At 62.3% G+C, this 57,223-nt stretch carries 56 protein-coding genes, 2 tRNA genes and 1 other RNA gene (2 of these 59 cut by a window edge); 28 read left to right on the top strand and 31 right to left on the bottom strand.

What is annotated here, in order from left to right; translation table 11 throughout:
- The 9 genes from ONR57_RS04985 to ONR57_RS05025 form a co-directional block, all read left to right on the top strand.
- Nucleotides 1-559: the 3' end of a cytochrome P450 gene (locus tag ONR57_RS04985; RefSeq protein ID WP_265121899.1), read on the top strand. Its footprint begins 653 nt before the window's first position; the window shows 559 of its 1,212 coding nt (coding positions 654-1,212); the start codon falls outside the window, past its left edge; the stop codon is at nt 557-559.
- A gap of 20 nt (nt 560-579) precedes the next feature.
- A complete protein-coding gene (locus ONR57_RS04990) occupies nt 580-1,584 on the top strand; it encodes a 2Fe-2S iron-sulfur cluster-binding protein (RefSeq protein WP_265121900.1) in 1,005 nt (334 codons plus the stop codon).
- Nucleotides 1,585-1,796: 212 nt separating this feature from the next.
- Nucleotides 1,797-2,447 carry a DUF6875 domain-containing protein gene (locus ONR57_RS04995; protein WP_265121901.1) on the top strand — a complete coding sequence of 217 codons (651 nt, stop codon included), beginning with the start codon at nt 1,797-1,799 and terminating at the stop codon, nt 2,445-2,447.
- 28 nt (nt 2,448-2,475) lie between these two features.
- Nucleotides 2,476-2,979 (top strand): aminoacyl-tRNA deacylase, encoded by a 504-nt coding sequence (locus tag ONR57_RS05000; protein ID WP_265121902.1) that lies wholly within the window; start codon nt 2,476-2,478, stop codon nt 2,977-2,979.
- An 80-nt stretch (nt 2,980-3,059) separates the two neighbouring features.
- Nucleotides 3,060-3,707, top strand: coding sequence for a TetR family transcriptional regulator (locus tag ONR57_RS05005; protein WP_265121903.1), 648 nt, complete (start codon nt 3,060-3,062; stop codon nt 3,705-3,707).
- Complete coding sequence (locus tag ONR57_RS05010; protein ID WP_265121904.1) at nt 3,707-6,031, top strand: MMPL family transporter; 2,325 nt, start codon at nt 3,707-3,709, stop codon at nt 6,029-6,031. Before ONR57_RS05005 ends, ONR57_RS05010 begins: the two co-directional genes overlap by 1 nt.
- Before the next feature lie 136 nt (nt 6,032-6,167).
- Entirely contained in the window at nt 6,168-7,400 is a 1,233-nt protein-coding gene (tgt, locus tag ONR57_RS05015; RefSeq protein WP_265121905.1) for a tRNA guanosine(34) transglycosylase Tgt, read from the top strand.
- A gap of 21 nt (nt 7,401-7,421) precedes the next feature.
- Nucleotides 7,422-7,841: a hypothetical protein gene (locus ONR57_RS05020; RefSeq protein WP_265121906.1), complete on the top strand. Its 420-nt coding sequence runs from the start codon at nt 7,422-7,424 to the stop codon at nt 7,839-7,841.
- Nucleotides 7,834-8,346, top strand: coding sequence for a hypothetical protein (locus tag ONR57_RS05025; RefSeq protein ID WP_265121907.1), 513 nt, complete (start codon nt 7,834-7,836; stop codon nt 8,344-8,346). The genes ONR57_RS05020 and ONR57_RS05025 overlap by 8 nt, the downstream gene beginning before the upstream one ends.
- On the opposite strand, the gene ONR57_RS05030 is transcribed toward ONR57_RS05025, so the two are convergent.
- Nucleotides 8,328-9,059: a queuosine precursor transporter gene (locus ONR57_RS05030; protein WP_265121908.1), complete on the bottom strand. Its 732-nt coding sequence runs from the start codon at nt 9,057-9,059 to the stop codon at nt 8,328-8,330. The two genes, ONR57_RS05025 and ONR57_RS05030, sit on opposite strands and share 19 nt — an antisense overlap.
- Nucleotides 9,060-9,080: 21 nt before the next feature.
- Nucleotides 9,081-9,680 (bottom strand): RDD family protein, encoded by a 600-nt coding sequence (locus tag ONR57_RS05035; RefSeq protein ID WP_265121909.1) that lies wholly within the window; start codon nt 9,678-9,680, stop codon nt 9,081-9,083.
- A gap of 103 nt (nt 9,681-9,783) precedes the next feature.
- Between ONR57_RS05035 and ONR57_RS05040 the strand changes: the two genes are divergently transcribed.
- Nucleotides 9,784-10,263 (top strand): hypothetical protein, encoded by a 480-nt coding sequence (locus ONR57_RS05040; protein WP_265121910.1) that lies wholly within the window; start codon nt 9,784-9,786, stop codon nt 10,261-10,263.
- On the opposite strand, the gene ONR57_RS05045 is transcribed toward ONR57_RS05040, so the two are convergent.
- From ONR57_RS05045 to ONR57_RS05065, 5 genes are all read right to left on the bottom strand, one after another.
- On the bottom strand, nt 10,264-11,148 hold the full coding sequence (locus ONR57_RS05045) for an undecaprenyl-diphosphate phosphatase (RefSeq protein ID WP_265121911.1): 885 nt from the start codon (nt 11,146-11,148) through the stop codon (nt 10,264-10,266).
- Between the two features lie 92 nt (nt 11,149-11,240).
- Nucleotides 11,241-12,143 (bottom strand): tRNA glutamyl-Q(34) synthetase GluQRS, encoded by a 903-nt coding sequence (gene gluQRS / locus ONR57_RS05050; protein WP_265121912.1) that lies wholly within the window; start codon nt 12,141-12,143, stop codon nt 11,241-11,243.
- A gap of 18 nt (nt 12,144-12,161) precedes the next feature.
- Nucleotides 12,162-13,286 carry an NAD(P)/FAD-dependent oxidoreductase gene (locus tag ONR57_RS05055; protein WP_265121913.1) on the bottom strand — a complete coding sequence of 375 codons (1,125 nt, stop codon included), beginning with the start codon at nt 13,284-13,286 and terminating at the stop codon, nt 12,162-12,164.
- Nucleotides 13,287-13,305: 19 nt separating this feature from the next.
- Nucleotides 13,306-14,286: an arsenic resistance protein gene (locus ONR57_RS05060; RefSeq protein WP_265121914.1), complete on the bottom strand. Its 981-nt coding sequence runs from the start codon at nt 14,284-14,286 to the stop codon at nt 13,306-13,308.
- Between the two features lie 327 nt (nt 14,287-14,613).
- Nucleotides 14,614-14,699 (bottom strand) — tRNA-Ser (locus ONR57_RS05065).
- A gap of 128 nt (nt 14,700-14,827) precedes the next feature.
- Here ONR57_RS05065 and ffs point away from each other — a divergent pair.
- The 3 genes from ffs to ONR57_RS05080 all read left to right on the top strand — a co-directional run bounded on the left by ffs (nt 14,828) and on the right by ONR57_RS05080 (nt 16,810).
- An RNA gene (gene ffs, locus ONR57_RS05070) (signal recognition particle sRNA small type) lies at nt 14,828-14,922 on the top strand.
- Between the two features lie 25 nt (nt 14,923-14,947).
- Entirely contained in the window at nt 14,948-16,225 is a 1,278-nt protein-coding gene (locus ONR57_RS05075; protein WP_265121915.1) for an aminotransferase class I/II-fold pyridoxal phosphate-dependent enzyme, read from the top strand.
- A gap of 126 nt (nt 16,226-16,351) precedes the next feature.
- The gene (locus ONR57_RS05080) at nt 16,352-16,810 is read left to right on the top strand and encodes a hypothetical protein (RefSeq protein WP_265121916.1); all 459 of its coding nucleotides are present in this window, start codon (nt 16,352-16,354) and stop codon (nt 16,808-16,810) included.
- Nucleotides 16,811-16,813: 3 nt separating this feature from the next.
- On the opposite strand, the gene ONR57_RS05085 is transcribed toward ONR57_RS05080, so the two are convergent.
- Nucleotides 16,814-17,599, bottom strand: a complete 786-nt coding sequence (locus ONR57_RS05085) for a class I SAM-dependent methyltransferase (RefSeq protein WP_265121917.1) — start codon at nt 17,597-17,599, stop codon at nt 16,814-16,816.
- Nucleotides 17,600-17,708: 109 nt separating this feature from the next.
- Between ONR57_RS05085 and ONR57_RS05090 the strand changes: the two genes are divergently transcribed.
- A complete protein-coding gene (locus tag ONR57_RS05090; protein ID WP_265121918.1) occupies nt 17,709-19,865 on the top strand; it encodes a DNA polymerase III subunit gamma and tau in 2,157 nt (718 codons plus the stop codon).
- 12 nt (nt 19,866-19,877) lie between these two features.
- Here ONR57_RS05090 and ONR57_RS05095 read toward each other — a convergent pair whose 3' ends face one another.
- Nucleotides 19,878-21,179, bottom strand: coding sequence for a class I SAM-dependent methyltransferase (locus tag ONR57_RS05095; protein ID WP_265121919.1), 1,302 nt, complete (start codon nt 21,177-21,179; stop codon nt 19,878-19,880).
- On the bottom strand, nt 21,176-22,663 hold the full coding sequence (locus ONR57_RS05100; RefSeq protein ID WP_265121920.1) for an FAD-binding oxidoreductase: 1,488 nt from the start codon (nt 22,661-22,663) through the stop codon (nt 21,176-21,178). Before ONR57_RS05100 ends, ONR57_RS05095 begins: the two co-directional genes overlap by 4 nt.
- 124 nt (nt 22,664-22,787) lie before the next feature.
- Here ONR57_RS05100 and ONR57_RS05105 point away from each other — a divergent pair, with 124 nt between their 5' ends.
- Genes ONR57_RS05105 through ONR57_RS05120 form a run of 4 tightly spaced genes read left to right on the top strand, consistent with a single transcriptional unit; the run spans nt 22,788 to nt 24,893 of the window.
- Nucleotides 22,788-23,225 (top strand): SRPBCC family protein, encoded by a 438-nt coding sequence (locus tag ONR57_RS05105; RefSeq protein ID WP_265121921.1) that lies wholly within the window; start codon nt 22,788-22,790, stop codon nt 23,223-23,225.
- 43 nt (nt 23,226-23,268) lie between these two features.
- Nucleotides 23,269-23,610, top strand: a complete 342-nt coding sequence (locus tag ONR57_RS05110; RefSeq protein WP_265121922.1) for a YbaB/EbfC family nucleoid-associated protein — start codon at nt 23,269-23,271, stop codon at nt 23,608-23,610.
- Nucleotides 23,611-23,622: 12 nt separating this feature from the next.
- Nucleotides 23,623-24,264 carry a recombination mediator RecR gene (gene recR / locus ONR57_RS05115; protein WP_265121924.1) on the top strand — a complete coding sequence of 214 codons (642 nt, stop codon included), beginning with the start codon at nt 23,623-23,625 and terminating at the stop codon, nt 24,262-24,264.
- 17 nt (nt 24,265-24,281) lie between these two features.
- The gene (locus ONR57_RS05120) at nt 24,282-24,893 is read left to right on the top strand and encodes a uridine kinase (protein WP_265121926.1); all 612 of its coding nucleotides are present in this window, start codon (nt 24,282-24,284) and stop codon (nt 24,891-24,893) included.
- A gap of 11 nt (nt 24,894-24,904) precedes the next feature.
- On the opposite strand, the gene ONR57_RS05125 is transcribed toward ONR57_RS05120, so the two are convergent.
- From ONR57_RS05125 to leuA, 9 genes are all read right to left on the bottom strand, one after another.
- Nucleotides 24,905-25,621 (bottom strand): type 1 glutamine amidotransferase, encoded by a 717-nt coding sequence (locus ONR57_RS05125; RefSeq protein WP_265121927.1) that lies wholly within the window; start codon nt 25,619-25,621, stop codon nt 24,905-24,907.
- Nucleotides 25,614-26,891 carry a MurT ligase domain-containing protein gene (locus ONR57_RS05130; RefSeq protein WP_265121928.1) on the bottom strand — a complete coding sequence of 426 codons (1,278 nt, stop codon included), beginning with the start codon at nt 26,889-26,891 and terminating at the stop codon, nt 25,614-25,616. The genes ONR57_RS05125 and ONR57_RS05130 overlap by 8 nt, the downstream gene beginning before the upstream one ends.
- Before the next feature lie 77 nt (nt 26,892-26,968).
- Nucleotides 26,969-27,322 carry a monovalent cation/H(+) antiporter subunit G gene (locus ONR57_RS05135; protein WP_265121929.1) on the bottom strand — a complete coding sequence of 118 codons (354 nt, stop codon included), beginning with the start codon at nt 27,320-27,322 and terminating at the stop codon, nt 26,969-26,971.
- Nucleotides 27,319-27,579 carry a monovalent cation/H+ antiporter complex subunit F gene (locus tag ONR57_RS05140; RefSeq protein ID WP_265121930.1) on the bottom strand — a complete coding sequence of 87 codons (261 nt, stop codon included), beginning with the start codon at nt 27,577-27,579 and terminating at the stop codon, nt 27,319-27,321. Before ONR57_RS05140 ends, ONR57_RS05135 begins: the two co-directional genes overlap by 4 nt.
- Nucleotides 27,576-27,971, bottom strand: a complete 396-nt coding sequence (locus tag ONR57_RS05145) for a Na+/H+ antiporter subunit E (RefSeq protein ID WP_265121931.1) — start codon at nt 27,969-27,971, stop codon at nt 27,576-27,578. The genes ONR57_RS05140 and ONR57_RS05145 overlap by 4 nt, the downstream gene beginning before the upstream one ends.
- Nucleotides 27,968-29,464, bottom strand: a complete 1,497-nt coding sequence (locus ONR57_RS05150; protein ID WP_265121933.1) for a monovalent cation/H+ antiporter subunit D family protein — start codon at nt 29,462-29,464, stop codon at nt 27,968-27,970. The genes ONR57_RS05145 and ONR57_RS05150 overlap by 4 nt, the downstream gene beginning before the upstream one ends.
- On the bottom strand, nt 29,461-29,928 hold the full coding sequence (locus ONR57_RS05155) for a sodium:proton antiporter (protein WP_265121935.1): 468 nt from the start codon (nt 29,926-29,928) through the stop codon (nt 29,461-29,463). Before ONR57_RS05155 ends, ONR57_RS05150 begins: the two co-directional genes overlap by 4 nt.
- Nucleotides 29,925-32,801, bottom strand: a complete 2,877-nt coding sequence (locus tag ONR57_RS05160) for a DUF4040 family protein (RefSeq protein WP_265121936.1) — start codon at nt 32,799-32,801, stop codon at nt 29,925-29,927. Before ONR57_RS05160 ends, ONR57_RS05155 begins: the two co-directional genes overlap by 4 nt.
- A gap of 401 nt (nt 32,802-33,202) precedes the next feature.
- Nucleotides 33,203-35,017, bottom strand: a complete 1,815-nt coding sequence (gene leuA, locus ONR57_RS05165; protein ID WP_265121938.1) for a 2-isopropylmalate synthase — start codon at nt 35,015-35,017, stop codon at nt 33,203-33,205.
- Between the two features lie 264 nt (nt 35,018-35,281).
- Between leuA and ONR57_RS05170 the strand changes: the two genes are divergently transcribed.
- From ONR57_RS05170 to ONR57_RS05195, 6 genes are all read left to right on the top strand, one after another.
- Nucleotides 35,282-36,565, top strand: a complete 1,284-nt coding sequence (locus ONR57_RS05170; protein ID WP_265121939.1) for a trans-acting enoyl reductase family protein — start codon at nt 35,282-35,284, stop codon at nt 36,563-36,565.
- Between the two features lie 189 nt (nt 36,566-36,754).
- Nucleotides 36,755-38,020 (top strand): aspartate kinase, encoded by a 1,266-nt coding sequence (locus ONR57_RS05175; RefSeq protein ID WP_265122153.1) that lies wholly within the window; start codon nt 36,755-36,757, stop codon nt 38,018-38,020.
- A gap of 2 nt (nt 38,021-38,022) precedes the next feature.
- A complete protein-coding gene (locus ONR57_RS05180) occupies nt 38,023-39,066 on the top strand; it encodes an aspartate-semialdehyde dehydrogenase (protein WP_265121940.1) in 1,044 nt (347 codons plus the stop codon).
- Nucleotides 39,067-39,183: 117 nt separating this feature from the next.
- Entirely contained in the window at nt 39,184-39,711 is a 528-nt protein-coding gene (locus tag ONR57_RS05185) for a hypothetical protein (protein ID WP_265121941.1), read from the top strand.
- Nucleotides 39,712-40,045: 334 nt separating this feature from the next.
- The gene (locus tag ONR57_RS05190) at nt 40,046-41,524 is read left to right on the top strand and encodes a catalase (RefSeq protein ID WP_265121942.1); all 1,479 of its coding nucleotides are present in this window, start codon (nt 40,046-40,048) and stop codon (nt 41,522-41,524) included.
- 126 nt (nt 41,525-41,650) lie between these two features.
- Nucleotides 41,651-42,124 carry a Dps family protein gene (locus ONR57_RS05195; RefSeq protein ID WP_265121943.1) on the top strand — a complete coding sequence of 158 codons (474 nt, stop codon included), beginning with the start codon at nt 41,651-41,653 and terminating at the stop codon, nt 42,122-42,124.
- Nucleotides 42,125-42,185: 61 nt separating this feature from the next.
- On the opposite strand, the gene ONR57_RS05200 is transcribed toward ONR57_RS05195, so the two are convergent.
- Nucleotides 42,186-42,860: a TrkA family potassium uptake protein gene (locus ONR57_RS05200; protein WP_265121944.1), complete on the bottom strand. Its 675-nt coding sequence runs from the start codon at nt 42,858-42,860 to the stop codon at nt 42,186-42,188.
- Nucleotides 42,850-44,226 carry a TrkH family potassium uptake protein gene (locus ONR57_RS05205; protein WP_265121945.1) on the bottom strand — a complete coding sequence of 459 codons (1,377 nt, stop codon included), beginning with the start codon at nt 44,224-44,226 and terminating at the stop codon, nt 42,850-42,852. The genes ONR57_RS05200 and ONR57_RS05205 overlap by 11 nt, the downstream gene beginning before the upstream one ends.
- Before the next feature lie 336 nt (nt 44,227-44,562).
- Between ONR57_RS05205 and ONR57_RS05210 the strand changes: the two genes are divergently transcribed.
- Complete coding sequence (locus ONR57_RS05210; protein ID WP_265121946.1) at nt 44,563-45,003, top strand: hypothetical protein; 441 nt, start codon at nt 44,563-44,565, stop codon at nt 45,001-45,003.
- Between the two features lie 88 nt (nt 45,004-45,091).
- Here the strand turns inward: ONR57_RS05210 and ONR57_RS05215 are convergent.
- The 3 genes from ONR57_RS05215 to ONR57_RS05225 all read right to left on the bottom strand — a co-directional run bounded on the left by ONR57_RS05215 (nt 45,092) and on the right by ONR57_RS05225 (nt 48,655).
- Nucleotides 45,092-45,165: transfer RNA gene (locus tag ONR57_RS05215), tRNA-Pro, on the bottom strand.
- A gap of 38 nt (nt 45,166-45,203) precedes the next feature.
- On the bottom strand, nt 45,204-46,178 hold the full coding sequence (locus ONR57_RS05220; protein WP_265121947.1) for a metallophosphoesterase: 975 nt from the start codon (nt 46,176-46,178) through the stop codon (nt 45,204-45,206).
- Nucleotides 46,179-46,237: 59 nt separating this feature from the next.
- Complete coding sequence (locus ONR57_RS05225; RefSeq protein ID WP_279347512.1) at nt 46,238-48,655, bottom strand: penicillin-binding protein; 2,418 nt, start codon at nt 48,653-48,655, stop codon at nt 46,238-46,240.
- A gap of 696 nt (nt 48,656-49,351) precedes the next feature.
- Between ONR57_RS05225 and ONR57_RS05230 the strand changes: the two genes are divergently transcribed.
- A complete protein-coding gene (locus ONR57_RS05230; protein WP_265122155.1) occupies nt 49,352-49,660 on the top strand; it encodes a WhiB family transcriptional regulator in 309 nt (102 codons plus the stop codon).
- An 82-nt stretch (nt 49,661-49,742) separates the two neighbouring features.
- On the opposite strand, the gene ONR57_RS05235 is transcribed toward ONR57_RS05230, so the two are convergent.
- Nucleotides 49,743-50,891 carry an ArsA family ATPase gene (locus tag ONR57_RS05235; protein ID WP_265121948.1) on the bottom strand — a complete coding sequence of 383 codons (1,149 nt, stop codon included), beginning with the start codon at nt 50,889-50,891 and terminating at the stop codon, nt 49,743-49,745.
- The gene (locus tag ONR57_RS05240) at nt 50,888-51,889 is read right to left on the bottom strand and encodes an ArsA-related P-loop ATPase (RefSeq protein WP_265121949.1); all 1,002 of its coding nucleotides are present in this window, start codon (nt 51,887-51,889) and stop codon (nt 50,888-50,890) included. Before ONR57_RS05240 ends, ONR57_RS05235 begins: the two co-directional genes overlap by 4 nt.
- A 55-nt stretch (nt 51,890-51,944) precedes the next feature.
- On the opposite strand from ONR57_RS05240, the gene ONR57_RS05245 reads away from it, so the two are divergent.
- On the top strand, nt 51,945-52,106 hold the full coding sequence (locus ONR57_RS05245; RefSeq protein ID WP_265121950.1) for a DUF4177 domain-containing protein: 162 nt from the start codon (nt 51,945-51,947) through the stop codon (nt 52,104-52,106).
- Nucleotides 52,103-52,564 (top strand): RidA family protein, encoded by a 462-nt coding sequence (locus ONR57_RS05250; RefSeq protein ID WP_265121951.1) that lies wholly within the window; start codon nt 52,103-52,105, stop codon nt 52,562-52,564. Before ONR57_RS05245 ends, ONR57_RS05250 begins: the two co-directional genes overlap by 4 nt.
- 39 nt (nt 52,565-52,603) lie before the next feature.
- Here the strand turns inward: ONR57_RS05250 and ONR57_RS05255 are convergent, their stop codons facing one another.
- The 5 genes in view from ONR57_RS05255 to ONR57_RS05275 are tightly spaced (at most 31 nt apart) and all read right to left on the bottom strand, a layout consistent with a single transcriptional unit that may run on beyond the window.
- The gene (locus tag ONR57_RS05255) at nt 52,604-53,239 is read right to left on the bottom strand and encodes a histidine phosphatase family protein (RefSeq protein ID WP_265121952.1); all 636 of its coding nucleotides are present in this window, start codon (nt 53,237-53,239) and stop codon (nt 52,604-52,606) included.
- Entirely contained in the window at nt 53,239-54,315 is a 1,077-nt protein-coding gene (locus ONR57_RS05260; RefSeq protein ID WP_265121954.1) for a phosphotransferase family protein, read from the bottom strand. The genes ONR57_RS05255 and ONR57_RS05260 overlap by 1 nt, the downstream gene beginning before the upstream one ends.
- The gene (locus ONR57_RS05265) at nt 54,312-55,079 is read right to left on the bottom strand and encodes an SDR family oxidoreductase (protein ID WP_265121956.1); all 768 of its coding nucleotides are present in this window, start codon (nt 55,077-55,079) and stop codon (nt 54,312-54,314) included. Before ONR57_RS05265 ends, ONR57_RS05260 begins: the two co-directional genes overlap by 4 nt.
- Complete coding sequence (locus tag ONR57_RS05270) at nt 55,076-56,320, bottom strand: acyl-CoA dehydrogenase family protein (protein ID WP_265121958.1); 1,245 nt, start codon at nt 56,318-56,320, stop codon at nt 55,076-55,078. Before ONR57_RS05270 ends, ONR57_RS05265 begins: the two co-directional genes overlap by 4 nt.
- Nucleotides 56,321-56,351: 31 nt before the next feature.
- Nucleotides 56,352-57,223: the 3' portion of a Gfo/Idh/MocA family protein gene (locus tag ONR57_RS05275; RefSeq protein WP_265121959.1), read on the bottom strand. 37 nt of this gene lie beyond the right edge of the window; 872 of the gene's 909 nt are visible here — the last part of the coding sequence; its start codon lies off the right edge, out of view; it ends in the stop codon at nt 56,352-56,354.

Consider the following 57,223-nt stretch of genomic DNA (forward strand, 5'->3'; position numbering starts at 1 on the left):
CGGTATGCCCGAGGGGCAAACGCGCGATAGGGAGTACATCTATCCCACACTGTATGTGTTCTTACTGGGGGCGATGCAAGAGCCCGGTCATGCGATGGCTTCTACGATTGCGGGCTTGTTCACTCAGCCTGACCAGTTGGAAGCAGTTATCGACGAGCCATCGCTACTGCCGAGGGCGATTTCCGAAGGTATGCGGTGGACCTCACCTATCTGGTCGGCGACGGCACGTATAGCTCGGCGGGATACAACCGTCGCCGGGGTCGAGGTGAGAGAGGGTGCCGTTGTGATCTTGTCGTACGGGTCGGCAAACCATGACACGGGCACGTACGACGCGCCAACCGAATTCGACGTGACGCGACCACCAGTGCCGCATCTCGCGTTTGGCGCGGGCAACCACGCCTGCGCAGGAATCTACTTCGCCAACCAGGTGTGCCGTATTGGGCTTGAGGAGTTGTTCGAAACGATTCCCAACCTCGAGCGCGACACGAACTCTGAGGTCGAATTCTGGGGCTGGGGATTCAGAGGGCCGACGGCCCTGCAGGTGAAGTGGGAAGTCTGACAGGCACAGGGTGAGTGATCATGCGCTACACAATCACAACGGATGCCACCACTGCAGAGTGCGGCGTGGAGCAGACTGTGCTCGATGCACTGCTTCGCAGCGGTGTATGGATGCCGAACTCTTGTAACCAGGGAAGCTGCGGAACATGCAAGATCAGGGTGCAATCCGGGCGGGTCGATCACCGCGCGTCGCCGCTCGACACACTGCCTGAAACTGAGCGCGCTGCCGGGTTCGCTCTGGCGTGCCAGGCAACGGTGCTGAGCGACGTGGTGGTCGCTAACCCCGCGGGGGGTCATCGTGAAACGAATCGACTGCGTGATTTTTCCGCGTTGGTTAGCGCGGTGGTGGACGTGGCGGCGGAGACACGGATGATCGTGTTGTCGTTGGAAGAGCCACTTCAGTTTTCGGCGGGGCAGTATGTCGAGATCAAGGTCCCCGGCACCGATATCCGGCGACAGTATTCGCTGGCGAACCCGCCGAGTGACACACAGCGGCTGGAACTGCATATACGGCGGCGTTCAGGCGGCATCGCAAGTGACTGGTGGGCGTTCGACGCGGTGCGGCCCGGACAGCGGGTCGACATCACCGGCCCACTGGGGGATTTCAGTTTTGACGAGGATTCGGCTGGCCCGATCGTCATGCTTGCGGGCGGTACGGGCCTTGCACCGATGAAAAGCATTCTCTGCCAGGCTCTCGCGAGTGATGGCTGCCGCGAGATTGTTCTTTACCACGGTGTTCGTTCGAGGCGGGAGCTGTACGATCTCGACTTCTATCGAGAGATGGAAGAAGAGTATTCCGGCTTTCGATTCGTCTCGTGCGTAAGCAGGGAAGCGGGCGGTGATCGCGCCGGGTACGTCACGGAAGCTTTCCTCGGCGACATCGCATCGGCGAAAAACTACACTGGCTATGTTTGCGGGTCAGAAGTGTTCGTGGACAGTGCGGTCAAGGCGCTCAAGCGCCGACGCATCTCACCGCGACGCTTGCATCGGGAGCGGTTCTCGCGTGCGGCACCGATTTCCGCCTAACCCTACTCACGAACCACCTTTCACATTGATCAGAAAATTTCGCAGCAACAAAATAATCTTGTAGAGCGATAGCTACCTGGGAGCCCGTTTTTTCGTCTCAACCTGATGACGGTCGTCACAGTGTTGCAGTCCGTGCAAGGCGGCAAGCTACCCTCGCGAACGAGAGTTGTTGGAGCGTGAATGTTTCGGAAGTCGTGTGAGGGGTGGTGTGAGTGACAGCGACTGAACGCCCCGCTGGACTATGCGCGGGTATCACGCTGGTCAACTTGGCCTCGCACGCTGAGGTGTCGGCGGATCCGGTTTTGAGCGGACTGCTGACCTGGGCGACAAGCTTTCTCACGTACCCACATGCTGACTTGGGCCGCGGCGGTCCGGTGTGTCCATACACAGCTCCTTCGCTGAATCGGCGGTTGATGTGGGCGGCGGTGGTGCGTGGCTCGGATTTGACGGTCGATCAGGTCGGGCGCTATGCCGATGACTTGATTGAGCTTTTCCGCGCGCTCGACCCTCGGGACGAGTCCCAGGAAATATATAGGTCCGCAATGGTGATATTTCCCGATCTGACCGATTATTCGTTTATCGATACCGTTCAGGCTGAACGGAAACCGGTCGTAGTGCCGGAAGGCCTGATGATTGGGCAGTTCTATCCAGGATGCAGTGAGGCTGGATTGTGGAACGCGGAGTTCCGTCCGCTGGATTGTCCGTATCCGCTTATTGCGCTGCGACACATGGTGTCAAGCGATTTTGCCTTTCTTGCGGCGCGGCGGGAGTGGCTCACTGCCTACTTTAAACGATTCGCTCCCGCGATCCCGGGCCCGGTGCGGTCCTCGATCATCGACCGTATGGCACCCGGGCAGCGTTAACCATCCATACGGCGAGGAGCAGGGGCTCGTGAATTCACCCCACCCGAAGGTATTTCGCCTCCTTGGCGAGTCCGGTGTGGATGCGAAGGTCCACGACCACGAAGCCTTCGCCACGCGGATCAGTTCGCCGCAGGATTTCGCTGATGCACTCGGATATTCGTTGCGGCGCATCACGAAAACGGTCTTTCTGAGGTCGAAGTCCTCCAGCGAACGCTACGCGGTGGCGGTGTGTGGAATGGACCGCAAACTCGATTTCAAGGCCATCGCTGGGTCGGTGGAGCCGCCGGAGCGGATGGAAGTGGCTAGCGCTGATGACCTGGATCGCATCACTGGGTACCCCAAGCATGGTGTGTCGCCGCTTGGTTTGCCTGCCGGTGTCGAGGTGCTGCTTGACGAGAGCTTGCTGGACGAAACGACGGTTCTTGTTGGCGGTGGTGCCGCCGGAGTAGAGATCGAGCTGGACCCCTCGGATCTGGCAGCTATTGCGGGTGCGCGGATTGCGAAGATCACCCAGTTCGCCGTCACATCCTGACTAACACGGTGTTGCAAATCATATTTCTGCACTCGGGCGAAATATTGCAGTCTGTTGCAAAAAACTAGAGGATCGATGTCATGGAGGCATCGACCGGGCTGCGCGAGCGGAAAAAGGCCGCGACACGGGCTGCGCTTAGCGCTGCCACTGTCCGGATCATCCGTGAACGCGGGATCGAGGCCGCGACCGCCGAGGCGGTCGCGGCAGAAGTCGGTGTTTCCGCCCGGACCTTCCACAACTACTTCGCCAATAGAGACGAAGCCATCGTTTTCCACTTGGAAACTCGATTGGAGTGGTTGACCGAGAAACTCGCTGCAACGCCTTCTGATAAGCCGATTCTCAGCACGCTGCGGGCACTCGTAGCTGACGCTGCGGAGGATGACGCTCTTCGTCTCGGTGAGCTGGCGAGTGCCCTACTGCTTGCTGAAGCCAACCCGCATGTCGCCGCGAGCAACCACGTCGTTTTCACCCGGGCGATGGGAAAGATGGTGCGCATCGTCGCGGAACGCACAGGCACCGACCCTGACACGGATCTGTACCCGCACGTGGTGCTGATGTCAGCCGCGGCAGCTCTGCGATCGGCAGTCGAACTTTGGCTCACGGGGAAAGTGACCGACAGGTCACTTCCTGACGTGCTCGGGGAGGCATTCGACCTCATCGAGTCCGGCCTGCAGCAACCGTGTTCACGGCAGATCTCCGCATCTGCACGCTCACACCAGGAGCTTTGATGGCAACGTACCTCTACCGGTTAGGCAAGTTCGCTTACCGGCGGAAAGGGATCGTCCTTTCCTTCTGGCTTGTCGCACTTGTGCTTGCCGGCGTGGCGGCGGCGACCTTATCCGGACCAACCAAAGACACGTTCTCGATCCCGGGAACGCCCGCGCAAGAAACTCAGGAACTACTCGCCGAACGCTTCCCTGAAGCAGCGGGATCCGATCCATTCAGTTCGCTTTCTGCGCGTTACCTGATCGTCGCGCCGGACGGTGAGACGCTCGACGAACCCCACAACCAGGCTGCGATGGACGCAATGCTCGCCGCGATCCGCGACATCGGCCAGGTTGAAGACTTCGCGAAAGCCCCGCCGGGCCCGGACGCGCCGGGCGCGCTGGTGAACCCAGTTGCAGCCAGCGACGGCGTACTGCAGCAGATGCTTGCTCAGGGCATTCCGGAGGAGCAGGCTGAGGCGGATGCGGCTGCTGTGAGTCCGCTCAGCTCGGACCGGACCGTCGGATACGTCGACGTACCGGTCGCAGGGGACTTCTCCGACGTCACCGATGAGCTGCGGGGAGAATTGCGTGATGCGGCGAACGCAGCCGAGGATGCCGGACTCGAGGTGCTCGTCAGCGGTTCCGCCATTCAGGAAATGGATCCACCGGGCGGAACCTCCGAACTTGTCGGCATGGCTGTTGCCGCTGTGGTCTTGGTGATTACCTTCGGTTCGCTCATCGCTGCGGGTATGCCGCTGCTGAACGCGATCATCGGAGTGGGTATCGGCGTGGCGCTGATCACGGCAGCGACCGGATTCATGGAACTCAGTTCGATGGTGTCGACGCTCGCGATCATGATCGGTCTCGCGGTAGCGATCGACTACTCGCTGTTCATCCTGTCGCGGTACCGCGCGGAACTCTCATCGGGCATCGCCCGAGAGGAAGCTGCTGGCAGAGCTGTCGGCACCGCGGGTTCCGCTGTCGTGTTCGCCGGCTTGACCGTGATTATCGCGCTGCTCGCTCTTCGCGTCGTCAACATTCCGTTCCTGACAGACATGGGCCGCGCCGCAGCCCTTACTGTTTCGCTTGCGGTGCTGATCGCGATCAGCCTGCTCCCCGCAGTTTTGGGTTTGACCAAGTCATGGGTCTTCCGTGGCCGGATCCCGTTTATGGCGGATATCGACCCCGAACACCCGACTAAGCTGACCAACGGGCGCCGCTGGGTCAACGTCGTTACTCGGATACCCGCTGTCACGCTCGTAGCCGGAGTGGTGCTTCTCGGTGTGCTGGCGATCCCCGCGGCCCGGCTCGAACTGGCCCTGCCTACCCCGGCAACAGAGCCCCCAGGGACGGTGGAGCGCGCCACCTACGACACCACAGCGGACGCCTTCGGCGAAGGGCGCAACGGGCAGCTGCTCGTCGTCGCTGATGCACAAGATGTTCCTGAGGGCGAGCGTATGGACGCGTTCGGGAACGTGCTGCAGACCATGCTCGGATTCGACGGTGTCACTAACGCGCAAATCGTCGGTGTCAACGAGACCGGTGATACCGCACAAATACTGGTCACACCGGTGTCGGGGCCGATCTCTGAGCAGACGATGGACCTCGTCCACGACATTCGGGACGCAGAAGCTGCGCTTTACGATGAAACCGGTGTCCACTATGGCGTGACTGGCCAGACCGCAATGGAACTCGACGTCTCCGAACGGCTCGCGGACGCCTTGATTCCGTATCTGGCAGTCGTGGTGGGGCTCGCGTTTATCCTGCTCATGCTGGTATTCCGGTCGATCCTGGTGCCGCTGACCGCGACGCTGGGCTTCCTCCTGAGCGTTGGCGCGACATTCGGCGCGACAGTAGCGATCTTCCAGCTCGACTGGCTCGGTATCGTCGCGAACCCGCAGCCTCTCGTCAGTTTCCTGCCGATCTTCCTGATTGGCGTCGTGTTCGGCCTTGCCATGGACTACCAGGTGTTCCTCGTCAGCCGGATGCGAGAGGCATACGTCCACGGAGCATCAGCGAAAGAAGCGATCATCAGCGGGTTCTCCCACGGTGCCCGAGTGGTGACCGCGGCCGCGATCATCATGATGTCGGTTTTTGCCGCGTTCATCGCGGAAGACCTGGCGTTCATCAAGGTCATGGGCTTCGCACTTGCCGCCGCGATTCTGTTCGACGCTTTCGTTGTCCGAATGGTGATCATCCCGTCGGTGATGGCGCTGCTCGGTGACAAGGCGTGGTGGCTGCCGCGCTGGCTCGACAAGATCCTGCCCAATGTTGACGTTGAAGGTGAGAAGCTCACGCGGCAGCTCGAACAACAGCAGCCTGACCAAGAGCTGACACGCGTCTAGGTACTCCCTGACCCCCAAATCCATCTGCGCCCGTCATCGAAAACCGGCCGAAAACCGGGTTTTTGATTGACCTGTGCAGATGGATTTGGACTGGGTGGACGCCGTAGGCGCCCGCCATCTGATTGGATAGACAGCCGTGCCCGAAAATCAGCCTTATTTTTCGCCCCGCTCGCGACTCGACGGCAAGCTGGGGCGTACAGGCACGATCCGTACGCCGCATGGCGAGATCCACACGCCCGCTTTCATCCCCGTCGGTACCAAAGCGACAGTCAAGACTCTTCTGCCCGAGACAGTCCGGGACCTCGGTGCACAAGCCGTGCTCGCCAACGCGTACCACCTCTATCTGCAGCCGGGTGCTGACATTGTTGACCAGGCGGGCGGCCTAGCTCGCTTCATGAACTGGCGGGGCCCAACATTCACAGACAGCGGCGGTTTCCAGGTGCTGTCCATGGGGGCTGGGTTCAAGAAAGTGCTGGCCATGGAAGTGGGGCAGGCCCGCCCCGAAGATATCCGCGCCCACCAGCGTGAACGGCTCGCGCATGTCGATGATGACGGTGTCTGGTTCAAGTCGCATATCGACGGCTCTCGACATCGCTTCACGCCTGAAGTGTCGATGGAAATTCAGCACCAGATTGGTGCCGACATCATCTTCGCGTTCGATGAACTCACCACTCTGATCGACACGCGCGAGTATCAGGAGGACTCCGTGCAGCGCACGCAAGCGTGGGCGCAGCGCTGCCTCGACGAGCACGAACGCCAGACGCGCGACCGCACGCACCGCCCGTATCAGGCACTTTTCGGGGTGGTTCAGGGCGCGCAATATGAGGATCTGCGGCGCAAAGCTGCGCGCGGTCTTACCGACCTGCGCAGTTTCGAAGGCCGCGCCTTCGACGGTTACGGCATTGGGGGTGCGCTGGAGAAGCACCAGCTCGGCACGATCGTGCAGTGGGTGAACGAGGAACTGCCGGATACGGCACCCAAGCACATGCTGGGGATTAGTGAGCCCGACGACCTGTTCGTGTGTATCGCCAACGGGGCTGACACGTTCGACTGCGTCTCCCCGTCCCGCGTCGCGAGAAACGGGGCCATTTATCTGCCCACCGGCCGGGTGAACATGGACAAGGCTCGCTACAAGCGCGACTTCAATCCGATCGACGATACGTGCGACTGTTACACCTGCCGGCACTACACCCGGGCTTATCTGCACCACCTCTATAAGGCGAAGGAAGCGCTGGGCGCGACACTCGCCACCATTCACAACGAAAGGTTCATCGTTCGCCTCGTTGACAGGATCCGTGAGAGCATCGACGGTGGTTTCTTCACCGAGTTGCGCGACGAGGTGCTGGGCAGGTACTACCCGAACCGCTGACGGTGCTGCGATAGTGAGCTCATGATCAAGACGATCGCACGCTGGGCGCTGGGGCTTTTCTTACTGCTCGCGGGTTTCGCGCACCTCACCTGGGCACGAGCGGAATTTCTTGCGCAGGTTCCGGATTGGCTGCCGCTTGATGGTGATTTCGTCGTCGTGGCGTCGGGGATTGCCGAAATCACTCTGGGCGCGGCCCTCATCGCTGTGCGAAGGAAGCGGGCACTGGTGGGCTGGGTGGTTGCTGCATTCTTTGTCGCAATCTTTCCCGGGAACATCCATCAGTTCGTTACCCAGACTGACGCGTTCGGTCTGAACTCGGATGTGGCGCGCGGTGTGCGGCTGCTTTTCCAGCCGGTCCTCGTTGTGTGGGCGCTGTGGTGTACGGGTGCGATTGGTGGTCGCCGAGCAGACGACAAGCAAAGGAACTTCAACCATGCTTGAAGCAGCAGTTACCGTGCAGGAAAACGGCCACCGCCTGACCTACACGTACGACGATCTCATGCTCTACCACGGACCGGGCTTTCCCGGCGGCGTCGCGCACGCGTTCAAAGTGATGGAGCGTGCGCTTCCGCTGCTCGGTGAGGGTGAACTGGTGGAGCGTCGTGAAGTCCGGATCGTGACGCCGTTCCCCGGTCCCGGTGCGCGCGACGCGTTCGAGATGGTGACGCGGGCGGTGACTGAAGACCGCTACACGGTAGATCCGGCGCTAAAGCGGGCCGACCGCGGAGATCTGCTGCAGCGCTACGTCTTCACCCTCAGTTACCGCGGCCGATCGGTCACGGTGGTGATTCGTGACGAGGGTTTCGTGGTGCGTGAGTTCATTGACCTCGCGCGAAAGGGCGAGTGGACGCCCACTGAAGCGGCGCGCCTCGCGGTGCTCAAGCAAGAGATGGCAGACCGGCTGCTCGCCAAACCTGCCACAGAGGTCTACGACGTCGCTGAATAGTGAGCCAGCTGCGCCTGGTAGGACGGTTCGTGACGCTTGACGAAGGCGACCACGCGGTACGTGATCGGCAGCAGCAGCGCCTCGAGCACAGTCTTGTAGACGAAGCCAAAGAACAAATAGTTGAGGAAGTCCCCGCCCGTCGAGATGCCGATCGCGGTTGCGGCGATCGTGCAGAAGATGAGGGTGTCAACGAACTGCCCCACGACAGTGGAGCCCATCAGGCGCGCCCACAGGTGACGCTCGCGGGTGCGTTCCTTGATACGCACGATCACGTACGAATTGAGCAACTGACCAGCGATGAACGCGGTAAGACTGGCGAGCAGAATCTGCGGGTACGCCTTAGCGACAGCCTCGAACGCGGACTGGTTTTCGTAGAAACTGGCTGCTGGCAAGATCGCGACGATCCAGAACGCTGCGGCCGCGAGCAGTGCAACACCGAAGCCCACGAAGATTGCGCGGCGGGCCGCGCGAAATCCGTAGACCTCAGCGAGGATTCCACCGAGGATGTACGCGAGCGGGAAGAGGAAGAACCCGCCGTCGGTGATGATCGACCAGCCGCCCAGCAGTGGTCCGAACTCAACGCCTTTGGTGGCGGCGATGTTCGACATGAATAGCAGGGAGGCGAATACCGCCACAATGGTGGCATAGAGTCCGCTGTTAACCTGCGCGAACGCCGCGCGGCGCGGAGCTGGGGACATGGTCGCTTTCGTCACGAGGGTATCCAAGCACACACGTCAAGCGCGGACCACTTGGGTGCCGTCCGCGATCTCGTCATGCCGCCCCTGCCGCTGCGGATTGCGCTGAATACTCATGACGATCGAGATGAATGCTGCGAGAAGAACGGCGAGCGCGACGAACTGAACCAGCCAGAACGGCATCATCACCAAACCGTTCAGGACGTAAAACGAGTTGCGGCGAAAAGCCTCGGCCCTCGTTGGCACTCCTCCATTGGGGCCAAGCACGCGCAAGCCGAGGAGGCTTTTGCCAAATGTCTGCGCGTTGTGGCCGGACTCCATGAAGGTCGCATAGGTGACGAGAGTGACACCGTAGATCAGTGCTGCGAGCACAGCGCCCACGCCGCCCATACCCTCGACCAGCACTCGGTAAATGAGAAGGCCCGGAACGCCCACGATTAAGCCATCGATGATCCGGGCGGCGAAACGGGGCCACAATTCTGCAGGGGTGCGTCCGGATGGCAGGTAGGAGCGCCCCGAACCGTATGCGGCATTGGAATCGAATGCGCGCGGGTTGGGCTCTTGCTTGCGGGCGTCACCGTGCTGAGGCTTGCGGCGCCGATTCTGTTTGCGGCGGTTCGGCTTTTTGCTCTCGCTCATCCGTCATCCCTGACTGTTGCTGTGCTCCGTCGAACTAACGGACATACATTACGCCACGTCCGAAACAGGACGAATTCCATGCTCAGTGACTACGCTCAGGGCCATGGGGTACCACGGTCCCGCTTTCGAGCGTCCACCACGGCCAGCGTCCGTGAATCGTTCCGTTCAGCTGTGGATACTCGCCCTGATCATCGGCGTCTTCAGTGCCATCGTCGGCTTCATGACGTTCGGATCCATGCGTGAGCAGTTGATTGACGAAGTCATGGAGACGACTGAGGGTGTGACGCGTGACGAAGCGGAAACGCTCGTCACCGTCAGCAACATCATCGCCGTCGGGTTCTACCTCACGCTGCTTGGCCTGATCCTCTTATTCGTGTTCATGATGCGCGAAGGCAAGAACTGGGCCCGCATAACGCTGACAGTATTTGGCACGATCAGCGTTCTGTTGAGCGTACTGACGGTCGCCGGTGGCGGCTTCGGCGCGATTTTGCAGCTCGTCAGCGCGGGTGTTGTCATCGTTGCAATCGTGTTCATGTACCGCGGGGATGCGGCCCCATACTTCCGGCCAGCGCCGCGCAGTTAGTCACGTGTAGGTGACTGGCTGGGCGATAAGCACGAAGAGCGCGAGTCCCCACACGTAGATCGCGAAATAGCGAAACTTCGCCGCGTACAAGAGCTTCAGCACGAGCGCGAGCGCAACGGCCCCCACGACGGCTGCTGCCACGAACGCGACCGTGTACGAACCGAGGTGGATGGTCATCTCACCAGCGCGGATCACCGACCAGCCCTGTACCGCCGCAGCCGACAGGATGGTCGGGATCGCGACGAAAAAACTGAACTGAGCTGCCAGCGGGCGATAGAGACCCAGCGCCAGCGCCATCGCGATGGTGAGGCCGCTGCGGCTGAGTCCCGGGATGAGTGCCGCAGCCTGCGCGACTCCGATGCCGATCGCCACCCACACGGTGAGCTGTGCGGTACCGCGCCAGCCCGGTCCCACGGTGTCTGTCCACCACAAGATGACGCCGGTAGCGATCAGGGCAGTCGCGATGAGCGCGGGTGTGGCGAAGACTTCGGTACCGAATGCGCGGATGAGCAGGCCTATCACACCGGTAACGGCCACCGTCACTGTGCCGAGTAGGGCTAGCCGAATGTAGGTGAGCTGACCAGTGCGGATGCGCGTCGTCACCGGGCTGGTCGCGGCGGCGCCCGAAAGCGAACGGGTATCCGACCACAGCCCCCGAACCAGCCGGGCAAGCGGTTTGCGCATCACCACGACGATTGACACGAGCGTGCCCACATGCACGACAATGTCGAAGAGAATCATCTCCGGTGAGTCCGGTGCAGGAATTTCTGAGCCGCCGCCGATGAGCACATGCTGGGCCAGCGCAAGGTGACTGGTAGAACTGACCGGGACGAACATGAAGACGCCCTGGATGATGCCGAGGACGAGAGCCTCGAGCGTCGTCACAGACCGTCTCCTTTCCCGCTGGGGAGCTAGCTAGCGCGGCAATCGGTTCCGAGCCACAGTCAGACCCTACAGGCAAAGCCAGGAATTCCGGATCAATGCTTGCGCGGGTGGAAGACCCAAGGGCGGCGCTGTATGCGCGCGGGATCGAAAGACTGAAGGAGACCGGAGGGGGTCATTTCGTGCGCCTCACTGAGCGCCAGTGACTGCGCGAGCATGCCGACCACTTCAGTGGGCTTTTTCGTCAGTTCGGAAAGAGTGATCGCGCCGTCTCGCTTGGCCAGTCGCTTGCGGTGCGGGCCAAGGACGAGGGGTACGTGCACGTAGTGCGGCGCGGGAATTCGCAGCAGACTGGCGAGATAGCTTTGCCGTGGCGCGGACGTCAGGAGATCATCGCCGCGAACGACCTGATCGACGCCGGTTGCCGCGTCGTCCAGCACGACTGCCAGGTTGTAGGCGGGCGTGCCGTCACCGCGGCGCAGCACAAAATCGTCAACCACGCCGCTGAACCGCCCGTGGAATTCGTCGGTGATCGTGTACTCGCTAACCGAACTTCGCAACCTGACCGCGGCTGGTCGTCCGGACCCCCGCCGAGCGGCCCGGTCTGCTGCGCTGAGGTCACGGCACGTGCCCGGGTATGCGCCGGGTGCTGCGTGCGGTGCGGACGCTGCGGCATGTATCTCGCGACGCGAGCAGTAGCACTCGTACGTCAGCCCCCTCGCCGCGAGTTCGCCGACCGCTTCTTCGTAGTGCTGCCGCCGATCGGACTGGTGGATCACATCGCCGTCCCAGTCCAATCCGAGGGCTTTGAGGTCGGCGAGCTGGCGCACAGCGGATTCCGGGCGGACACGGTCGTCAAGGTCTTCCATCCGAAGGAGGAAGCGCCGGCCGGTTGAGCGGGCGAATAGCCATGCGAGCAGCGCTGTGCGCAGGTTTCCGATGTGGAGATCGCCGGTGGGGCTCGGGGCGTAGCGGCCTGCGGGCAGTGCGGTATCCACCCGTCGATCCTACGTCCGTCAGCAGACGCACTCTTTGTCGCAGCACGAGACGTCTTCGACCATCATTCCGGCGAGCTTCCAGGCACGCAGGGCGGTGGTATCGCGGTCGAGCCGCTCACCGATAACGTTCGCGACATGTGCGAAGCGCTGCCGGAACTTGTAGATAAAGCACAAGTGCAGGTTCTTGTGGCGAACACTGGGTCCGCTGAGGAAAAGCCCCGGGTGCAGCGTCGATTCGTCATCCGCGGTGAGCAGCGGCCATCCATCAGCCCGTCGCTCGAACAGCTGCGCCACCGGTCCCAGATTTGGGCGGTAGCCCGTGGCGAGTATGGGCGGGGCAGTCGAGACGTATCGTGCGCCGGTGGCATCGGTGACGGAATAGGCGCCGTTCGTCCGCGTGATTGCGGTCGCTGCGTGCGGTACGAGGCTGAGGTTGTCGCTCGCCTGGGAGACCCGCAGGCGTTGACGCGTACGCGGAGCGAGCGTGAGAGATGGGTCGGATCCAGTGTTTTCCCAGGGCTTTGCGGGGTCGAGGACGGTGACGCGGTGGCCCCGCGCTACTAACGAGCACGCGATGTCGATACCAGATTCGTAGCCGCCGATAACGACCAGACGTGACGCGGGTGGAGGTTCCCACGCGTCGGCCCGCGAGCTGTGGCGGCCCAGGTCAGCACCGGGGATGTCGAGCATGTGCGGAGCCGCGAACTCGCCTCCGGCCCAGATAAGGGAGCGTGCGGTGAGGACGCCGCGCGGGGTGCCGACGGTGTAGATGCCGCGGTCGTACCGCACAGTCTCGATCGGTGTGTTCTCCACGACAGGCAGTTCGAAGCTCTCGGTGACCTTGCTCAAGTAGTGGGCGTAGGCCTCGCCGGAGGGGTAGTCCGTTTGCAGTAGGAGCGCCGGTGACGTCTCTGGGTGGACAGCGTTGATGTCGATCGCGCCAAATGCGTTGCCGGTGAAAGACGGTGTGAGAAAACGTGTCCAGCGTGGCCAGTCGCGATATGACTGCCCCACACTCCCGCGTTCGAGCACTCCAAAGGTCAGGCCCTCCACGGCCTGCAAGGCTAGAGCACTGCCAATCCCGGCGGGACCGCCACCGGCGATGAGGACGTCGACTGTGGGAGAGGCTTCGGTGCGTGACACACCATAACGATAATCATTACTAATAGCTGCCGCTACCAACCTCTGCGCGAGGGGCGGTGCAAACCGCGTCTCTGCGCCGCCGGCGCAACCCGTGAGCAAGAAGGGTGAGGTGCGGAAACTCGGCGAGCATCGCAGTGACGATCACCGCGTATATCACCGGCTGATCGGGAAGGGCAGCCATGGTGAGCGCGAGCATGAGTGGCGCGTTGCGGGCACTCGCCGTCATTGTCAGCGCGGTGCGTTCCGCTTGCGGCAAGTGCGCCGCGCGTCCGAAAGCCTCGGAAATGGCTAGCATCGAGAGGAAAAAGACGGCCACCGCGGCGAGCGTCAAGGGGACGACGGAAGCAGTCTCGACGATGGCCGGTGTATGTGCCGCGAAGATCTCGAAGACGAGTAGCGCAAGGACTGCCAGTGCGAGCCGGTCTGACTGCAGTTGGAAGGCTGCTGTCCGCTTGGCGAACGTGATCGCCACGCGCAGTACTCCTGCGACTGCCAGGGGGAGTGCGAACCATATCGCGAGGGTCTCCGCAAACGCGCCGAGTGTCATGCCAGTTGCCTCATCGGCGGCGAACCAGACGATGACAGGAAACAGCAGTGCTTGTGTTGCCAGGTTGACCGGGATGAGGGCGGCGCCTTCTGCAGTTGCACCACCCGCAAGTTTGGTGAAGGCCAAGTACCAGTCGGTGCACGGCGCGGCGAAATAAATGATGAGACCTATCATCGCTGCCGGATGACCGTTGAGGAACGCCCATGCGAGAAACGCCCCGAGCGGCGCAGCGATCAGGAAGTTGGTTACCCACGCCGCCGAGGTGAAGCGGAGGTTGCGGACAGCGTGACGCAAGTGCTCGCTGGTCAGCGGCAGAAACAGCATGACAAGGAGTACGAAGATCGTGAGGTCTATAAGGTCCTCGAATGCACTGCCCACGGTGGGGGCGGTAATTCCAGTCACTGCGCCGAGTGTGATGGCGCTGAGCAATAGGGCGAGCGGAGTGGCAGTCACGGGAGTCCTTGGTTCGGCAGCTTAATGAAAATTATAGTCATTAGTGTCCGGTGGGATCTGCCCCGTTGTTGGGAATGTGCCCGTGCCGTGGCCGGGGCACATTCCCGGCGAGCGGGCCTCTGGAAAGGCCACCGGCGGGTGTGACGCCCGGGGGGTCGATCGTGAAGGATTGGGGCGCTGTCGGCACCCGGATCCTTCCGGATTGCGGCCCACCTGCGCGAGGCGGCTAAACCGCAGGCCTGCCAGCATGAGGAATGCCCCAGAAACGGAAAAACCGAACCCCTCAAGGGTTCGGTTTTTCCGTAATCTCGTGCGAGATCACACGCGCGGAGGATAGGGGATTTGAACCCCTGAGGGCTGTTAACCCAACTCGCGTTCCAGGCGAGCGCCATAGGCCGCTAGGCGAATCCTCCACGGGGGATGATACCGGGTTACCGGGGGAGAAACGCAAACTCGGGCTCCGTTCGGGTGCGGCGAGCGCTGCGGGCGCCCTCCCGGCGGGGCGGTTCTGCGGACCCGCGCAGGAACGGCTACACTGTCTCACGGATCCCGCGTGGCGTGCATCCTGTGAACCCCCCCAGGGCCGGAAGGCAGCAAGGGTCAACGGGCTCTGACGGGTGCGCGGGGTCCCCCAACTTCTTCGTGAGAGGCGGGGCTATATATGGCGTCGATCGAGACTCTTGGCCGTGATGAATTGCAGACCGAGGCGAACCGGCTGGAAGATCTTTACTCAGCACTCAAGGCAAAGAATCTCACTCTCGATCTGACGCGCGGAAAGCCCTCGCCGGAGCAACTTGACCTCGCGAATGCACTACTCACGATGCCGGGCCCGGATTTCCGTGACGCGAGCGGCACCGACTGCCGCAACTACGGCGGTCTCGACGGCTTGCCGGAGCTCCGCGCGATCTTCGCCGACATATTGGGAATCCCGGTCGGAAACGTGCTGGCGGGCAACAACTCCAGCCTCGAGATCATGCACAACACGCTGGTCTACCAGCTGTTGCGGGGCAATGCAGATTCGCCACGGCCGTGGTCCGCGGAGCCAGTCGTCAAATTCCTGTGCCCCAGCCCCGGGTATGACCGGCATTTTGCCATCTGTGAGCACTACGGGATCGAGATGATCCCGGTGCCCATGCTGCCGGACGGCCCAGACATGAAGGTCGTGACCGAACTTGTCAATGACCCTCAGGTCAAAGGCATTTGGGCGGTTCCCACCTATTCGAACCCGACGGGTGTCACATTCTCGGAAGAAGTAACGCGAGCCCTCGCGACGATGCCGACTGGCGCGCCCGACTTCCGGGTGTATTGGGACAACGCGTACGTTGTGCATCCGATTACTCCCGCCGACGCGCCCGTCCACGACATTTTGGGCATGGCAGCTGAAGCGGGAAATCCCAACCGGCCGTTTCTTTTCGCTTCTACATCGAAGATCACATTCGCTGGAGCAGGCGTCGCGTTCTTCGGCGGCTCCGACGAAAACCTGGCCTGGTACAAGGGCAATCTCGGAAAGGCGTCAATCGGGCCAGACAAGATCAACCACCTGCGGCACCTGCGGTTCTTCAAAGATGCTGCAGGCGTCCGTGCGCACATGGCGAAACACCGGGAGATTCTCGCCCCGAAGTTCCAGGCGGTGCTCGACATTCTCGATGACCGGCTAAGTGAGGCGAAGGTCGCGACCTGGTCTGAACCAGAGGGCGGTTACTTCATCAGCCTCGACGTCATGGACGGCACCGCGAAGCGCACTATTCAGCTCGCCAGAGAAGCGGGTATTGCGCTGACCGCTGCGGGATCGGCATTTCCGTACGCGAAGGACCCCAACGATCGCAACATCCGGCTCGCGCCGAGCTTCCCGTCGATGGACGATCTGCGGACCGCGATGGATGGAGTTGCGACCTGCGTGTTGTACGCGGCGGCAGAGAAGCAGCTGAACAGCCTCTGAGCTGCCGGAGGCAGGCGACCGGAATTGTGCCGTTCTGTCCCGTCCGGCTACGAGTGCGGCTAGTGTTGCGGTGACCCGGCGATCAGCGGGCGTCGACTCGTTGCGTTCAAGTAGGAGACGGTGGCCATGAAACTCCGGCGCATTGGGGTAATCGCGGGGACAAGCGCGCTCGCCTTGGCAGCAAGCGCAGGGATAAGTGCGGCGAGCGTCGCCGGAACCGCAACAATCGACGCAACCGCCAATAATGTGAGCGCGGTGATCGCAGCAACGAGCGACAACGCCGGCTTCACCTGTGAACTCGAAGCTGCGGGCACCTTCGAAGGGTCACTCTTGGTCGTGCGTATCACGGCAAGAGATGGACAAGACAATGACCCAGACAATGAGGCGGACGGGGTCCTCAACACTACGCTGACGATATCGAACCTGCCTGATGGCGAGTACACAGTCCGGGTCCGCTGTGACGACGGAGTGGACGATCGAGTCACCCTGGCCGAGAAGGTAGTCACGCTGCCCGCGGAAGAAGAGCCATCTCCGCCGGGGTTTGACTTCTTCGGGAGCCTCGAGTTGCTCTTCGGCAGCAGCTAGGGCCTACTCACCGGGCTTCGTCGCGTGCACATACTGCACTACGCCGCGCAGGTCTTGGTCCACCTCGACCAGCCCAGCCGAGCGGAAATACTCCGTGAATGCGCTGACATCGAACATTCGCAGCCCAGTGAGCGCGAGCACCCGCCGCTGAGCGCGCCTGACTGGCCGGTGCTCGGATGCGCGGGTAGCCATCACGGAGATACGCCCGCCGGGTTTGAGGACGCGAATCATCTCATCCACCACGCGGAACGGCTCCGGGATGAGATACAACGCCGCGTAACACGTCACCGCGTCTAACGAGCCGTCGGGAAACGGGAGGTTTGCGGCGTCGCCGCGCAGATAAACCGCGTTCGGCCGGTTGTTCGTCTGAGCGGCTTTCCGCAGCATCGGCCGGGAAATATCCAGGCCGATCGCGAGCCCGCCCGGCTCGAGTGCGTCAGCGAACGCGGCAGTGAAGTTGCCTGGACCACACGCGACGTCAAGGACCGCGCACTCACCGTGCAGACGCAGCGCGTCGACGGTCTTGTCGCGTTCAGCGCGGAAATGCGCCACGTCGAAACCCATGAACGCAATCACACCGGCTGGGCGCCAGATCCGTTCGTAGATCGTCGCCAGCAGCGGAAACTCCATCGTGTGCTGGGCCAGCGACTTCGACTCCCGCTGCGGCTCGTCAGGCAGAACGTCGACGTATCCGTCCACGAGCCGCGCTGATCCGGCGACGCGGCCCTCGTCGAGACGTGGTGTTACCCGGTCGAGAGCATTGTTAATTCGGAATCCGTCGCTGGCCACTCTGCCTCCTGACGTTTGATACTCCCCGCTGAGCCTTGTCGCCATTCTGCCGTCCCATTCCTGTGAGCGCGAGCGTTCATTCGTCGGACCCGACCGGTACGCTGACCGCGTGGCGCTTTACCGCAAGTATCGACCGGCTACGTTCGCTGAGGTTGTCGGTCAGGAGCATGTAACCGAGCCGCTCAGTGCAGCGCTGAATGCGAGCCGGATCAACCACGCGTACTTGTTTTCGGGGCCCCGGGGCTGCGGTAAGACGTCGTCAGCGCGCATTCTTGCACGGTCCCTCAACTGCGAGCAGGGGCCAACGGCCACGCCTTGTGGAACATGCCGGTCCTGCGTCGCGCTCGGGCCCGGGGGCCCTGGAAATCTAGACGTCATCGAGCTCGACGCTGCCAGCCATGGCGGTGTTGACGATACGCGGGAACTGCGGGACCGGGCGTTCTATGCGCCTGCGGAGTCGCGGTATCGAGTGTTCATCGTGGACGAGGCGCATATGGTGACGAACGCGGGCTTCAACGCGCTTCTGAAGATAGTTGAGGAGCCCCCGGAGCATCTGATTTTTATCTTCGCGACCACTGAGCCCGAGAAGGTGCTGCCCACAATCAAATCGCGCACCCACCATTATCCTTTCCGGCTGCTGCCGCCGCCGGTGATGCGCGGACTGGTCGAACGCATCTGTGCGAGCGAAAACGTGCAGGTTGCGGACGCGGTGTATCCGCTGGTGATCCGTGCGGGCGGCGGCTCACCTCGTGACACGCTCTCGGTGCTTGACCAATTGCTCGCCGGTGCGGGCGACGAAGGCGTGACGTATGAACGTGCCGTCGCACTGCTGGGGCTCACCGACGTCGTACTGATCGATTCTGCGGTTGACGCCCTCGCGAACTCCGACGGTGCCGCGCTATTCGCGACAGTGAATGCAGTGATGGATGCTGGGTTTGATCCACGCCGCTTCACTGCGGACCTGCTGGAGCGGTTCCGCGACCTGATCCTTGTGCAAGCCGTCCCGGACGCGCTGACGAGCGGCCTGGTGGACGCCCCGACTGACGCGCGTGGACGCATGCTTGCAGACGCGGAGCGTATTGGCCCGGCGACCCTTGCCCGCTATGCGGAACTTCTGCATGCCGGATTATCGGAGATGCGGGGCGCGACCGCGCCGCGTCTTCTTCTGGAAGTTCTCTGCGCCCGCATGCTACTGCCCGCGGTTTCCGACTCTGAGTTGGCGTTGCTGCAGCGCTTAGAGCGGTTAGAGCAGGGAACTTCAGCCGCAGTCACAACGATGGCGGCCCCGTCGGCAGCATCATCGGCTGGGCCAGTTTTCGAACGGCCGTCGCAACGCCGCACAGAGGGGGCTGGGGCGGAGGTTGCGAGTAGGTCCGCGTCAGCCGCGCCAACCCAGCCCACCGCACCACCGAGGCCAACCCAGACCGCGCCAACCCAACCCGCGGTCGACGCCCCTGAACAGGCTGCTGCCGCACCCCCGCCGCCACGGGCCGATCACAGTCCCGTGTTATCGCAAGGATCTGGCGTGCCGCAAGAGGCTGCGGTTGCTGCGGGAGACCCTCCAGCCACAACGCTTGCTGCTTCGCCTCCATCGAGTGCTGCTAGCGATGGCGCAACGAGTCTCACTGTCTCTGTGGTGGAAGCGGCATGGACGATCATCTGCGCGAAGGTTCGGGAGCAAAGCAAGATCGCGGGCGTGATGTTGTCCGGCGCGAAAGTCGCCGACGTTCGCGGTGACACGGTCGTCCTCAGTCACGAGACCCCGGCGCTCGTCGCCCGGCTGAAGGAACCGCGCAGCGCGGATATCGTGCTTGCGGCGTTCCGCGATGCCCTCAAAACCGACTGTAATGTCGTGTGGGGCGGCGAGCCGCCGCGCGCGGCGCGCAGCCAGGCTGCCACCCAGGAGCGGCAGCAGTCGCCCCAGCGCGCTCAGCCTGCGAAGCGCCCTCAGTTCGTGCGCAAGTCCGCGGCGCAGCAGCCGGCGCCCCAACAGGCGCGCTCGGGCCCCCGGGCCCCACGCGAACACGGCGGGGCAACGGACGACGTACCGCCGCCAGAAGACCCGGGATATCCGGACGATCCTGGCCCATCGTCATCCGGCGGAACGCCCGCAGCTCCGGCTCCAGAAGATGAGGATGCGCTGCTTGAAGAAGCACGACGCGCTGAAGCGGACGGCACCAATGACTCCGCTGCCGCGCGCCGCGACCCGGAGGAGATCGCGATCGAATTGCTCAGCGCGGAACTCGGCGCGCGGCGCCTTGAGTGACCGGTGGCCGGGTCAGCGCTGCCACCACTGGCCGAGCGGTACCTGAGCATCACCGTCACGGGTTGTCTTGACTGCCAGAACCTGGTGCAGCTGGATCGAGTTCTTCTCGAACGCTACCCGTGAGCCTGAAATGTAGAGCCCCCAGACGCGGGCCGTGCCCACGTCAGACGCTGCAACGCACTCATCCCAATGCCGTGCAAGGTTCGCGTTCCAATCGCGCAGCGTCATCGCGTAGTGTTCGCGGAGGTTTTCCTCATGACGCACCTCGAATCCAGCGTCATGGATCGCCGAGACGATGAAACCTGGCCCGGCGAGCTCGCCATCGGGGAAAACGTAGCGATCAATGAAGTCGCCGGCACGTTTGCTCTGCAGATTGTTCGGCCGCGTGATGCAGTGGTTGAGCAAGCGTCCGCCCGGACGCAGCTTCCCGCGCAGGAACGAGAAGTAGGACGGGTAGTTGTCCAGGCCGATGTGTTCGGTTAGGCCAATCGAGGAAATCGCGTCAAACCCTGACTCGGAGATATCGCGGTAATCGCTGAAACGGACCTCAGCGAACTCGCCCAGCCCGTCATCCGCGATCATTTTCTGCGCCCACTCGGCTTGTTTCTGCGACAGCGTCGCACCGATCACGTGGACACCGCGCTTCGCCGCAAAGCGAACCATGCCGCCCCACCCGCACCCCACATCGAGCAGCCGATCCCCAGCTTTCAGTCCGAGTTTTTCGAACACTAGCCGGTATTTGTTTTCTTGGGCTTCCTCGAGAGTCGCGTCAGCATGGGGATAGGCTGCGCACGTGTACGTCATCGACGGGCCGAGTATGTACTCGTAGAACTCATTCGACACGTCGTAGTGGTGCTGGATCGCCGCAGCATCACGATTCTTGGAGTGCAGGAAGCCGATCGCCATGCGGCGCCAGCGCGGCATGTTTTCCTGCGGTGGCGGAGCCACCGGGCGCAACCTCTCCCAGCCCAGGGACCGCATGATCGACGCGATCGTCGCCGCCGAAGGACGCCGCACCCGGACGTCGTACGCCAAGATCTTCATGATCTCGTAGGGGTCACCCGGATGCACACCGCTGACGTCGAGATCACCGGACACGTACGCGCGGGCGAGCCCGAGGTCACCCGGGGCCGTTGCCAGGTAGGTGAGACCGCGCGGCGTTTTCAGATGCAGGCCATACGGCGCATTCACGGGTCCAAAGGAGCTGCCGTCGTACGCCGTGAATCGAATCGGAATGTCCCGACCGAGAACAGCACTGACAATCTCGGCGATTGTCATCTTCTCAATCTGAGGCGCCGTGAAAACTGCCATCATCGTTGCTGCACCGCCTTCGCGTAGAGATCAAGTAGCCGGCCCTTGGGGTCGTAGCGTTCTTTGAGGCTGGTATAGGTATCACCGCCGTACAGCGCGTCAAACTCGTCGCGGTCATAGAAAGACTCGGAGTACAGCGACTTGTGGCCGTCGAGGTGATGCACTTCCCGCTCGATCTGCCGGTTGGTATACCCGTCTTCCTGGCCTGGCTGGACCGGTACCGCGGACCAGAACCCTGCATTCACGTACGTCCGCTGCGGCTCCAGCGGGTAGAGCGGCCACGGCCGGGCCGTCCGCGAAGTCCCATCCGCGGATGCCCCGCGGGTGCGGCCAAGACGCAGCGGACACAGCCATACCGGCTCAATCGGCACGTTCGCGAGAAACCATCGCAGGAACTCCGCGGTGTTCTCAATGGGAACCTCGATGTCCTGGACGACCCGCTCTCTCGGAAGGTTGCCTTGTCGGCGCTCAAGGTAGTCGGCGAGACCGATCCGCCTATCGAGGGCGATTAGTTTCCAATAGAAGCTGCTGCGCCGCAGCTGCTTCGGCCACAAGCGCCGGACTACTGGGTGCTGCGCCCCGAAGGCGCGTGAGCACCAGAACCAGTCGGTGTCCCAACGCCAGAGATAGTCGCGAATTGTCAGCCGGTCCACGAGCGGGGTATCGGCACCACCATGCTGGATCGACCGGTAGTAGATCTCGTTGCCAGTGTAGTCGCTCACAGGACCGGGCTCGCTGGTTTGCCTTCCCAGTGTCAGATAGCTCTCCGTGGCTGTAAACATGACACCATCGAGGTAGTGCACCGGTTCATCCGCATACGCATGTTCGCGGCACACCATGTCCATTGTGGTTTGAAGATCATCGAGGCTCGTGAAGCGAAGGTGCCGCAATTCGACGAACGGTTCGACTGGCTCAAGTTTGATCCGCAAACGTGTTGCGTACCCGAGGGTGCCATAGGAATTAGGGAAGCCCCAGTACAAGTCGTCGTGTTCCCCGCCCGGCCGCGCCGTGACCACCTCACCGGAACCGGTGAGAATGTCCATTTCGAGGACGGACTCGTGCGGCAAGCCGTTCCGGAACGAGGCGGACTCTATGCCCAGGCCGGTGACAGCACCGCCGAGAGTGATTGTTTTCAGTTGCGGCACAACGAAAGGCGTCAAACGGTGGGCGAGCGTCGCGTCAACAAGGTCCTCGTACGTGCACATGCCGCCGACGTCGGCGGTACGCGCGTCAGGGTCGATGCTGATGACTCGGTTGAGCCCCGACACGTCAAGGCCTGGAGCCGTAGTCTTTTCACGCGGACGAAAGAGGTTCGATGTCTTCTTCGCCAACCGGACGGGACTGTCGTCGGGGATGGCCTGGTAGCTTTCGATCAGCCGTGTGACCGCAGCCTTATGCGCCGCCAGACGGGCATCAGCAGTGCCGCTGGGAGTCGTTCCAGAATTCGAGCGCGAGGGCAAACGAAGGCTCCACACATTATCGACCATAGCCCGATCTTGACCGTTCTGCGTGCACTGAGGTGTTGCTCGTGGGTGAACTTTTGCCCGGCTGCGTGCAATATGGACACGACCCGCAATGGGAATGGGCCGAAGCCGAAAGGAAACCACCGCAATGGGACAGGTCAGCGCGACAAATTCGATCACAATCGCCGCGCCGGTAGACACAGTTTTCGCAGCGCTTGCCGATTATGAAAATGTGCGGCCACGGATCCTCTCCGCGCATTATCGGGACTACCGCGTCGTCGAAGGCGGTAACGGCGATGGAACGATCGCGCAGTGGACACTGCAGGCCACATCCAAGCGGTCGCGCGATATCAAAGCTGCAGTGAGCATTGACGGTACGACGATCGTCGAGAGGGACGCCAACTCATCACTCGTCACCACCTGGAGTATTGCCCCGGCAGGGGCAGGCAGTGAAGTCACCACCACAACCCAATGGAAAGGCGCTGGCGGAATCGGCGGCTTCTTCGAAAAAACCTTCGCCCCACTCGGCCTCAAGAAGATCCAGGCAGAGGTTCTGGAAAACCTCAAGGCAGACGTGGAAAAGTAGCTCCCGGTAGGATCGCGGCAGCCCTCAAATCGAAAGGAATCCCATGCAGCCAGGCGGTACGCCCGACATGCAGGCGATCATTCAGCAGGCGCAAGCCATGCAGCAGCAGCTCATGGAAGCGCAGGAGAAGATTGCCGCTACTGAAGTTGAGGGACAGGCTGGTGGCGGGCTCGTCACCGCGAAGATCACCGGCACTGGTGAACTGGTTGACCTCACGATCGACCCAAAGGTTGTCGATCCCGACGACGTCGAGACTCTGCAGGACCTGATTGTCGGGGCGATCAAGGACGCGAACCAGAAGGCGCAGAGCCTGGCCGCAGACGCGCTTGGGCCATTCGCCTCAGGCATGGGTGGTGGCGCGGGCATTCCGGGCCTGCCCTTCTAAGGCAGAGCGCGAGTGTACGAAGGACCTGTTCAGGACCTCATTGATGAGCTCGGCAAATTGCCGGGCATCGGTCCTAAAGGCGCGCAGCGCATTGCGTTCCACATCTTGACCGCTGACCGCGCTGACATCGCGCGGCTGCAGGATGCGTTGCAGCGCATTCGCGATGGCGTGCAGTTCTGCGTCGTCTGCGGCACTGTGGCAGAGCAAAAGCGTTGCCGGATCTGTGCGGATCCCCGACGTGACCGCACCATGATTTGCGTCGTTGAGGAGCCAAAAGACGTCCAAGCGATCGAGCGCACCCGCGAGTTCAAAGGTGTGTACCACGTTCTCGGCGGGGCGCTCGACCCGCTTTCCGGTGTCGGACCGGATCAGTTGCGAATCCGGGAGTTGCTCGCACGCATCGGCGGTCAGTCTCCCGGTGACACAGGCGAGGACACAGAGATCGGTGAGCCTGCGGACGTCACCGAAGTCATCATCGCCACAGACCCCAACACCGAAGGCGAGGCGACCGCAACGTACCTCGTAAGGATGCTGCGGCCCTTCCCCGGCCTGTCAGTGACGCGACTTGCATCCGGCTTGCCGATGGGTGGTGACCTGGAATTTGCTGATGAACTCACTCTCGGCCGCGCGCTTTCGGGGCGGCGCGCACTGTGAACACTGCATCAAGAAAAATGGCTGCCCAAGAATCGGTGCCGAGGCAGTTGCAGCCTAGCCGTGCCGTCGACAGCGCAGCTGTCACGCGCGCAGCCGACCTGCTGGTGAGATGGCCGGCCAGACTCGGCGGCGTCAGGCTCGCAGCTGTCGACGGCCCGTCCGGATCAGGCAAGACGGTGTTTTCGCGAGCCCTCGCTGCGGAGCTGAACCGTCGCGGTCTCACCGTGGCTGTTGTCGCATGTGATGATTTTGCGACATGGAATCGCCCGGCTTCCTGGTGGCCGGAACTGGAAGTCGGTGTGCTCGCAGCTCTCGCGAACGGCAGCGACGGCCGTTATCGGGCGATCCGGTGGGCAAACGACAACCCAATCCCCGGGCCTTTCGTTGACATCGCGGTACCGGATGTCCTCATCATCGAGGGCGTAACGAGCGCACGCCGGGCGCTGGTTGGCCGAGTGAGCGTTGCGGTTTGGCTGGAGTGGGGGAGCCCATCACAGCGGCTTGACGTCGTCGCTAGCCGGGACGGCGAGCAGTGCCGCGAGCCGCTGCGGCTATGGCAGGACTTCGAAGCGGGATGGTTCGCCGTGGACGGCACGCGGGAACGGTGCGACGTGGTCGTGTGCCGATAGGCGTTCGGTGATTACCGCGCGACGGCCAGCCGTTCTTTGCGCAGGAGATCCACTTCGGCGAGCGGCAGTGGCTCGAGTTCCTCAACACCGAGGGCGCGCTGAATGATGAGGTCGGCCAATTCAGGGTTTCGGGCCAGCACTGGGCCGTGCATGTAGGTCCCAATGACGGACCCTTGCACCGCACCCTCGTACCCGTCGCCAGCCCCATTCCCGACACCATGTGTGACGCGGCCGAGTGGCGCAGCGGCGGGACCGAGCGTCGTTCCCCCGCGGTGATTCTCAAACCCCGTGAGCGGCGCTGTGAGGCCATCAGCGAGCGGCGTGGTAATTACCTCGCCGATCGCGCGGACATCGCGGGGCGATGTGGTGGCGTCAAGCAGCGAAACACCCTCCACGCGCTCCCCAGACGACGTTTCATACCAGTGACCGAGCACCTGGATTGCGGCGCAAATGGCGAGCACCGGCGCGCCCCGCTCCGCAGCCCGCTGAAGCCCGGGATAGCGGTTGAGGTGGCGGGTCGCTAGCCGCTGCGCGTAGTCCTCAGCGCCACCGAGGGCGTACATGTCCAATGACTCCGGCACCTCGTCATCGAGCGTGATGTCAACGATCGTGGCGTCGATGCCCCGCATTGTGAGGCGCTGCCGCAGAATGAGAGCGTTACCGCCATCACCGTAGGTTCCCATGACGTCTGGCAGCACCAGTCCGATCCGGACGGTTGATTCAGACACGCGAAGCCTCTCTTTCGATCGCCCGATTCAGTCCCAGGAATGCGGTGTAGTTGGCGAGCACTTCTACCCGGCCGGGCGGACACGAGCGGATGGCCGCGAGCGGGTCTTTCACCAGGGTGTGCTCAACACCCGCGTAAGTGAGACGCACTCCGAGGTCGGTGCCGCGTTCGCCGGACGCTACAACGTGAATGCCTTCAAAGTGCTCGAATCTAACGTCCCACAGCCAGGACAGGTCCTCACCGTCAGGAACCTGGCCGTTGACTGCGATCACGAGGCCGTCGACGGTGGAATCGATCATCGAAAGTGCTTCCTGCCAGCCGGCCGGGTTCTTCGCGAGCAGCATGCGAACGTTGTGCGAACCAACCTGAACGGTGCTGTATCGGCCGGCGACCTCGCGAACGGCGGAAACCGCTGCCACGGCCGCTTCTGCTGATACGCCCATCGCGACCGCGGCTGCGACAGCCTGCGCCGCGTTGCCACGGTTCGCCCGCCCGGGCAGCGCGAGCGTCATCGGCAGCTTCACGCCATCTGGGCCGTAGAGGTTCTCGTCGTCGACCCACCAGTCAGGTGTGGGCCGGCGGAAGTCGCTACCGGTGCTTCGCCACTCCGTTCCTTCGCGCACAATCGGCTCACCGGTGCGAGGGCAGCTTACCGAATCGCCCACCCAGGCGTTCCCGGCCGCGACCCACACGACATTCGGGCAGTCGTAGGCAGCCGAGGTGACGAGCACATCGTCACAATTGGCGATGATGGTCGTGTCGGGGTGGCGCTCAAGCCCCGCTCGCAGCCGCCGCTCGATCATGTTTATTTCGCCGACGCGGTCCAGCTGGTCACGCGTGAGGTTGAGCAGAATGATGGCTTTCGGATCGGTGAAGTCAGAGACGTGCGGCAGATGCAGCTCGTCTACTTCAATCGCCCCGAGCGCCGCGTGCAGGTTCTGATTGAACGCGGCGACGATGCCCGCGTCCATGTTCGCACCGTCGCTGTTTGTCGCCACCTCGCCAAGGTTTGCGAGCGCTGCGGCAGTCATGCGCGTGGTTGTGGACTTGCCGTTGGTGCCGGTGATGAGCACTGTGTCCCGGTAGCTCGCGAGCTGAGTCATGATCGATTTGTCGATCTTCAGCGCGATCAGACCGCCGATCATGTTGCCGGCGCCGCGCCCTGACTTCCGTGACATCCAGGACGCGGTCCGCGCGGCACGCAACGCGAGTTTGCCCCGCGCCGTGATTGGTGCGCGGGCTACCTCTCCGGTTGAGTTCCCCTTGGCCATGCAAAGAGGCTAGTTCGGCTCGCCGCGTTTGTGCGCGGTGAACGCCCGAATTCACACAACGATCAGTGCGATGATTGTCACTTCTGCCCTGGATCAGGGGTGTCGTACGCCGCAAGATCGTTGAAGCGAGTCTGTTTCGCCACCGGCGCGCCCGTGAGGTAACCAGCCCGCCCGAGCGCATGACCTCCCACAGCCGCGGTCGCCAGGTTGATAATGATCGCGAGACCCGCTTTTACTGCGTTGAGCGCCGATGGTTCGTGGAGCACGACCCCCAGCACGATCAGTGCAACCCCCAAACCCGACGCGGTGGTGATAGCGCTGATTCGTGAATAGAGGTCCGGCAGTTTGAGGACGCCGATCGCAGCGGACACGAAGGCGAGCGTGCCGAGCACGATAAGGATCGTGCCGATTACTTCTAGAATTCCTGTCACCTTTGCCCCCTGGTGACGAGTCGCGCGACGCTCAACGTTGCCAGGAAGCCGACAACCGTCGCGACGAGGACGATATCGAGCACGATGTCGGTGGTCATCCGCAGACCAAACAGTGCGGTCACCCCGATAAACGCGAAGAAGACGAGGTCAGCCGCGACGCCCCGATCAGCGTCTCGCGGGCCGGTCAGCACCCGCCACGAAGCGGGTATCAGTGTCAGCGCGACGACGACGAGTGCGATGTCGAGTATGACGTTCATGCGGCGCCCCCTTCGGGGCCGGTCTGGTGCGCAACCGGAATCGGCCCGGGGTCACCGTCGCGGCGCATGGCCTTCAATAGTTTTGCCTCGTGTTCATAGAGTTCCGCACGGAACTCATCGCGATCAGGGGCATACATCCCGTGGACGTACAGCACGGGCGGGTCATTTTGTACTGACAACGTGAGTGTGCCCGGTGTGAGGGAGATCAAGTTGGCGAACAGGGTGATCTCGAGGTCGGTACTGCACCGCAGCGGCAACCGTACGATGCCCGCGTCCATCTTCGTTCCCGGCGTGACAATGTCCCACCCTACGATGACGTTCGACTCGATCAATAACCACACGTACTGCAGAACGAAGCGCAGCCACCGGAATGGCCAGTTCAGCAGGTTCATTGACTGATCACCGCCTCGACGTAGCCGTTAGTATCCAGCAGCCCGGCGGCTGCCTGCTCAGAGAGGAAGAGCAGACCCTGCGCGCCGATACCGACCGACAGTGTGACGATCGTCAGTATCACTGCGGGTACGGCCAGGGACGGCTTCACGTGGGTGAGGAGCCGGCCTGGCCGCCGGGCGCTCACGAGACTCACACCGTCTTCAGGAGCACGGCCCCAGAACACGCCCTTCCAGATCTTCAGCATCGACATCAGAGTCAGCAGGCTGACCACGATCGCGATCACCGCAGCGGCGATCTGTGCCTCGTCGACCGCCGCTTTGACCAACACGAGTTTCGCGACGAAACCGGAAAACGGGGGAAGACCCGCGAGCGAAAGCGCCGCACCGAGAAACGCTGCCGCGATGAGCGGTTCGGTGCGGGCAATGCCCTGAACACGATCGAGATCGTTCGTTTTGTAGGTCACCTCAATCGCGCCGGTCGAAAGGAACAGCGACGCCTTCACGATCATGTGGTGCAGGAGGTAGAAGATTCCGGCGGTGAGTCCGATCGGACCAAACAAGGCGACACCGAGCAGGATGTACCCGATCTGGCTGATCATGTGGAACGCGAGAATCGAGCGTGTGGTGTTCTCGCCGACAGCGCCGAGGACACCGATCAGCATGGTCGCCGACATGATGACGACGCCGATCCAGAGGTATCGGCTGTCGCCTTCGAAAACCACAGCGTAAATCCGGTAGATCGCGTAGATCGCCACCTTGGTGTGCAGCCCGGAAAAGAGCGCGGTGACCGCCGGTGACGTGTACGGGTAGGTTCGCGCAAGCCAGCCGTGGACAGGCACGACCGCAGCTTTGACACCCAGAGCGATCAAGACGACGGCGACGGCCGCGCCGATCAAGGGGTCCTCGCTGCCAGCGCCGGCGAGTTCTGCGACGTTGACGGTCCCGGCGACGCCGTACACGAGCCCCACCCCGACGAGGAAGATCGTTGAGGTCAGCAAGTTCATCGTCACGTAGAGGCGGCCAGCTGACAGTCGGCGCAACCCGCCCAGCATGGCGATCAGCCCGTAGGACGGCAGCAGCATGACCTCGATGAAAACGAACAGGTTGAAGAGATCACCTGTGAGTAAGGCGCCGTAAACGCCGCCAGCGAGGACGAGGACGAGGGGCGCGAAGTACGGCCGGTCGTCGTCGCCTGCGGCGATGCCGAAACCGGAGCACACGAGCGCCAGGAGCGCGGTGACGATGATCATCAGTGCGCTAAACATGTCTGCCACGAAGGGAATCGCGATGCCGCTTGGCCACAGCGCGATGCTGTGTGCCAGCACGACTCCGCCGTACGTCTCAATGGCTAGCCAGATTCCGAAAACGAGAGCAAAGGCGTTGGTGCCGAGCAGGACTGTGCGCCGCAGAGCCTGCGGGGCATGCACGACAGCCAGTAGCGCTGCGGCGAGCAGCGGAACGATAACGACGATGGCGAGTTGAGGACTGTTCATGGGTTGCCCTCACCATGCACGTCGCCGGTCTGCATACCTTCACCGCGGGGCGCGGCCGAAGGCACGCCGCCTTGCTGAATCTCTCGCTTGTCTTCGGGTGCTTCTGTGCGGTCCACAGTCTCCTCTTGCGGGGGAGGGCTCGGTTTGACGGGCAGCGCGGGGTCGTCGGTGTCGTCGTCACCCGATCCGCTTCCCGCGAGGGTCAGCATGTAGATCGTGATAGAGAAGGCGATCACGATGGCGGTCAGGGCGAACGCTTGCGGCAGCGCATCCGCGGCATCTGCTAAGTCCGTGAGCTGGACGAGTGGTGCTTCCCGGCGCGCGGCCACGCCCGCGGAGAGCAGAACCAGGTTGGCAGCGTGCCCAAGGAGGACAAAGCCGAAGGTAATACGCACCATGCCGCGCTGCAGCACGAGATACACCCCGCCGGCGACGAGAACCCCAACGAACAAGGCGAGAGTCATCGCTGGCCTCCATTCGTGAGCGCGCGTTCGGCCTCAGGATGCGCTGCTTCCGGGCCAGCCGCGCCGGCTGAGGCATCGTCAGGCCCGGCGCCGCCGGGCGGGCCATGAGGCCTGGGTGGGGGAGTGTCCTCCACACCCAGACGATTCAGCGCCGCAAGGATGACGCCGACCACGGCGAGGTACACGCCGACGTCGAAGATGAGCGCCGTCGTGAAGTGGTAATACGAATCGCCCAGCAGCGGGATGTTGTAGTGCAGCGGACGCAGGAACGAACCGTCAAAGAACCCGAGTACACCGACGAGGGTCGCCAGCGCGATACCGGAAGCGATGAGGCCCACGTAGGGCAGCTTGATGGGTGCCCGTGCTGCGCTAGGAGCACTGAGGTACGCCAGCGCGAAGCCTGCGCCACCAACGAGCGCGGAGATGAATCCGCCTCCAGGCAGGTCGTGGCCGCGCAACAGGAGGTAGAGCGACAGAATGATCAGGATGGGTGCGAGCCAGCGGCCGACTGTGCGAGCGAGAATGGTGTTGCCTGTCGCTGACCCGATCGGGGTGTTCTCCAGTTCGGCGGCGCGCGGATCGCGGTCGCCGCGGAGCAACCCGCTCGATTCGAGGACGGAGATGATGATCAGGCCGGCTACACCGAGCACCGTCAGCTCGCCGAGGGTGTCAAGGGCACGGAAATCGACAAGGATTGTGTTGACGACGTTAGTGCCGCCCGTCTGATCCTCTGCTTCACGCAAGAAATACTCCGCCGCGGGAGAGGCTTCGCGCCGGCCGGTTAGCGTGAAGGTCGCAAGCGCGGCAATACCGCCCGCCACCACCGCGATCGCGGCGGTCACGTAGGTGCGGGATTTGCTCACCTTGTGGAAGGCGCGGGGCAAGCGCCGCAGGATGAGGACCGCGACGACCACTGTCAGAACTTCCACAAGAAGCTGGGTGAGACCCACATCGGGGGCTCCGAGGACGAAGAACAGCAGCGCTATGACGAAGCCGACCACACCGAGCAAAGCAAGCGCGGCCAGTCGTGACTGGGCGATCACGATGCCGATCACCCCGGCGGTGACGAGTATCAGCAGTAGCCAATCGATTGGCTGGGTTACTGGCGCCGGGAATGGCGGAACGAGCGGGCTGCTGGCGAAGACCCCGACGGCGAGCAGCGCCAGCAGGATGAACGGCGCAGCAAGGTGCCGGGCAGGTGAGTTTGATCGAGTGAGGTCACCGACTCGCGCGCCGAACGCGATCGTGCCACTGAAAAGCTTCTCGAAGATCTCTACACCGGTAATCGGGAAGAGCGTGCGGTCCAGCAGCCGGTCGATGGCCTCCCGCTTGAGAAACAGCACAATACCGACGGAGATCGTGATCACCGACATGATGAACGCGGGGTTCACTCCATGCCAGAGCGTGAGGTAGAAGTTCGCTGGCAGTCCCTGGGTGTCGAGGACGATCCGGTCGATCAACGGCTCCAGCCAGCCTGCGGAGAAACCGAGGACCAGGCCTGCGAGCGAAGAAACTGCTGCGGGCAGCAGGAAGACGAGCGACGGTTCGCGCAGTTTGGTCTGCGCGGTCGGACCACCGAAGGCGCCGTAGACGATCCGGAAAGAGTAGGCGAAGGTGAAGATCGCGCCAATAACCGCGAAGGTGCCAACAAGCGGTCCGACGAAGTCAGGGCCGGGCGCTTCCAGGAACGCCCCAAACATGTTCTCCTTCGAAATGAAGCCGAGCAGGGGCGGTACACCCGCCATGGACAGCGCGGACAGCGCGGTGAGAGCCGCGGTGAGAGGCATGACCCGGCGCAAGCCTGTCAGTTTGCGAATATCCCTGCTGCCGACCTCGCGGTCGATGACACCGACGAGCATGAACAGGGTCGCTTTGAATAGGGCATGCGCGAGCGTGTGGATGCCCGCTGCGGCGAGCGCGGCGGGGGTGCCGATACCGATGACGGCGACGAGGAAGCCGAGCTGGCTCACTGTTGAGTAGGCCAGCAGCTCTTTGAGGTCGTGCCGCTGCAGCGCGAAGATGGCGCCCATGATCGCGGTGATGAGGCCGACAGTTATAAGCGTGACGTGCCACACCGTGTAGTCACTGAGGACGGGTGAGAAGCGCATGAGCAGGTAAATGCCTGCTTTCACCATCGCCGCGGCATGCAGGTAGGCGCTGACCGGTGTCGCGGCGGCCATCGCGTCGGGAAGCCAGTAGTGGAACGGGAACTGGGCCGACTTGGTGAAGGCCGCGAGAATGATAAGCAGCGCGACGACTGTCGCAAAGGTCGGGTTCTCTTGCCATACCGGGTGCGCCAGGATGACGCTCAACTGCGAGGTGCCGGTGTACACCATCATGGTCACCACAGCACTGAGGAGTGAGAGACCGCCGCCCGCGGTAAGTAGCAGTGTGCGCAACGCGGGCTTGTTGGCGTGCAGGCCGGATCGGCCGATCAGGAAGAACGACGCGATTGTTGTGAACTCCCAGAACACGAAGAGCAACACCACGTCATCGGCGACTACCAGACCGAACATCGCGGCGGCGAAGAGCGACATCAACGCGTAGAAGCCGGCGTGCCGCCCATGGCTGAAGTAGCGCGCCGAGTACGCCATGATGAGCGCGCCCACACCTAATACCAGCGCGACGAACAGCAGGCCGGTGCCGTCCAGGCGGAGGTGGAAGTTCACCCCGATCGCAGGCATCCAAGGCTGCGTGTACTCGATAACTCCGCCACCGCGCAGGTGCGGCGGAGCCTCGTAGAAGATCCATCCTCCGAGCGCCAGGAAAATCGCGGCGTATACCCATCCGGTGGTACGTCCCAGGTACCGGTCGAGTAGTGGCGCCGCCACAGCTGTCAGCGCAAGGAGGCTCAGGACAATTGGCAGAACCACGTACCAGCCCCTTCAGCGAGTTTTCGGCAAAGTCGACGATGCGGGGTGCCTCGCGCTGAGGCCCCCGCTAGTGGATTGTTGCTGGTGGGGGGCAGCCACTGCCGTGATGGCCCCAGGTGCTGGAGTAGCCGTTGGAACCGGAGAAGCAGAGGTGGCCGCTAGAAGCGAAGCGTGCGGTGCGTAGGCCAGATGGCAGCGGGCAGGCAGTCATGTGTGAACTCCCATCGCTAGTATCTGGAACGCCGAAGTCACGATAGCAGTCGCTCATGACGGGCAAGTGACGTCCCAACCAGCCCTGCACCTCGATGTGGCGGCCCAAACCTGGGAGTCAGTTCCCGTAAACAATAAGATCCGTCGCGGTGGCGCACCACCGCGACGGATCTTAAGTGACTGTTGTCACGTCACCTTGACGCGGACTGAATGGCAATTGCCCGGTTGACGGCGGACACGACGGCCCGGAGCGAAGCGGTCGTGATCGACGTCGCGATGCCGACACCCCAGACCTGGGTGTCACCGACGAGGCACTCGACGTATGCCGCAGCGGACGCATCGTCGCCTGCGGACATGGCGTGCTCGCTGTAATCAAGTACCCGGACGTCGAGGGCCAGGGTCGCCAGCGCGCTGACGAACGCGGCGAGCGGCCCGTTGCCTTTCCCTGCAATTTCGCGCTCGGCGCCGTTATAGACGACGGTGGCGGTGATCGAGTCGGTGCCACCATCGACTTCCGCCTGGTCGTACAGCTGCCGGATTCGTTCCAGTGGTGACACCGGCTCCAGATATTCCCTGGAGAAGGCCGCCCACATGGCCTCTGGACCGATCTCGCCGCCTTCGGTGTCGGTGTGCTGCTGGACAATCCGCGAGAACTCGATCTGCAGACGTCGCGGCAGCTGCAGGCCATGGTCGGTTTTCATGATGTACGCGACGCCGCCCTTGCCCGACTGTGAATTGACCCGGATCACGGCCTCGTATGTTCGGCCCACATCTTTCGGGTCGATGGGCAGGTACGGGACCTGCCACACAATGTCGTCGACTTCTGCGCTTGCTGCTTCGGCGTCTTCTCGCATGGCGTCGAAGCCTTTGTTGATTGCGTCCTGGTGGCTGCCAGAGAACGCGGTGTAGACCAGGTCGCCACCGTAGGGGTGCCGTTCCGGCACCGGCAGCTGGTTGCAGTACTCGACGGTGCGGCGGATGTCGTCGATATCGGAGAAGTCGATCTGTGGATCGATGCCGCGGCTGAACATGTTCATGCCCAGCGTCACCAGACAGACGTTCCCGGTGCGCTCGCCGTTGCCGAACAGGCAGCCTTCGATTCGGTCGGCACCAGCCTGGAAGCCGAGTTCGGCTGCCGCCACAGCTGTACCGCGATCGTTGTGCGGGTGCAGGCTGAGGATGAGGGAATCGCGGCGCTCCAGGTTGCGGTGCATCCACTCGATGGAGTCCGCGTACACGTTTGGTGTGGTCATTTCGACCGTCGCGGGCAGGTTGATGATCATGGGCTGCTCGGGTGTGGGGGCGAAGATCTCAGTGACAGCGTCACAGACGTCTTTCGCGTAGCTCAGCTCGGTGCCCGTATAGGACTCGGGCGAGTATTGCCACATCCAGTTCGTATCGGGGTACTTCGCGGCTTCTTCCTTGCAGACCAGGGCACCGTCGACGGCAATCTTCTTGATCACGTCCTTGTCAGCGCGGAACACAACGCGCCGCTGCAGAATTGACGTCGAATTGTAGATGTGGACGATCACGTTCTTGGCCCCGCGACAGGCGTCGAACGTCCGTCTGATCAACTCTTCGCGGCACTGCGTGAGGACCTGAATGTAAACGTCATCCGGAATCGCGCCGTCCTCGATGATTTCGCGGACGAAATCGAAATCAGTTTGGCTCGCGGAGGGAAAGCCGACCTCGATGTGTTTGTAGCCCATGCTGACGAGCAGGTCGAACATGCGGCGCTTGCGAGCGGGGCTCATAGGGTCGATGAGTGCCTGGTTGCCATCACGCAAGTCGACTGCACACCATAGCGGCGCGCGCTCGGCAACAGTATCCGGCCACGTGCGGTCGGGCAGCGAGATCCGTTCTACTTCGTCCTCGAAGGGCCGGTACCGGTAGACCGGCATGGAACTGTTCTTCTGCGGATTCCACGACGGCTGCCCAGCGGGCTTGGGACGTGAGGGAGCGGACGTGGCGGAAACCTGACCAGCCTCAGGCTCAACAATTGTCATCGGAAGATCTCTCTCGGATAAGTAAGGACTTGGCTCCCACGCGGGAGTAGACCAGCACCAGAAAGTCCCGCGACGGGATGCCGGTCTGAGTCAGATCCCGTCGCGGCAGCCAAGGAGAAGCCCGCGATGCATGCACTCACTGTACCCCGGCGCGCAAGTCTGTCACACGGGGCTATCGGCACCGTCGCGTGAAATGGGGCGAAACTCGCAGGTGCTGTCGCGGTACCCGTGACGTGAGCGCGGTCAGCAGGCTAGCGTGTGATCATGGCAACTGGTGGCCCTTCGGAACGTGAATTCGACGTCGTTCTCTATGGTGCGAGCGGATTCGTCGGCAAATTGACCGCACAGCATATAGCTCAGAGCGCGCCCGATTACGCACGAATTGCAGTGGCCGGCCGATCGGCTCGCAAGCTGCAGGCGGTGCTCGACGAAATTGGTGGTGTCGCCCACACCTGGCCGATCATCGAGGCGGATGCTGAAGATCCGGGCTCGCTCGCGGAGATGGCGGCACGGACTCGCGTCGTCGTCACGACGGTCGGGCCGTACGCGAAGTACGGGCTTCCGCTCGTCGAAGCGTGCGTCAACGCGGGGACGGACTACGCGGACCTTACCGGTGAGCAGTTATTTGTGCGCGACACCATCGAGCGGTTCCATGAGCGGGCCCAAGAGACTGGCTCCCGAATCGTGCATTCATGCGGGTTTGATTCGGTGCCGTCAGACCTGAACGTGTACCAAATCTTTCAACAGGCGCTCGCGGATGACGCGGGTGAACTCGGTGACACCACGCTCTACGTCAAAGCGCTGCGCGGCGGCATGAGTGGTGGCACCGTCGCCTCTGGACGCCGCCAGATGGAGCGCGAAGCTGAGGATCCCGCGCTCGCGCAAGTAGTAAAGGACCCTTACACGTTCAGCACGGACCGTGAGCTGGAACCCGATCTCGGGTCGCAGCCAGATAGCGGATTCGGGAAAGCCAGCGACATCGATCCCGAGCTCAAAGGCTGGACCGCGACGTTTCTGATGGCTCCGTACAATACGCGCATTGTCCGGCGCACGAACGGTCTGCTCGGCTGGGCGTACGGTAAGCAGTTCAAATATCGCGAAGTGATGGGCACTGGGTCCTCGGTCGCTGCGCCGATTCTCGCCGCGGCAACATCGGGCGGGCTCGGAGCGATGTGGAAGTTCGGGCCAACCCTGTTCAAGCGGGCACCGAAAAAGATCATCGACCGCATACTTCCTGCGCCCGGTTCGGGCCCGAGTGAGGAAGCGCGCCTCAAGGGATTCTTTGTGATCGAAACCTACGCGCAGACGTCCTCAGGAGCTAGGTATAAATCGACGTTCGCGCAGCAGGGTGATCCCGGTTATGCGGCGACCGCTGTGATGCTAGGAGAGGCAGGCCTGTGTCTCGCGCTGGACCGGGACAAGCTTTCCGCGCTTACGGGTGTAATCACGCCGGCCGCAGCTATGGGTGACGCGCTGCCGCGCCGTCTTCGTGCGGCCGGGGTGAAACTGGAAACGGAGCGTGTGGCGGAAAGATCAACCGTCTCATAAGGCGGAAGTGATAAATCTTCTGCGACTAATTATGCGCGCGCATTTCACCCAGGTTGACCAGCGCAGATGTGGGGACTTGGGAGCGTGCGCGGGTAGTCAAGCGAACTGAGCGAAGGCGCATTCCGTCGGAATTCTCGGTAGAGTGTTCGCTTGGAATCCAGGCAATTTACCGAAAGGGTGAGTTTCAGCGTGGCGCTAGTCGTGCAAAAGTACGGAGGATCCTCGGTCGAGTCCGCCGAGCGCATAAAGCGTGTTGCCGAGCGGATCGTCGAGACAAAGCGCCAGGGTCATGACGTGGTCGTTGTCGTCTCTGCCATGGGTGACACCACGGACGATCTGCTGAAGCTGGCTCATGACGTATCGCCAGCCCCGCACCCGCGTGAGATGGACATGCTCCTGACTGCGGGTGAGCGTATTTCAAATGCCCTCGTCGCCATGGCGATTCATGCGCTCGGTGCCGAGGCCCGGTCGTTCACCGGGTCGCAGGCGGGGGTTATCACGACGCAATCGCACGGCAAGGCGAAGATTATCGACGTCACGCCGGGCCGCGTCCGGGCAGCGCTCGACGAGGGATCCATCGTCCTGGTGGCAGGTTTTCAGGGCGTCAGCCAGGACAGCAAAGACGTCACTACGCTCGGGCGTGGCGGATCGGACACGACTGCGGTCGCGCTGGCGGCGGCGCTCGGCGCTGACGTGTGCGAGATCTACACCGATGTCGACGGGGTGTACAGCGCCGATCCGCGGATCGTGCCAAACGCCCGCAAACTCGACAAGATCTCGTTCGAGGAGATGCTCGAGATGGCCGCGGCCGGCGCGAAGGTGCTGATGCTGCGCTGTGTCGAGTACGCCCGCCGCTACAACACTCCGATCCACGTCCGATCGTCGTATTCGAACAAACCCGGAACCGTTGTTTCCGGATCTATGGAGGACATTCCTGTGGAAGAGGCCATTCTGACCGGTGTTGCGCACGATCGCAGCGAGGCCAAGGTTACGGTGGTTGGCATCCCGGATGCGCCTGGTTTCGCCGCGCAGGTTTTCCGGGCTGTCGCCGACGCCGAGATCAACATCGACATGGTGCTGCAGAACGTCTCGAAGGTGGAGACCGGGAAAACCGACATCACCTTCACCCTGCCTCGCGCCGATGGGCCCAAAGCAGTTGAAAACCTCACGAAGCTGCAGGAAAAGATCGGTTTCAGTCAGGTTCTCTATGACGATCACATCGGCAAGCTCTCGCTCATCGGCGCTGGCATGCGGTCGCACCCAGGAGTAACAGCCACGTTCTGTGAGGCGCTCGCGAATGCGGGTGTCAACATCGAACTGATCTCGACCTCGGAAATCCGTATCTCCATCCTTTGCCGTGACACGGAACTTGACAAGGCCGTCGCCGCCATCCATGAGGCATTTGATCTCGGTGGCGATCAGGAAGCGGTCGTTTACGCCGGATCGGGGATCTGATCATGACCGTCACAGTTGCTGTAGTGGGCGCGACTGGCCAGGTTGGTCGCGTGATGCGGGCGCTCCTCGAAGAGCGGGAGTTTCCTGCGGACCATGTGCGCTTCTTCGCGTCGGCACGGTCGGCAGGGTCCGCCTTGCCGTTCCGCGGCGCAGAGATCGTGGTGGAGGACGTCGCTGCCACATCTGACGAGGATCTGAAGGGCATTGATATTGCGCTCTTCTCCGCGGGTGGCGCCCTCTCGCGCGAGCAGGCGCCGCGGTTCGCTGCGGCGGGCGCTGTCGTCGTGGACAACTCTTCGGCCTGGCGCAAGGACCCCGAGGTTCCGCTCGTCGTCAGCGAAGTGAATCCGGAGCAGATTCACAACACGCCGAAGGGCATCATCGCCAATCCAAACTGCACCACGATGGCCGCGATGCCGGTGCTCAAGGCGCTGCACGATGAGGCTGGCCTTGAGCGGCTCATTGTGTCGACGTATCAAGCCGTTTCCGGCAGCGGCCTGGCTGGGGTCCACGAACTGCTCAGTCAGTTGCGCGCCGTGATCGACGACGCTGAAAAGCTCGTGAACGACGGCAGCGCGGTCGACTTCCCGGACCCGGAAACCTACGTCGCGCCGATCGCGTTCAATGCTCTCCCGCTGGCAGGCTCACTCGTCGACGATGGCAGTGGTGAGACCGACGAGGACCAGAAGCTCCGCAATGAGAGCCGTAAGATCCTCGCCTTGCCGGAACTCGCCGTTTCAGGCACGTGTGTCCGGGTTCCTGTCGTGACGGGGCACTCGCTGTCCATCAACGCGGAGTTCGCGCAGCCGTTGAGTGTCGAGCGCGCGCAAAAGATTCTCGCCGAGGCGCCGGGCGTCGAGCTTGCGGACGTGCCGACTCCGCTTGCCGCTGCGGGCCGCAACCCGTCGCTGGTTGGCCGCATCCGGCAGGATCCGGGTGTGCCCGACGGGCGCGGGCTGGCGCTGTTCATTTCCAATGACAACCTGCGCAAGGGTGCCGCACTGAATGCGATTCAGATCGCGGAATTGCTCGTCAGTCAACGTTAAGGAAACCTGTGAAACCGCCCCGGGCAGCGTGCGCTCCGGGGCGGTTTGTATTGCGACCGACCGGCGTGTTTGGGGTGCCTCGCTGCCCGATTTGGGCGGACCGCCTAGGCTAAGGCCGTGCAACGCAAGAGTGAAGAAATTCCGCCTCCGCCCGCCCCGCCCAATCAGCTGCTTCTGGGCTGGTGGTCATGGCGAATCGCCGCACTGCTTGTTCTTCCGGCAGTGGTGCAGATCCTGGTGAATATGAGTGAGGTGCAAGCGCGGCTCGCTCAGCAGTTTGCAACCGATCCTGGGCTTGCTGGTCAGGGTGCGGACATGGTTGCGGAAACATCGCGGCTGGCGCCGTGGGGCGTCATTATGGCGGCGGTTGTGCTGATGATTGCGCTATTGGTGTGTGTTGCGATGATGCGGCGCCTCGGTTCCCGGGCCGCGCGATACGCCATCATCGTCATCGGCCTCATCACTGTTCCGATCACTGGGCTGGCCTACGCGATGGGGCAGGTATTCGACGGGGCCACCTTCCTTGATGCACTGCCAATCCTGCAGGTTGTTCTCATGGTTGCAGGCACGGTGCTGACGTTCTTGCGCCCGTCGACTGACTGGCTTTATCTCGCACACGAGTACTGGGAGTTTGAGCGCGGCTAAGCGGCCGCGAGTAATCACGGCAGTCACAGGCGTCCCGAGTGCCCACTACCTCTGTTCGGAGGGCGCGTACAGGATGTGCAATTTGTTGATCAAATCGTACAAATGTGGCAGGGGTGTCAAACCGGATATAGGGGTCTTTGAAAGGGAAGTTGCGGATGTGACTCAGTGCTAGTTTCTTGACTGATTCCAGATAATGGGCATACTGGGGTTTGTGCTCACGAGCATTCGGAAGGTGCCCGTGCCCTGGCTCGGGCTCACGTGAGGCATGGTCTCCGTGCGTAGGCGCTTACCCAGCGCTCACGGTGCTTGACGGCCCTCGAAGGAGGCTCGACAGATGACAGAAACCAGTAAACCAGTTCCTCCCACGACTACGAATAGCGGCATCCCGGTCGCGAGTGACGACACTTCGCTGACGCTGGGCCAGCAGGGCCCCATTGTTTTGCATGACCACTACCTGATCGAGAAGATGGCGCACTTCAACCGCGAACGTGTGCCGGAGCGCGTCGTGCACGCAAAGGGATCGGGAGCATTCGGCGAACTCGAAATCACTGAGGACGTCAGTGCGTATACCTGTGCGGATTTTCTGCAGCCAGGCAAGAAAACTGAAATGCTGATCCGGTTCTCCACAGTTGCGGGGGAGCAGGGCAGCCCAGATACCTGGCGTGATCCGCGGGGTTTCGCGATCAAATTTTACACCGACCAGGGCAATTACGACCTGGTGGGAAACAACACACCAGTCTTTTTCGTCCGCGACCCAATGAAGTTTCAGGACTTCATCCGCTCGCAGAAGCGTATGCCTGATTCCGGCCTGCGAGACCACAACATGCAGTGGGATTTCTGGACGCTGTCACCTGAGTCCGCCCACCAGGTGACCTGGCTCATGGGTGATCGCGGTATCCCGAAAACTTATCGGAACATGGACGGATTCGGGTCCCACACCTACATGTGGATCAACTCCGAGGGCACGCGCTATTGGGTGAAGTACCACTTCAAGACCTTGCAGGGCATCGATTTCTTCACGCAGGACGAAGCGGACAAAGTCGCGGGCGCAGACCCCGACTTCCACCGTAAGGATCTGTTTTTGGCGATAAAGAACGGCGATTTTCCCAAGTGGAGTCTCGAAGTTCAGATCATGCCCTTCGAGGACGCCGAGAAGTACCGATTTAACCCCTTCGATCTGACAAAGGTCTGGTCGCAGAAGGATTACCCACGCAAGAAGATCGGCGTGATGACCCTCAACCGGAACCCGGAGAACTTCTTCGCGCAGATCGAACAAGCCGCGTTCGAGCCATCTAACGTTGTGCCGGGCATCGGCTTCTCGCCCGACAAAATGCTGCTGGGCCGAGTGTTTTCCTATGCCGACACGCATCGTTACCGCATCGGCGTGAACTATCAGCAACTGCCCGTGAATCAGCCGAAGTCACCCGTCCACACGTACGCCAAGGACGGCAACATGCGCGTGCATTACAACGCGCCCGATGCCCCCGTGTACGCGCCGAACTCAACCGGCGGTCCTGAAGCTGACCTGCGCCGTGCTGGGCCCTACAGCGGCTGGGAATCATCGGGCGAGATGGTCCGGTCCGCCTATATCGAGCATCCCGAGGACGATGATTTCGTGCAGGCGCACACACTCGTCCGCGAGGTTATGGATGATGCGGCGCGCGAACGGCTGGTGGGCAACGTCGTCGGACACCTCCTCGACGGCGTCAGCGCACCAGTGCTCGAGCGTGCGTTCGAATACTGGAAGAAGATTGATCCGGAGGTCGGTAAACAAATCGAAGAAGGCGTCCGCGCGACACGGAACGGCAAGTAGTGTCGTCCTGGACGCAGCCGTCACGGTTACCCCGGCGTTGTTGTGGGTAACCCCAGGTGAACGTCGAAAACAAATGGCCCGCAGAACGCGTCTGCAGGTCAACCAAGAATCAGGAGGCAACGCAAAGTGTCAGCCCCGATTACAAGCACTCTCACTGACGAGCAGAAGCGCATCACTGGTGACGCGCTACAGGGGACGGTCGTCGATCTGATCGACCTGACGCTCATCGCGAAGCAGGCACACTGGAACGTGATCGGCCGGAACTTCCGTTCGGTACACCTCGCGCTCGACGAACTCGTCACAGCTGCACGGGAATTTACCGACGAAGCTGCGGAGCGCGCGACATCGATTGGCGTGCCGCCGGACGGTCGTGCGTCGACCGTGGCGGGACAGTCCAGCGCCAAAGGCATCGGCGAGGGCTGGACAAGTGATGAGGACATCGTCAACATCATCGTGGAGAACCTCACGGCCGTGATCGAGCGGCTGCGCGAACGGGTGCAGGCGACTGAAGAAGCAGACCCCGTATCGCAAGACCTGATCATCGCCATCACCGCTCGTCTCGAGCAGCTGCACTGGATGTGGCAGGCACAGGTCGCGTGATCTGAAAACAGCCGTCGGCCCCGCACTTCCGAGTGTGGGGCCTAGTGCTTTTATGGTCGGCTCACGTGACGTTTGCGAACGCCTCAACCTGCCGGATCTTCCCAGCGACAACGAGGATATCGCCGCGCATCAGGACAGTGTCTTGCGTCGCATAGGTGAAGTTCTGGCCGGGCCGCTTAACCGCGACAACCGTGATCTCGTATTTGCGCCGAAGCTCGCTTTCCTTCAGCGGCATGCCAATCGCGTCGGCCGGTGCGAGGGTCTTCACCATCGCGTAGTCGTCACCGAACTCGATGTAATCGAGCATGCGCCCCGTTACGAGGTGCGCCACGCGTTCACCCATGTCGTGCTCAGGAATGACGACGTGGTGCGCGCCCACCCGCTCCAAAATCCGGCTGTGCTGGCGGCTGGTCGCCTTCGCCCAGATTTGCGGCACCTGAAAATCGGCCAGCAGCGACGTGGTGAGGATGGACGACTCCAAATCAGTTCCCACTGCGACTACAGCGTGCGGAAACTTGTGCACCCCAAGTTGCATTAGCGAGTCCCGGTCGGTGGTGTCAGCGACTGCCGTTTGAGTAAGGTCCTCAGCGAGCCGCTGAATGATCCGTGGGTCGTTGTCAATGCCCAGCACTTGTGTGCCGCTGGTAACCAGCTCACGAGCCAGTGAGCGCCCAAAGCGCCCTAAACCAAGCACGACAACCCGCGTGCTCTGCTGGCGATCGTTCTTACCCGACAATTGGACGCTCCTCCGGGAGTTCGTAACGGCGCGGCCGTTCCTGCAACGCGAGCGCCGAAGCCAAAATGATCGGCCCGATGCGGCCCGCGAACATCAATACCACCAAAACTAACTGAGCCAGCGGGGGCAGCTCGTCGGTGATGCCCATCGACAAACCGACGGTGCAAAACGCTGAGATAACCTCGAACAAGACGCGATCGAGTTCATGGTTCGCCATCGACGAGATGATGATCGTGCCGCCCATCACAGCCGCGATCGAAAGCAGCGCGACAGTCAGTGCCTGGCGCTGCACCGTATCAGCAAGCTTGCGGCCCATCACGTGCACCGTGGGCTGACCGCGCAATTCGGCGAGTATGACAAACCCCAGCAGCGCGAACGTCGTCACTTTGATACCGCCGGCAGTGCTCGCACTGCCGCCGCCGATGAACATAAGCACATCCGTGATCAAGACGGTGGCCGCGTTCATATCACCCGTCTCGATGGTGTTGAAGCCAATTGAGCGAGGTGCGAGCCCCTGGAAGGCACCGGCGAGAAGTTTCTCCATCGTGCTCAGTGGGCCCATGGTGCTGGGGTTCGCCCACTCAAACATAATGACGGACGTCATGCCGACGACGCCCAGCACACCGTGTGCGAGAATCGTGATTTTCGTGTGCACCGTCCAGTGCCGCGCTGACTTTTCCTCGCCGCGTGCTTCCCGCACCTGCTGGCGCACATGGCGTGTCACCTCGAAAATGACGGGAAACCCGATCGCGCCGAGCGTGAACGCGACGATGACGGGAATGAGAATCAGCGGGTCGCCGACGTACGACATCATGCTGTCTGATTGCAGCGCGAAACCTGCGCTGTTGAACGCAGATATTGCATGGAAGACGCCCCAGTAGGCGGCCTCCCCGAATGAGTCTGCGTAAGCGACGTAGTAACGCGTCACCAAGAAGACGGCGGTGATAGCTTCAATCAGCAGGCTCATCTTGACCACACCTGTGACGACCCGGCCGATTTCGCCGAGTCGCAAGTTCTTTTGCTCGGTATGCGCGATGAGTTGCATCCGCATGCCCATCCGGCGTGCGACCAACAGGCCGAGCAGCGAGGCCACGGTCATGATCCCGAGCCCGCCGATCTGAAACAGGCCGACTATCACCCAGTGGCCGAACGGTGCCCAGAACGTACCTGTGTCGACAACGACGAGGCCAGTGATGCAGGCGGCCGAGGTAGCCGTGAAGAGCGCTTCCACCACTGTGGCGCGTTCCTGGCCAGCGGTTGCTGCCGGAAGCGATAGAAGCGCGGTGCCGAGCAGAATAACGGCCAAATACCCGGCCACGATGACGCGCGCGGGGTACTTGACAAATGCGCCGGCGAACCGGGCCATGCGGACCCGGATGCGAGTACGGAGCTCTGACGGCTCAGGCGCAGTCACTGCCGCCGCTCGCCGGACGCTGCAATGAATCCGCTTCGATTCCCGGCCTGCCCTGCACAGGCCACGCCACGCAGTTCGAACATGGAGGTGACACTACGCCGCACCAGATCTGGGCGCACACAGAGGGCTGATGTTCAACTTGGCAGCCACAGAATTCGCCCGGATGGCGCAGCAGGCCCGGAGTGGGTCTTCGATCAGGCTGCGGCTTCTGTTGTGCGCGAACTACGACCACCAGGGGTGCTAGTGTCCGAATTCACACGATCTGCGCGTCTACACAAGGGGGATCCGATGGCGCTGTTTAAGAATCCGGCCGAACTGCTGAACCGTGCTGATGACACGCTGCTTAATGTCGATGGAGTGCTTGGAAAAGTCGAGGGCACACTGGCGGAGGTGAGCTCAACGCTGACGACCGTTGACGGCACGCTGAGCACAACCTCCGAAACACTGTCGAGCGTCGACTCGAAGCTGGGGGCCGTCGATAGCACGATGACGAAAGCCAACGCCACCCTGAGCGAAGTCTCTGAAACACTCACTGAGGCTGGCGGCACGCTCGGCAATGTCGACGCCCGGATGGGTGAGTTCGACGCGCGCATGGCGACCGTCGACGCGACACTTACGGCAGTGAGGGATCTCCTCGAGCAATTGAGCGGTCAGATGAACCTGCTGCAGCAAGTTCCGGCCATAGCCGCCAAACTCGACGAGATTGAAAGAGCAATGAAGGCGCAATAGCCACGACGACAGTCTCAGCTGCGTACCGGAAACGAATCAGGGCCGCTCCCGGTTTCCCGGAAACGGCCCTGACGTCGTTATTTGACTGTCGGGGTGGCGGGATTTGAACCCACGACCTCTTCGACCCGAACGAAGCGCGCTACCAAGCTGCGCCACACCCCGTGTCTCACTGCCTGCATCAGGCGAGCAGCGAGGTGAGTTTAGCGCACCGAGGCCGCAGATTGCGAAACGGATGCCGAGCTGGCGCCGGAGTCTTCGCGATCCGTTCGCGACACCAGCGTGAGAAGTGTGGCTTCGGGCCGGCAGAAAAACCGCGCTGGCGCGAACGGCGACGTACCGATGCCCGCGGAAACGTGCAGGTACATGTGGGAGCCCCAGCGAGAAGCGCCTTTGACCCGGGAGCGATCGATGCCGCAGTTCGTGACGAGCGCCCCTACGCCTGGAAGGCACAACTGGCCGCCGTGGGTGTGGCCGGCGAGCACGAGGTCGTATCCGTCCTCCGCGAACCGGTCCAGGACGCGCGGCTCCGGGGAATGCGTCAGCCCGATTCGGAGTTGGGTGCGCGCGTCAGCATTTCCGGAGATCGCGTCGTAACGATCACGTTCGATGTGGGGGTCGTCCACCCCCGCGATAGAGACACGGACATTCGCGATCTCGAGTTCCCGGCGGGCGTGGGTAGCGTCGAGCCAGCCCCGCTCCGTGAACGCCGCGCGCAGGTCTTGCCAGGGCAGCGGGTCCCCGTAGACGCGCTTGTGATCCTTCTTAAAGTATTTAAGCGGATTCTTCCGTCGCGGACCGAAGTAGTCGTTGCTGCCGAAAACGAAGACGCCGGGACGGCTGAGGAGACCGCCGAGGGCCTGAACGACGTAGGGCACGCCGCGCGTGTGCGAGAGGTTGTCCCCGGTATTTATCACTAGGTCGGGTTCAAGCTGGTCAAGCTGCTGCAGCCACGCTTGTTTCAGCTTCTGCCCGGGCGTCATGTGGATATCGCTGATGTGCAGAACACGCAGGGCGGGCACCCGTGGCGGGAGAACCGGCAAAGTCACCTTACGCAGAGTGAACGCGTTGCGCTCGATTGCTGTTGCATAGCCGAGTGCGAGAACACCGGCTGCTCCTGCCGTGGTGAGTGTGCCGACTGCGGTGCGGGCGGCGAGCTGCCGGGTTATTCGAGCCATCAATTCAGGATACGGCAGGCCGGGTATGGCCCGGCCTGCCGTATCTTAGGGACTGGCGCCTAGTTACGGTTGAGTTCTGGAACTGGCATCGGCTCGGGCAGGCCGGGTACTTCCACGGAGTCCGGCAGGTCAGGGCGATCTTCTGACCGCGCTGGAGTCGCGGGCGACTGCGTTTGTTGCTGCCCACCGCCTTGCTCCTCACGCGGCGGTGATGGCCGTACCACGCGCTGGCTGCCGTCGGACACATACAGGGTGACAGTCGACCCGCGAGCGGCAAATCCACTCGGTGAATAGGACGTCACGACGCCGCGGGATTCGGCGCTCGAGCTCCAGACCGTGTTGTAGTTGTAGCCCGCAGCTTCGAGTCGGCGGATTGCGGTTGATTGCGTCAGACCAGCCACGTTGGGAACCTGATTACGGGCATCGCCAGCTACATATCGCCGATCGGTCGCCTGCGGCGCCTGCAACGGCCCCAGCTTGCTCACGACCGGCCCCACGGCCTGGAACCAGGTCTGTGCTGGTTCATTGCCGCCAAAGAGGTTCCCGCCGTAGCACTGCCGCACGGGGAACGAGCAGATTGGGCTCGGTGTGGGGGAGTCTCCGTAGATGTAGGAGACGCCTGCAATTGTGTTGGTGTAACCGAGGAATCCAGCGGAGTAGTTCGAGTTGGTGGTTCCCGTCTTAGCGGAAACGGGAGCGGTCCACCCACTGACGCTGGCGGCGCGTGCGGCCGTACCGATCCCGGTATGGTCCTGCCCGAGGGCCTGTGACAATGCGGTCGCCAAGCCAGGTTCAACCACCTGCTCGCATGGCTCGTGTGCAAGTTCAACCGCGTTTCCGTACCGGTCGATAACCGAATCGACGGGGGTCGGCGGGCACCACATGCCGTCGGACGCGAGGGTCGCCGCGACGTTGGAGAGTTCAAGCGGATTCACAGCCAGCGGCCCGAGCGTGAATGATCCCTGATTGCCGTCGACAACCATGTCCGCGAGGCTTTGCTCGTCGTATCCGGAGGTGCCCGGGCGAGTGTAGGACCGTAGGCCGAGCCGTACCGCCATGTCGACAGTGGCCTCAACGCCCGCTTGTTCGATCATGGCGACGAACGTGGTGTTCGGGGAAGTCGCGAGTGCCTCAGTGAGGCTCATCGACGGCTTGTAGCCCGAGTAGTTCTCGACACAGTAGGTGGCTGGTGGGCATCCCGGGGCGCCACCATGCCCCATACCGTAGGCGTTGTACCGGGCCGGAACGTTCACCCATGTATCGATGCCCATGCCTTGTTCGAGGGCAGCGGCAGTCGGGAAAATCTTGAAGATCGAGCCTGCCCCGTGTCCAACCATCGAGAATGGCTGCGGACTCACTGTCTCGTTGCTGGAAATATCGAGCCCGTAGATGCGGCTGCTCGCCATCGCGAGTACGCGGTGTGACTCTTGTCCCGGCTGGATGAGGTTGAGGACGTTCGCAACGCCGCTTGCCTGGGGGCTGGTGTTATTGGTGACGGCACGGACTGCGGAATCCTGGATCTCCGGGTCGAGCGTGGTCTGGATCAGGTAGCCGCCCCGGCTCACTTGGTCGCGCGGCATGCCGATGCTTGCCAGATACTGCATGACGTAGTCGCAGAAAAAACCGCGGTCATCCGCAGCAATGCAACCTTGCGGGAGGACCTTCGGCTGGGGCAGAACGCCCAGCGGCTCTTCCTTCGCCGCGCTTAACTCCGCGGCGCGCTCAGGAATGTTCTCGATCATCGTGTCGAGGACGACGTTGCGCCGGGCGAGCACCCGCTCTGGGTTGGTGTAAGGGTTCAGTGCAGAACTGCTTTGCACTATCCCCGCGAGCATCGCGGACTGGGTCACATTGAGGTCGGCGGCGTCGATGCCGAAATACGTCTGCGCGGCTTCTTGCACACCGTAGGCCCCGTTGCCGAACGGGACGAGATTGAGGTAGCGGGTGAGGATTTCCTCTTTACTGAGCCGGCTATCGAGTTCCAGCGCCATCCGGATTTCCCGGATCTTGCGGGCTGGGGTGGTCTCAATAGCGGCGCGACGTTCGGCGTCATTCTGTGCGAGCACAAGGAGTTGGTAGTTCTTCACGTACTGCTGGACGATCGTCGAGGCACCTTGCTCGATTTGTCCACTCGTCGTGTTCGTCAGGAATGCACGCGCAGTGCCCTGCCAGTCAACGCCGTCGTGATCCGCGTACCGGCGGTCTTCGACTGAGACGATCGCCAGCTTCATCTCGTTAGAGATCCGGTCGCTGGGAACTTCGAACCGCCGCTGGTCGTAGACCCACGCAATCGGGTCACCGTTGACATCCACCATGGTGGTGACCGCGGGGACCTCGCCCTCGATCAGTTGGGCTGAGGTGTTCTCGACCGTCTGGGCGGCCTTGTTGGACGCAAGCCCGAACCCACCAGCGACAGGGAACATGATTCCCGCGAGAAGCACACCCCCCAATAGGCTGCAACCGCCGAGCTTCGCCAACGTCTTACCAATCGACACGTGGTCTAGAGTACTTACCGAGGGCAAGAAGAGCACTTCTGCAATGCCGCAATTCGCGCACCTTATGCCGGTTGCGGGGCCACGCTTGTGGCGCGCGCAGCCCTGCCTGTTTACGTTTGGCCCCGTTTCGTCATGTGTCGTTATGAGTCCGTGACCGCGGTTGTTGCACAACTGTTTCCGGCTGGAGTCGCAGTTGTGCATATTCGCATCTAGCGTCTTGTCGTGTGCACTTACAGTTGCTGGCCGATGCGCCGTGGCACGCGAAGGGAGCCCCTTCGCGTGTTGTGGTGCGTCGAGTGCACGCTGCGCAGACCTCCGCGGGCCTCCGTGGGCCTTACGCCTACGCCCGATCTGTAAACCCGAGGTTGCAATTAGCGCAGTTAGTACCTATGTTTGTGGCCAGTGTGATTCACCTAACAGTCATCAACTAAGTGTGAGTGACCCATCGCACTTGGGTAGTTGACGCGGCAGGCGTTTTCTGGGCGAACCGGCTCGGAAGCGCTTGCGGGGGATGCTCGACCGCGAACACGGTGCAGCCGTATAGCGGAAGTGCATACAACAGGAAGCCGCAGGGGGCCTGAAAATAGGGAGTCAGCGAAGGTGATGAATCAATCGGGACTTGCAGCCTCCGGATCTCTCGACGCGCGTCCCGCGACACGCCGCAGCAGCGGTCTCTCAATGAGCGCGATGATGTCCACCGACCAGGCAGAGGCACGCATCGCGTGGGTGTCGCAGGCACGTTGCCGGGGAATTGATCCGGATATGTTGTTCGTACGCGGTGCCGCGCAGCGGAAAGCCGCAACGATATGCCGTCACTGTCCTGTCGTTCTCGAGTGCGGCGCCGACGCGCTCGATAACCGAGTCGAATTCGGCGTATGGGGCGGCATGACGGAACGTCAGCGTCGCGCGCTGTTGAAGCAGCATCCAGAGGTGGAATCGTGGGCCGATTTTTTCGCCGCGCAGCGAGCGCAGCAATCGGCTGTCTGACACCACGATTGACGATGTGAGTAGTGCCCAGCTGGCAGGGTGGGGAAGCTCGGTCCGCTGGGACTCACATTACCGCTAAGAGTCAGCCAGGCCTTTTCATTTGTGCACTGACGTCACGAAGCGTGTCGAGGTCCGATACCTCGAACGGCAGCGAGCGAACACTTGTGATCGCCACCCGCGGATGCGCATGCGTGAAGCGGGACACGAGGTGCTGTTCGCGCTTGGCGATCCGCGCCTGTTCGGCGTGAATCCGCAGCAGCGCTTCGGTGAGTGAATCATCGCCGCCACTTTCCGAGAGCTCTTCCGCCGCGGCCTGGGCGCGATCGCTGCTGATACTTGCCAGCGCTGGGTGCGTACGGTTGAGGATCAGACCAGCAAGCGGCATGTTCTCGTTGCTCAGCCGGTCGACGAAAAACGATGCCTCACGCAAGGGATCGGGCTCAGCAGCGGAGACGACAAGGAATTGTGTCCCCGGCGTGCGCAGCAGCTCGTAGGTGCGGTTAGCGCGTTCCCGGAACCCGCCGAACATCGTGTCTAGCGAGCGTACGAACTGCGATGCATCCGACAGCATCTCGGAGCCCACAATCGTGGACACACCCTTCATCGCCATACTGATCGCACCTGTCACCATTCGGCCGATGCCGCGTCCAGGCGCCATGAACAAACGCATCATGCGTCCGTCGAGGAATGTGCCAAGCCGTTGTGGTGCATCCAGGAAATCCAGGGCGTTACGCGATGGCGGTGTATCGACAATGATGAGATCCCAATCCCGTTTGTGCACGAGTTGGCCGAGTTTCTCCATCGCCATGTACTCCTGGGTTCCAGAGAATGAAGATGCGATGGTCTGATAGAACGGGCTTGAAAGAATCGCCTGGGCGCGTTCCGGCGTGGTGTGCTCCTGCACCATCTCGTCGAACGTCCGGCGCATATCGAGCATCATCGCGTATAGCTTGCCCGCGCTGTCTTCGAGCGGCACTTCCTTTGGGGTGTTGTCGAGTTCACCCACACCAAGTGCTTGTGCGAGCCGCCGGGCCGGATCGATGGTAAGCACCACCACGGTCCGTCCCATATCGGCAGCGCGAAGGGCGAGCGCGGCTGCGGTTGTCGTCTTGCCGACACCACCGGCTCCGCAGCACACAATCACCTTGGTTCCGGGGTCGGAGAGTATCCCGTCCATGTTGAGCGGCGGCGCGTTGTGCAGGGGGGTGGCTTCGGCGGTGGTCGTCGTCATTTCACACCTTGATCAGCTAGGGCTTCGGCCAGTTCGTACAGCCCGCCGAGGTCGACACCTTCGGTGAGCGTCGGCAACGACAGCTGTGGTATGTCGATTTCTTCGAGCTGGCGCGCGCTTTCCCTCTGGGCACGCGTCCGGATCGCGTGTTCCGTGGCTTGCGTCAGCAGACCGTCAAGGTCGGCGTCACTGAACCTCAGTCCAGCACGTTTGAGGCCGGCCGCCGCGGCGTCACGATCGAGTTCGCCCCGGGCTGCTGCGTCCTGAAGATCGTCTGGCAAGTGCATGCTGTTGTTGCGGTTGACGATGATCGACCCGATGCGAAGATCCTTCGCGGTGAGTTCCTCGATTGCATCGATTGTTTCTTGCACAGGCAGCGATTCGAGCAGCGTGACTACGTGCACCATCGTTTCGTCCGAGTGCAACAGCCGCACCACGCCCTCCGACTGACTGCGAATTGGCCCCGACTTCGCGAGATCAGCCATCGCTTTGGTGACGTCGAGAAAGGTCCCGATGCGGCCGGTCGGCGGTGCGTCGACTACCACGGCGTCATAGACGGGCCGACCGTTCTTCTCGCGGCGGATCACCGTTTCTTTGATTTTCCCGGTGAGGATCACGTCGCGGAGCCCGGGCGCGAGCGTTGTGGCGAACTCGACGGCGCCCACTTTGCGCATCGCACGTCCGGCCAGGCCGAGGTTGTAGAACATGTCGAGGTACTCAAGAAACGCCGCTTCGATGTCAATAGCGAGCGCCTTCACCTCACCGCCCCCCTCGGCGGATGCAACCTTGGTCTCTGCGTACGGCAGCGGCGGTATGTCGAAGAGTTGGGCGATGCCCTGTCGGCCTTCGACTTCGGCGAGCAATACTCGGCGTCCGCCTGCGGCAAGCGCGAGGGCGATCGCAGCTGCCACCGTTGACTTGCCGGTACCGCCCTTGCCCGTGACGAAGTGCAGCCGGGCATTCGCCGCTTTGTGAGACCACAAGTCTGGGGTAGGCACGCTTCAGAGCTTATAGGGATGTGAGTTGTTGTGTCCTATGACTAGGCTTACACGCATGAGTGAGATCACCCGCTGGGAGTATGCAACCGTCCCCCTGCTTACACACGCAACGAAGGCGATTCTCGATCAATGGGGCCAAGACGGCTGGGAACTCGTCACCGTTCTGCCCGGGCCGACAGGTGAGCAGCACGTCGCTTACATGAAGAGGGCGAAATGAGCGCGCCGGGCGATCGCCTCAGCGATCTGGGTTTGACCTTGCCGCCGGTGGTGCCGCCGGTGGCGGCGTACGTGCCCGCTGTGCAGGCAGGTGAGTTCGTCTACACATCTGGGCAGCTGCCACTTGTTGCGGGTGAGTTGCCTGCGACAGGCAAGGTCGGCGGAGCGGTCACGCCGGAACAGGCCAAAGAAATGGCCCGAATCTGCGCCCTCAATGCACTTGCGGCAGTGGATGCCGTCGTTGGTCTCGATGCGGTTGAGCGCATCGTCAAGGTCGTTGGTTTCGTCGCCTCCGCGCCTGACTTCACCGGTCAGCCGCAGGTCATCAACGGTGCTTCAGAACTGCTTGGAGAGGTCTTCGGTGACGCGGGCAAACACGCGCGCTCCGCAGTTGGCGTTGCGGAACTCCCACTAGACGCGCCGGTAGAAGTCGAAATGATCGTCCAGGTGCGCACATAGGGCGTCACTGGGCGTCACTGGGCGATTAAGAGGAGAGAATCACCGATAACTGAACAAGCGGCCGTCGTCGAGGTGCCCGTGCTCGTTGTAGCTCACCAGGGAAATGCCGGACCGGCCGCTTATTAGTTTTGTGATCCCTCCGTTTGACGAGACGCGATGCAGCGGAACAAAAATGTGGTCCCGGCTGCCGAGCGCGCGGGCCGCGATGGCGGCGATCACCCCGCCAGAGGTGAACGCCGCGACGCTCCTGCCGGAATTCGCCTCCCGTGCAAGGTCGCTGAACGCGTCGTCCACCCGCGCCGTGAAGTCACTCCACGCTTCGGCGGCGGGGCTGGGGCCGCGGAAGGTGATCCAGCGCGCGAGCGCGTCATCGAGGATCCGCTGAAATGATGCCTTGTCGCCGTACCCCGCGGATGGGTCTCCGTGGTGTTCAATGACGTCGGTGAAGTCGTATTCGTTCCAGCGTGGGTCGGCTACAGGTTCGTAACCCGCGTGCCGCGCGGTGTCTCGCTGGCGCAGGAGAGTCCCGCTCGCGACATTCGAGAACACCGCGCCCCGCTTGCGCAGTTCTGCGCCTGTTGCCCGGGCTTGCTCGCCACCGAGGTCAGAGAGAGCGTCATAATTTTCCGCTCCGAAAGACGCCTGACCGTGGCGTATCAGGTAGATCGCACCCATTACGCCGCCCTGATTGCTTCCTTGCAGCGCCACTCGAGGTAGCCCGTGAACATCCAGAAATCCCGGTAAACCGGGTTGCTCGTTCCCCCATCATGAAAGCGGCGATACAACTGCTGAATGATCACGGCAAGCCGGAACAAGCCGTAGACCTCATAGAACGGCCAGTTCGTCACCGACCGGCCGGTTTGAGCTGCGTAGTAATCAACGACTTCATGACGGGTGAGCATGCCGGGAATATGGGTGGGCTGTCGGCGGCTCTGTTGCATGACGTCGTCATCGTCTGCTTGCACCCAATAGGCGAGTGTGGCACCGAGTTCCATGAGCGGGTCACCGATCGTTGCCATCTCCCAGTCGAGAATGCCGATGACGTTCATCGATTCCACGTCGCTGAACACCACGTTGTCAAAGCGAAAGTCGTTGTGGATAAGGCACGCAGCAACGTCGTCAGGGGCATGTGCGGATAGCCATGTCATCACGTTCTCGAAGTCAGGCACATTCGCGGTGTGGGCGCGGCGGAAGCGGTCCGACCAGCCGGTAATCTGCCGCCGAACGTAGCCGCTGCCGCGGCCCAGATCTCCCAGGCCAGTCGCCGTGACGTCGACCTGATGGAGTTCGACCAACCGGTCGAGCACGTCGGTGCACACGGAGCGCGCCCGCTCCGGGCTCAATGTCACGTCCGAGGGTAGATCTCGGCGGAAGATGACACCGCGCAGCCGCTCCATCACGTAGAACTCCGTGCCAATGACCGCCGGATCCGCGCAGAACGCGAGCATTTCTGGCACGTAAGGAAAAACCGGCCGAATCGCGTTTTGTACCCGGTATTCACGGTCCATGTCGTGAGCCGAGGCAGCGCGATGGCCACCTGGCGGACGGCGCAGGATGACATCCCGCTCGGGAAAAGTGAGCAGATAAGTGAGATTTGATGCGCCCCCAGCGTACTGGCGCACTTCGGGGACGCCGCTGATCCCATCGACCCGCTCGGCGAGCCAGGCACCGACGGCCGCAGCGTCGAATGCGTCCTCGTGTCGCAGTGCTGACGGCTGATCGACGAGCGCGGCGGTGTCGTCGTGTGTCATCCCATCTTCCTTATCACCGACAGGGGCGCGAATCTCATGACCTGCGCGAGGGGTGCCCACGGCCAGCGCGGAACGTACGCCTTCGCTGGTTCCCGCTCGATTGAGGCTACCAGCGCTTGTGCACCTTTCTCGGCTGGCGCAAGCAGCGGCGTCTTACCGGCCCGGGCGGTCATTTCCGACTCGATGTATCCAGGAAGCAGTGTCGTGACCGTGATGTCCGTGCTGTGTTGCTGGGAGCGGATCCCCTCAGCCAGGGAGGCTGCCGCCGCCTTACTCGCTGCATATGCGGTGATGTTTCCGCGCATACCCCGCAGTGCACTCACCGACGACACGACGACGAGGTGACCGTAGCCTTGCTCCCGGAATATCTCGAGTGCGGCCTCGCATTGGGCGAGCAAACCGATGGTGTTTGTTTCCAGTGTCTCCTTGTTGGCGCTGAAGTGTCCGGTGCCGAGCGGCTGCCCCTTGCCGAGCCCAGCGTTGGCGATGACGCGATCGAGCGTGCCTAGCTCGTCGCGGAACTCTCGGAACACGGAGAACACTTGGTCGTGATCGTTGATGTCGAGCGGTTTGATCAGGACGGTGATGCCTGGATAAGTGGCGCGGAGTTCCGCGGCGAGCGCCTCGAGGCGGTCTGTGCGGCGCGCGCACAGCGCGAGATTGCGGTCCATGGCCGCGAACTTTCGTGCCATTCCGGCACCAAGACCGGAGCTCGCACCGGTGATCAGGATGTTCTTGCGCGTCTTGGGTTTCTGACGTGTCACTGCTGTTGTCCTTTCTTCGGCCCGCGGGCCTTGGCCACCTCTATCCGGGAGACGACACCCAGATGCACTTCATCGGGGCCATCGGCGAGCCGGAGCGAGCGGGCAGCGGCATATGCCCCGGCGAGAGCGTGATCGTTGGTCAGTCCAGCTGCGCCGTGCAGTTGAATAACCATGTCGATGATGTCCTGCGCCATCTGGGGCACTGCCGCCTTGATCTGGGACAGCTCAGAGATCGCGCCCAATGGACCGTTTGTGTCGAGGAGCCACGCGGTGTGCAGCACATGCAACCGTGCCTGGTTGATTGCGATGCGCGCCCGGGCTATTCTTTCCCGGTTTCCGCCGAGATTGATGAGAGGTTTCCCGAACGCCGTTCGTGAGCTGGCGCGCGAGACACCTTCTTCCAGTGCACGCTCGGCCAGTCCGATGAGGCGCATGCAATGGTGAATCCGGCCTGGACCTAGGCGGCCCTGAGCGATTTCGAAACCCCGTCCGGGCCCGGCTATGACATTCGCCGCAGGCACCCGGACATCGTCGAAACTGACTTCGCCGTGGCCGTACGGCGCGTCATGGTATCCAAAGACGCTGAGCATCCGCTCGACGCGCATTCCCGGGGTGCCGACCGGGACTATCACCATCGAGTGGCGGGAATGACGTTCCGCATCCGGGTCGGTGAGGCCCATGAATATCACGAATGCGCAGCGTGGATGGCCAATCCCCGTGGAGAACCACTTGCGGCCGGTGATGACGACCTCGTCCCCCTCGACCTTCGCGGTGGCGGTCATGTTGGTGGCGTCTGACGATGCGACCTCGGGTTCCGTCATGCAGAAAGCCGACCGGATGCTGCCGTCGAGGAGGGGCCGTAACCACTGCTCCTGCTGTGCGCGAGAACCGTAATGGACCAACACCTCTGCGTTGCCGGTGTCGGGCGCGTTGCAGTTGAAAATCTCAGGCGCCATAAGGTGCCGTCCCATGAGTTCGGCAAGCGGTGCGTACTCGGTGTTACTAAACCCCGGGCCATAGCCGTTCGCACGGGCGAATTCGGGCGGCAGAAAGATGTTCCACAGACCCGCACGCTGTGCCTTCTGCTTCAGGTCGTCGATTTCGGGGAGGACGGTCCACGGGTCCTCGCTCACCTGCAACCGCTCGAAGCACCTTCTTTCGAGGGGAGCAATCTCGTGCGTGATGAAATCTGCGATGCGACTGTGGTATTCGGCCGTGAGGCGTGACGGCGTGAAGTCCATGCGGGCAGGCTACCGCGCGGGGAAGCTGCAACTAGTACTTTGCTTCGTGCGCCACGCGCTCGATCGCTTCAATGACCCACTGCAGGTGCACTCCGCGCCGGGCATTGCACGCGTGTTCCTGTCCCAGCGCGCAGGATTCGAGGAACTCGTCGAGCATCGTGGCATAACACTCCAGTGGCGAGGTGTCACGACTGCCGAGTTCCGCGATGCCACTCTCTCCGTAGACTGACACACGCAGCCGTGACGGCTGGACAGGTGTGCGCATTGACAGGCTCAACGAACTCATCCGGACCGGGTACGCATGCGCGTCTTGTGCTTCTCCCTCAGACGGACGATGACGCAACGTCACCATCCAGGTATCAGTTCGTCTTTCGTGATGCGCGGAAACGACGCCTTCAACCGGGCCAAGTGCTGCGTCGATGACGTCGACCACGTGCGGGCCGATGTCGCGCAGCGCGCCTCCCTCCCTGCGCCACTGAGAGCCCGCGAAAGGGCCGCCGAGCAGTGCTCCCGAAAGCCACATCGCGTCGCCGGCAGCCCAGTCGCCACGCTTCGCGGATTCGAGGAACTCACGGGTCTCGGGCGCGTAGCGGCGCGTTAGGAACATGACTGTGCGCGCACCATTTTCCCGTGCCGCGTTAGCGATGTCGTTAGCGGCGCTGAGCGTGTTCGCGAGGGGTTTCTCGAGAATGAGGTGGCGGCCGCGCTCCGCGGCGGAGGGCGCAAGTGCTGCCTGGATCGAGGGTGGTACCGCGAAAGCGACGGCATCGTTGTTCTCGACGAGCGCCGGGTACGACTCGTACACGGGAATACCCGTATCCGCAGCAGCTTCGGGACGGCGCGCCCACAGACCCGTAAACGTCACCCCGGGGTGCGCGGCCAAAGCTGGTGCGTGCGTGTGGA

This window comes from Hoyosella sp. YIM 151337, assembly GCF_026041215.1.
GTDB lineage: Bacteria > Actinomycetota > Actinomycetes > Mycobacteriales > Mycobacteriaceae > Hoyosella.

Bases quoted from the DNA above. Each gene is read 5' to 3' on its own strand.
- ONR57_RS05155 (WP_265121935.1), bottom strand. From the start codon at position 29,928: ATGACTCTCGCCTTGTTCGTTGGGGTTCTCGTCGCCGGCGGGGTGTAT.
- ONR57_RS05220 (WP_265121947.1), bottom strand. From the start codon at position 46,178: ATGGCTCGAATAACCCGGCAGCTCGCCGCCCGCACCGCAGTCGGCACA.
- ONR57_RS05260 (WP_265121954.1), bottom strand. From the start codon at position 54,315: ATGACACACGACGACACCGCCGCGCTCGTCGATCAGCCGTCAGCACTG.
- ONR57_RS05230 (WP_265122155.1), top strand. From the start codon at position 49,352: ATGAGCGCGATGATGTCCACCGACCAGGCAGAGGCACGCATCGCGTGG.
- ONR57_RS05035 (WP_265121909.1), bottom strand. From the start codon at position 9,680: ATGAGCGAGAGCAAAAAGCCGAACCGCCGCAAACAGAATCGGCGCCGC.
- ONR57_RS05110 (WP_265121922.1), top strand. From the start codon at position 23,269: ATGCAGCCAGGCGGTACGCCCGACATGCAGGCGATCATTCAGCAGGCG.
- ONR57_RS05105 (WP_265121921.1), top strand. From the start codon at position 22,788: ATGGGACAGGTCAGCGCGACAAATTCGATCACAATCGCCGCGCCGGTA.
- ONR57_RS05075 (WP_265121915.1), top strand. From the start codon at position 14,948: ATGGCGTCGATCGAGACTCTTGGCCGTGATGAATTGCAGACCGAGGCG.
- ONR57_RS05210 (WP_265121946.1), top strand. From the start codon at position 44,563: ATGGCGCTGTTTAAGAATCCGGCCGAACTGCTGAACCGTGCTGATGAC.
- ONR57_RS05205 (WP_265121945.1), bottom strand. From the start codon at position 44,226: ATGGCCCGGTTCGCCGGCGCATTTGTCAAGTACCCCGCGCGCGTCATC.
- ONR57_RS05020 (WP_265121906.1), top strand. From the start codon at position 7,422: ATGATCAAGACGATCGCACGCTGGGCGCTGGGGCTTTTCTTACTGCTC.
- leuA (WP_265121938.1), bottom strand. From the start codon at position 35,017: ATGACAATTGTTGAGCCTGAGGCTGGTCAGGTTTCCGCCACGTCCGCT.
- ONR57_RS05245 (WP_265121950.1), top strand. From the start codon at position 51,945: ATGAGTGAGATCACCCGCTGGGAGTATGCAACCGTCCCCCTGCTTACA.
- ONR57_RS05120 (WP_265121926.1), top strand. From the start codon at position 24,282: ATGGCTGCCCAAGAATCGGTGCCGAGGCAGTTGCAGCCTAGCCGTGCC.
- ONR57_RS05235 (WP_265121948.1), bottom strand. From the start codon at position 50,891: ATGACGACGACCACCGCCGAAGCCACCCCCCTGCACAACGCGCCGCCG.
- ONR57_RS05130 (WP_265121928.1), bottom strand. From the start codon at position 26,891: ATGGCCAAGGGGAACTCAACCGGAGAGGTAGCCCGCGCACCAATCACG.
- ONR57_RS05040 (WP_265121910.1), top strand. From the start codon at position 9,784: ATGGGGTACCACGGTCCCGCTTTCGAGCGTCCACCACGGCCAGCGTCC.
- ONR57_RS05250 (WP_265121951.1), top strand. From the start codon at position 52,103: ATGAGCGCGCCGGGCGATCGCCTCAGCGATCTGGGTTTGACCTTGCCG.
- ONR57_RS04990 (WP_265121900.1), top strand. From the start codon at position 580: ATGCGCTACACAATCACAACGGATGCCACCACTGCAGAGTGCGGCGTG.
- ONR57_RS05255 (WP_265121952.1), bottom strand. From the start codon at position 53,239: ATGGGTGCGATCTACCTGATACGCCACGGTCAGGCGTCTTTCGGAGCG.
- ONR57_RS05150 (WP_265121933.1), bottom strand. From the start codon at position 29,464: ATGAACAGTCCTCAACTCGCCATCGTCGTTATCGTTCCGCTGCTCGCC.
- ONR57_RS05270 (WP_265121958.1), bottom strand. From the start codon at position 56,320: ATGGACTTCACGCCGTCACGCCTCACGGCCGAATACCACAGTCGCATC.
- ONR57_RS05080 (WP_265121916.1), top strand. From the start codon at position 16,352: ATGAAACTCCGGCGCATTGGGGTAATCGCGGGGACAAGCGCGCTCGCC.
- ONR57_RS05140 (WP_265121930.1), bottom strand. From the start codon at position 27,579: ATGAACGTCATACTCGACATCGCACTCGTCGTCGTCGCGCTGACACTG.
- ONR57_RS05190 (WP_265121942.1), top strand. From the start codon at position 40,046: ATGACAGAAACCAGTAAACCAGTTCCTCCCACGACTACGAATAGCGGC.
- ONR57_RS05145 (WP_265121931.1), bottom strand. From the start codon at position 27,971: ATGAACCTGCTGAACTGGCCATTCCGGTGGCTGCGCTTCGTTCTGCAG.
- ONR57_RS05010 (WP_265121904.1), top strand. From the start codon at position 3,707: ATGGCAACGTACCTCTACCGGTTAGGCAAGTTCGCTTACCGGCGGAAA.
- ONR57_RS05100 (WP_265121920.1), bottom strand. From the start codon at position 22,663: ATGGTCGATAATGTGTGGAGCCTTCGTTTGCCCTCGCGCTCGAATTCT.
- ONR57_RS05025 (WP_265121907.1), top strand. From the start codon at position 7,834: ATGCTTGAAGCAGCAGTTACCGTGCAGGAAAACGGCCACCGCCTGACC.
- ONR57_RS05170 (WP_265121939.1), top strand. From the start codon at position 35,282: ATGGCAACTGGTGGCCCTTCGGAACGTGAATTCGACGTCGTTCTCTAT.
- ONR57_RS05095 (WP_265121919.1), bottom strand. From the start codon at position 21,179: ATGATGGCAGTTTTCACGGCGCCTCAGATTGAGAAGATGACAATCGCC.
- ONR57_RS05005 (WP_265121903.1), top strand. From the start codon at position 3,060: ATGGAGGCATCGACCGGGCTGCGCGAGCGGAAAAAGGCCGCGACACGG.
- ONR57_RS05180 (WP_265121940.1), top strand. From the start codon at position 38,023: ATGACCGTCACAGTTGCTGTAGTGGGCGCGACTGGCCAGGTTGGTCGC.